This window comes from Mesorhizobium sp. WSM4887 (genome assembly GCF_029625865.1).
Classification (GTDB): domain Bacteria; phylum Pseudomonadota; class Alphaproteobacteria; order Rhizobiales; family Rhizobiaceae; genus Mesorhizobium.
The window spans coordinates 535,992-592,550 of sequence record NZ_JARTVP010000003.1; the positions used below are offsets into that span (position 1 = coordinate 535,992).

General features: G+C 63.8%; 55 protein-coding genes (2 of these 55 running past the window's edge). 17 read left to right on the forward strand and 38 right to left on the reverse strand.

Annotated elements, in window-relative coordinates; translation table 11 throughout:
* The 3 genes from rpoN to ptsN form a co-directional block, all read left to right on the forward strand.
* Positions 1-1,482 carry the 3' portion of an RNA polymerase factor sigma-54 gene (gene rpoN / locus P9230_RS16205; RefSeq protein WP_095823503.1) on the forward strand. Its footprint begins 48 nt before the window's first position, so only the last 1,482 of its 1,530 coding nucleotides appear in the window; its start codon lies beyond the left edge, outside the window; its stop codon occupies positions 1,480-1,482.
* A gap of 313 nt (positions 1,483-1,795) precedes the next feature.
* Positions 1,796-2,380, forward strand: coding sequence for a ribosome-associated translation inhibitor RaiA (raiA, locus tag P9230_RS16210; RefSeq protein ID WP_067004045.1), 585 nt, complete (start codon positions 1,796-1,798; stop codon positions 2,378-2,380).
* A 60-nt stretch (positions 2,381-2,440) separates the two neighbouring features.
* Positions 2,441-2,905: a PTS IIA-like nitrogen regulatory protein PtsN gene (ptsN, locus tag P9230_RS16215; protein WP_067004043.1), complete on the forward strand. Its 465-nt coding sequence runs from the start codon at positions 2,441-2,443 to the stop codon at positions 2,903-2,905.
* A gap of 118 nt (positions 2,906-3,023) precedes the next feature.
* Here ptsN and P9230_RS16220 read toward each other — a convergent pair whose 3' ends face one another.
* Positions 3,024-3,281 (reverse strand): DUF1150 family protein, encoded by a 258-nt coding sequence (locus tag P9230_RS16220; protein ID WP_067318876.1) that lies wholly within the window; start codon positions 3,279-3,281, stop codon positions 3,024-3,026.
* Positions 3,282-3,345: 64 nt separating this feature from the next.
* Complete coding sequence (locus P9230_RS16225; RefSeq protein WP_067004038.1) at positions 3,346-3,771, reverse strand: Hsp20 family protein; 426 nt, start codon at positions 3,769-3,771, stop codon at positions 3,346-3,348.
* A gap of 140 nt (positions 3,772-3,911) precedes the next feature.
* Here P9230_RS16225 and P9230_RS16230 point away from each other — a divergent pair, with 140 nt between their 5' ends.
* Positions 3,912-4,856 (forward strand): nucleoside hydrolase, encoded by a 945-nt coding sequence (locus P9230_RS16230; protein WP_127239699.1) that lies wholly within the window; start codon positions 3,912-3,914, stop codon positions 4,854-4,856.
* Between the two features lie 483 nt (positions 4,857-5,339).
* Here P9230_RS16230 and P9230_RS16235 read toward each other — a convergent pair whose 3' ends face one another.
* From P9230_RS16235 to P9230_RS16265, 7 genes are all read right to left on the reverse strand, one after another.
* Complete coding sequence (locus tag P9230_RS16235; RefSeq protein ID WP_067318869.1) at positions 5,340-5,954, reverse strand: LysE family translocator; 615 nt, start codon at positions 5,952-5,954, stop codon at positions 5,340-5,342.
* A 91-nt stretch (positions 5,955-6,045) separates the two neighbouring features.
* Positions 6,046-7,497, reverse strand: coding sequence for an amidase (locus P9230_RS16240; RefSeq protein ID WP_278119909.1), 1,452 nt, complete (start codon positions 7,495-7,497; stop codon positions 6,046-6,048).
* Positions 7,498-7,502: 5 nt separating this feature from the next.
* Positions 7,503-8,405 (reverse strand): ribokinase, encoded by a 903-nt coding sequence (locus P9230_RS16245; RefSeq protein WP_278119911.1) that lies wholly within the window; start codon positions 8,403-8,405, stop codon positions 7,503-7,505.
* Between the two features lie 149 nt (positions 8,406-8,554).
* Complete coding sequence (locus P9230_RS16250; protein WP_278087057.1) at positions 8,555-9,040, reverse strand: hypothetical protein; 486 nt, start codon at positions 9,038-9,040, stop codon at positions 8,555-8,557.
* Positions 9,015-9,440 (reverse strand): hypothetical protein, encoded by a 426-nt coding sequence (locus tag P9230_RS16255; RefSeq protein ID WP_278087058.1) that lies wholly within the window; start codon positions 9,438-9,440, stop codon positions 9,015-9,017. Before P9230_RS16255 ends, P9230_RS16250 begins: the two co-directional genes overlap by 26 nt.
* Positions 9,441-9,704: 264 nt before the next feature.
* Positions 9,705-10,610, reverse strand: coding sequence for a methylated-DNA--[protein]-cysteine S-methyltransferase (locus tag P9230_RS16260; protein WP_164746661.1), 906 nt, complete (start codon positions 10,608-10,610; stop codon positions 9,705-9,707).
* A 212-nt stretch (positions 10,611-10,822) separates the two neighbouring features.
* Entirely contained in the window at positions 10,823-11,317 is a 495-nt protein-coding gene (locus P9230_RS16265) for a DUF2244 domain-containing protein (RefSeq protein WP_095800560.1), read from the reverse strand.
* A gap of 22 nt (positions 11,318-11,339) precedes the next feature.
* On the opposite strand from P9230_RS16265, the gene nth reads away from it, so the two are divergent.
* Complete coding sequence (gene nth, locus P9230_RS16270) at positions 11,340-12,155, forward strand: endonuclease III (RefSeq protein ID WP_127239703.1); 816 nt, start codon at positions 11,340-11,342, stop codon at positions 12,153-12,155.
* A gap of 52 nt (positions 12,156-12,207) precedes the next feature.
* On the opposite strand, the gene P9230_RS16275 is transcribed toward nth, so the two are convergent.
* The 4 genes from P9230_RS16275 to P9230_RS16290 all read right to left on the reverse strand — a co-directional run bounded on the left by P9230_RS16275 (position 12,208) and on the right by P9230_RS16290 (position 15,977).
* Positions 12,208-13,716: a tripartite tricarboxylate transporter permease gene (locus tag P9230_RS16275; protein WP_278087059.1), complete on the reverse strand. Its 1,509-nt coding sequence runs from the start codon at positions 13,714-13,716 to the stop codon at positions 12,208-12,210.
* Between the two features lie 10 nt (positions 13,717-13,726).
* On the reverse strand, positions 13,727-14,188 hold the full coding sequence (locus P9230_RS16280; RefSeq protein WP_278119914.1) for a tripartite tricarboxylate transporter TctB family protein: 462 nt from the start codon (positions 14,186-14,188) through the stop codon (positions 13,727-13,729).
* 95 nt (positions 14,189-14,283) lie between these two features.
* A complete protein-coding gene (locus P9230_RS16285) occupies positions 14,284-15,261 on the reverse strand; it encodes a tripartite tricarboxylate transporter substrate-binding protein (RefSeq protein ID WP_127324544.1) in 978 nt (325 codons plus the stop codon).
* Positions 15,262-15,521: 260 nt separating this feature from the next.
* The gene (locus P9230_RS16290) at positions 15,522-15,977 is read right to left on the reverse strand and encodes a DUF2214 family protein (protein ID WP_067318854.1); all 456 of its coding nucleotides are present in this window, start codon (positions 15,975-15,977) and stop codon (positions 15,522-15,524) included.
* A 214-nt stretch (positions 15,978-16,191) separates the two neighbouring features.
* Between P9230_RS16290 and P9230_RS16295 the strand changes: the two genes are divergently transcribed.
* On the forward strand, positions 16,192-16,746 hold the full coding sequence (locus tag P9230_RS16295) for a GNAT family N-acetyltransferase (protein ID WP_278087061.1): 555 nt from the start codon (positions 16,192-16,194) through the stop codon (positions 16,744-16,746).
* Between the two features lie 48 nt (positions 16,747-16,794).
* Here P9230_RS16295 and P9230_RS16300 read toward each other — a convergent pair whose 3' ends face one another.
* The 7 genes from P9230_RS16300 to P9230_RS16330 form a co-directional block, all read right to left on the reverse strand.
* Entirely contained in the window at positions 16,795-17,193 is a 399-nt protein-coding gene (locus P9230_RS16300) for a DUF1801 domain-containing protein (protein ID WP_127214050.1), read from the reverse strand.
* A 78-nt stretch (positions 17,194-17,271) separates the two neighbouring features.
* On the reverse strand, positions 17,272-17,721 hold the full coding sequence (locus tag P9230_RS16305; protein WP_127247037.1) for a DUF1801 domain-containing protein: 450 nt from the start codon (positions 17,719-17,721) through the stop codon (positions 17,272-17,274).
* On the reverse strand, positions 17,721-17,954 hold the full coding sequence (locus tag P9230_RS16310) for a hypothetical protein (RefSeq protein WP_127214046.1): 234 nt from the start codon (positions 17,952-17,954) through the stop codon (positions 17,721-17,723). The genes P9230_RS16305 and P9230_RS16310 overlap by 1 nt, the downstream gene beginning before the upstream one ends.
* 83 nt (positions 17,955-18,037) lie before the next feature.
* Complete coding sequence (locus P9230_RS16315) at positions 18,038-18,448, reverse strand: SRPBCC domain-containing protein (protein WP_127247036.1); 411 nt, start codon at positions 18,446-18,448, stop codon at positions 18,038-18,040.
* Positions 18,445-18,768 carry a metalloregulator ArsR/SmtB family transcription factor gene (locus P9230_RS16320; protein WP_067003998.1) on the reverse strand — a complete coding sequence of 108 codons (324 nt, stop codon included), beginning with the start codon at positions 18,766-18,768 and terminating at the stop codon, positions 18,445-18,447. Before P9230_RS16320 ends, P9230_RS16315 begins: the two co-directional genes overlap by 4 nt.
* A gap of 141 nt (positions 18,769-18,909) precedes the next feature.
* The gene (locus P9230_RS16325; RefSeq protein ID WP_067318844.1) at positions 18,910-19,380 is read right to left on the reverse strand and encodes a nucleoside deaminase; all 471 of its coding nucleotides are present in this window, start codon (positions 19,378-19,380) and stop codon (positions 18,910-18,912) included.
* A gap of 82 nt (positions 19,381-19,462) precedes the next feature.
* Complete coding sequence (locus tag P9230_RS16330; RefSeq protein WP_278120039.1) at positions 19,463-20,314, reverse strand: IclR family transcriptional regulator; 852 nt, start codon at positions 20,312-20,314, stop codon at positions 19,463-19,465.
* Between the two features lie 202 nt (positions 20,315-20,516).
* Here P9230_RS16330 and P9230_RS16335 point away from each other — a divergent pair, with 202 nt between their 5' ends.
* The 5 genes from P9230_RS16335 (at position 20,517) to P9230_RS16355 (ending at position 25,704) form a co-directional block, all read left to right on the forward strand.
* A complete protein-coding gene (locus tag P9230_RS16335) occupies positions 20,517-21,482 on the forward strand; it encodes a tripartite tricarboxylate transporter substrate-binding protein (protein ID WP_127324492.1) in 966 nt (321 codons plus the stop codon).
* Between the two features lie 120 nt (positions 21,483-21,602).
* On the forward strand, positions 21,603-22,139 hold the full coding sequence (locus P9230_RS16340; RefSeq protein WP_067318841.1) for a tripartite tricarboxylate transporter TctB family protein: 537 nt from the start codon (positions 21,603-21,605) through the stop codon (positions 22,137-22,139).
* 5 nt (positions 22,140-22,144) lie between these two features.
* Positions 22,145-23,668, forward strand: a complete 1,524-nt coding sequence (locus P9230_RS16345; protein WP_127324493.1) for a tripartite tricarboxylate transporter permease — start codon at positions 22,145-22,147, stop codon at positions 23,666-23,668.
* A 15-nt stretch (positions 23,669-23,683) separates the two neighbouring features.
* Positions 23,684-24,868 (forward strand): CoA transferase, encoded by a 1,185-nt coding sequence (locus P9230_RS16350; protein ID WP_127324494.1) that lies wholly within the window; start codon positions 23,684-23,686, stop codon positions 24,866-24,868.
* Positions 24,865-25,704, forward strand: coding sequence for a citryl-CoA lyase (locus P9230_RS16355; protein WP_095800552.1), 840 nt, complete (start codon positions 24,865-24,867; stop codon positions 25,702-25,704). The genes P9230_RS16350 and P9230_RS16355 overlap by 4 nt, the downstream gene beginning before the upstream one ends.
* A 111-nt stretch (positions 25,705-25,815) precedes the next feature.
* On the opposite strand, the gene P9230_RS16360 is transcribed toward P9230_RS16355, so the two are convergent.
* The 13 genes from P9230_RS16360 to P9230_RS16420 all read right to left on the reverse strand — a co-directional run bounded on the left by P9230_RS16360 (position 25,816) and on the right by P9230_RS16420 (position 39,636).
* The gene (locus P9230_RS16360) at positions 25,816-26,283 is read right to left on the reverse strand and encodes an NUDIX hydrolase (RefSeq protein WP_095800551.1); all 468 of its coding nucleotides are present in this window, start codon (positions 26,281-26,283) and stop codon (positions 25,816-25,818) included.
* A 145-nt stretch (positions 26,284-26,428) separates the two neighbouring features.
* Positions 26,429-26,734, reverse strand: coding sequence for a hypothetical protein (locus P9230_RS16365; protein WP_067003984.1), 306 nt, complete (start codon positions 26,732-26,734; stop codon positions 26,429-26,431).
* A 125-nt stretch (positions 26,735-26,859) separates the two neighbouring features.
* Positions 26,860-27,552, reverse strand: a complete 693-nt coding sequence (locus P9230_RS16370; protein ID WP_278119922.1) for a response regulator transcription factor — start codon at positions 27,550-27,552, stop codon at positions 26,860-26,862.
* Positions 27,549-30,272: a sensor histidine kinase KdpD gene (locus tag P9230_RS16375; protein WP_127324495.1), complete on the reverse strand. Its 2,724-nt coding sequence runs from the start codon at positions 30,270-30,272 to the stop codon at positions 27,549-27,551. The genes P9230_RS16370 and P9230_RS16375 overlap by 4 nt, the downstream gene beginning before the upstream one ends.
* Positions 30,273-30,328: 56 nt before the next feature.
* Positions 30,329-30,892 carry a potassium-transporting ATPase subunit KdpC gene (gene kdpC, locus P9230_RS16380; RefSeq protein ID WP_127324496.1) on the reverse strand — a complete coding sequence of 188 codons (564 nt, stop codon included), beginning with the start codon at positions 30,890-30,892 and terminating at the stop codon, positions 30,329-30,331.
* A gap of 12 nt (positions 30,893-30,904) precedes the next feature.
* Positions 30,905-33,001 (reverse strand): potassium-transporting ATPase subunit KdpB, encoded by a 2,097-nt coding sequence (kdpB, locus tag P9230_RS16385; RefSeq protein ID WP_278119925.1) that lies wholly within the window; start codon positions 32,999-33,001, stop codon positions 30,905-30,907.
* Complete coding sequence (locus tag P9230_RS16390) at positions 32,998-33,228, reverse strand: hypothetical protein (protein WP_067319613.1); 231 nt, start codon at positions 33,226-33,228, stop codon at positions 32,998-33,000. The genes kdpB and P9230_RS16390 overlap by 4 nt, the downstream gene beginning before the upstream one ends.
* A 7-nt stretch (positions 33,229-33,235) precedes the next feature.
* On the reverse strand, positions 33,236-34,939 hold the full coding sequence (gene kdpA, locus P9230_RS16395) for a potassium-transporting ATPase subunit KdpA (protein ID WP_278119928.1): 1,704 nt from the start codon (positions 34,937-34,939) through the stop codon (positions 33,236-33,238).
* A 22-nt stretch (positions 34,940-34,961) separates the two neighbouring features.
* Positions 34,962-35,051: a K(+)-transporting ATPase subunit F gene (locus tag P9230_RS16400; RefSeq protein WP_067003971.1), complete on the reverse strand. Its 90-nt coding sequence runs from the start codon at positions 35,049-35,051 to the stop codon at positions 34,962-34,964.
* Between the two features lie 497 nt (positions 35,052-35,548).
* Positions 35,549-36,640, reverse strand: coding sequence for a Gfo/Idh/MocA family oxidoreductase (locus P9230_RS16405; protein WP_067003969.1), 1,092 nt, complete (start codon positions 36,638-36,640; stop codon positions 35,549-35,551).
* A 74-nt stretch (positions 36,641-36,714) separates the two neighbouring features.
* Entirely contained in the window at positions 36,715-37,884 is a 1,170-nt protein-coding gene (locus P9230_RS16410) for an ABC transporter substrate-binding protein (protein WP_278119930.1), read from the reverse strand.
* Positions 37,885-37,957: 73 nt separating this feature from the next.
* On the reverse strand, positions 37,958-38,806 hold the full coding sequence (locus tag P9230_RS16415) for an ABC transporter permease (RefSeq protein ID WP_067318822.1): 849 nt from the start codon (positions 38,804-38,806) through the stop codon (positions 37,958-37,960).
* Positions 38,803-39,636 carry an ABC transporter ATP-binding protein gene (locus P9230_RS16420; protein WP_067318820.1) on the reverse strand — a complete coding sequence of 278 codons (834 nt, stop codon included), beginning with the start codon at positions 39,634-39,636 and terminating at the stop codon, positions 38,803-38,805. Before P9230_RS16420 ends, P9230_RS16415 begins: the two co-directional genes overlap by 4 nt.
* A gap of 271 nt (positions 39,637-39,907) precedes the next feature.
* On the opposite strand from P9230_RS16420, the gene P9230_RS16425 reads away from it, so the two are divergent.
* On the forward strand, positions 39,908-40,855 hold the full coding sequence (locus P9230_RS16425; protein ID WP_278119932.1) for a MurR/RpiR family transcriptional regulator: 948 nt from the start codon (positions 39,908-39,910) through the stop codon (positions 40,853-40,855).
* A gap of 50 nt (positions 40,856-40,905) precedes the next feature.
* Complete coding sequence (locus P9230_RS16430) at positions 40,906-42,696, forward strand: NAD(P)/FAD-dependent oxidoreductase (protein ID WP_127214024.1); 1,791 nt, start codon at positions 40,906-40,908, stop codon at positions 42,694-42,696.
* Positions 42,697-42,701: 5 nt separating this feature from the next.
* Here P9230_RS16430 and P9230_RS16435 read toward each other — a convergent pair whose 3' ends face one another.
* Both P9230_RS16435 and P9230_RS16440 read right to left on the reverse strand, forming a co-directional pair.
* A complete protein-coding gene (locus tag P9230_RS16435) occupies positions 42,702-43,925 on the reverse strand; it encodes an amidohydrolase/deacetylase family metallohydrolase (protein WP_278119934.1) in 1,224 nt (407 codons plus the stop codon).
* 29 nt (positions 43,926-43,954) lie between these two features.
* Positions 43,955-44,320, reverse strand: a complete 366-nt coding sequence (locus P9230_RS16440) for a RidA family protein (RefSeq protein ID WP_067318812.1) — start codon at positions 44,318-44,320, stop codon at positions 43,955-43,957.
* Between the two features lie 199 nt (positions 44,321-44,519).
* Here P9230_RS16440 and P9230_RS16445 point away from each other — a divergent pair, with 199 nt between their 5' ends.
* Positions 44,520-45,005: a hypothetical protein gene (locus P9230_RS16445; protein WP_095823478.1), complete on the forward strand. Its 486-nt coding sequence runs from the start codon at positions 44,520-44,522 to the stop codon at positions 45,003-45,005.
* A gap of 96 nt (positions 45,006-45,101) precedes the next feature.
* Here the strand turns inward: P9230_RS16445 and P9230_RS16450 are convergent, their stop codons facing one another.
* Positions 45,102-45,356: a hypothetical protein gene (locus P9230_RS16450; protein ID WP_278053118.1), complete on the reverse strand. Its 255-nt coding sequence runs from the start codon at positions 45,354-45,356 to the stop codon at positions 45,102-45,104.
* Between the two features lie 208 nt (positions 45,357-45,564).
* Here P9230_RS16450 and P9230_RS16455 point away from each other — a divergent pair, with 208 nt between their 5' ends.
* The 3 genes from P9230_RS16455 to P9230_RS16465 all read left to right on the forward strand — a co-directional run bounded on the left by P9230_RS16455 (position 45,565) and on the right by P9230_RS16465 (position 55,003).
* Complete coding sequence (locus tag P9230_RS16455; protein ID WP_278087067.1) at positions 45,565-47,064, forward strand: ATP-binding protein; 1,500 nt, start codon at positions 45,565-45,567, stop codon at positions 47,062-47,064.
* Between the two features lie 86 nt (positions 47,065-47,150).
* A complete protein-coding gene (locus P9230_RS16460) occupies positions 47,151-52,910 on the forward strand; it encodes a HAMP domain-containing protein (RefSeq protein ID WP_278119937.1) in 5,760 nt (1,919 codons plus the stop codon).
* Between the two features lie 23 nt (positions 52,911-52,933).
* Positions 52,934-55,003 carry a response regulator gene (locus P9230_RS16465; RefSeq protein ID WP_278119940.1) on the forward strand — a complete coding sequence of 690 codons (2,070 nt, stop codon included), beginning with the start codon at positions 52,934-52,936 and terminating at the stop codon, positions 55,001-55,003.
* 9 nt (positions 55,004-55,012) lie between these two features.
* Here P9230_RS16465 and P9230_RS16470 read toward each other — a convergent pair whose 3' ends face one another.
* Together P9230_RS16470 and P9230_RS16475 are read right to left on the reverse strand one after the other, a co-directional pair.
* On the reverse strand, positions 55,013-55,999 hold the full coding sequence (locus tag P9230_RS16470; RefSeq protein WP_067003946.1) for an ABC transporter permease: 987 nt from the start codon (positions 55,997-55,999) through the stop codon (positions 55,013-55,015).
* Positions 55,996-56,559, reverse strand: partial view of an ABC transporter permease gene (locus tag P9230_RS16475; RefSeq protein ID WP_067003944.1) — the 3' portion only. It continues 423 nt past the right edge of the window; only the last 564 of its 987 coding nucleotides appear in the window; its start codon lies off the right edge, out of view; the stop codon is at positions 55,996-55,998. Before P9230_RS16475 ends, P9230_RS16470 begins: the two co-directional genes overlap by 4 nt.

Below are 56,559 nucleotides of genomic sequence, written 5' to 3' on the forward strand. Positions count from 1 at the left end.
ATGACGCCCCAGCTGATGCAGTCGATCCGGCTGCTGCAGCTCACCCATGTCGAGCTCGACCGCTTCATCGACGAGGAAATCGAGCGCAATCCGCTCTTGGAGCGAGCCGAGCCGCAGGACGATGCGGGCGGCGACCAGCCGCAGAAGAGCGAGACCGCTCCAGAATCCGCCGCCGGGGACGACTGGTTCGAAAGCGAGACGGAATGGAGCGCCGAGGCGATCTCGGAAAAGCTCGACTCTTCGCTGGAGAACCTGTTTCCCGACGACCCCGGCACCAGCGAAAAGCTCGGACCGGATCTCACCGCGCAGTGGAAGTCGGCATCCGCGGGCAGCGCCGGCAGCGCTTCGTCGGAAGGCTTCGACGTCGGCGAGATGGCCGCGACCATCGTGACGCTGCGCGAGCATGTCGGCGAACAGATCGCGCTTGCCTTCTCCAAACCCGCCGAGCGCCTGATTGCCGGCGAGCTTGCCGACAGCCTCGACGAAGCGGGCTATCTGCGCGCCGATCTGGAAGAGATTGCCGCGCGGCTGGGGGCGGACATGGGAGCGGTCGCGCGAGCCCTCGCGGTCTGCCAGACCTTCGAGCCGGCCGGCCTGTTTGCCCGCGACCTCGCCGAATGCCTGTCGCTGCAGCTTGCCGCACGCGACCGGCTCGATCCGGCGATGAAGGCCCTGGTGGCTAATCTCGAACTCCTGGCGCGGCGGGATTTCCAGACGCTGAAACGCATCTGCGGCGTCGACGAGGAAGACCTTCTCGACATGCTGGCCGAGATCCGGGCGCTCGATCCGCGTCCCGGCACCGCGTTTTCGGGCGGCGCGAGCGACGCCATCGTTGCCGACGTCGAGGTGCGGGCCGCTGCCGACGGCAGCTGGGCGGTGGAGCTCAACGCCGACACGCTGCCGCGAGTTTTGGTCGATCATGTCTATTTCGCCCGGGTTTCCGGCCATGCCAAGGACCAGGCGGAAAAGGAGTTTCTGGCCGAATGCCTGCAGAACGCCAACTGGCTGACGCGCAGCCTCGACCAGCGGGCGAAGACGATCCTGAAAGTGGCTTCGGAAATCGTGCGCCAGCAGGACGCGTTCCTCGTCCATGGCGTGCGGCATCTCAAGCCGCTCAACCTGCGCACGGTGGCCGACGCGATCGGCATGCATGAATCGACGGTGAGCCGCGTCACTGCCAACAAATACATGCTGACGCCTCGCGGCGTGTTCGAGCTGCGCTATTTCTTCACCGCTTCGATCGCCTCGGCGGAAGGCGGCGAAGCGCATTCGTCGGAAGCCGTGCGTGACCGCATCAAGCAGCTGATCGACGAGGAAAAGCCCGCCGATGTGCTTTCCGACGACGCTATCGTCGACATGCTGCGGGAAAGCGGCGTCGACATCGCCCGCCGCACGGTCGCCAAATACCGGGAAGGCATGAACATTCCTTCATCGGTGCAGCGGCGCCGGGAGAAGCGGGCGCTGGCCAACGCCGGGCGATAGGGCAGTTGATATTCATCGGGCCTGACCTAGTTTGGTCCGAGCTGAGGAATGGCGATTTTTCACAGTTTTCGTGTTTCATTGACAAGCTGCAATGAAGTGTCTAGAAGCCCGCCCGCATGAGCCGGGCCGTGATGCCCGCCTCGCGAATGGCTCCGTCAAAGCGAAGGCCTCGGACGGCCAGAAGGCGACTTGTGATCAACCGGAAAGTTCGGGTCTAAAATCGGCGCGCGTGCCGCCGCAAAGCTTGTGCGCGCGCACCACGGGTATAAACTTGGAACAGTTTGAAGCCTGAGCAGGGAAGGTCAGTTTTCAGATGAATCTGCGCATTTCGGGAAAACACATGGACATCGGCGATGCGTTCCGTACGCGCATCAACGATCGTGTCAACGAAGCGATTGAAAAATATTTCGATCGGGGTTTTTCAGGACATGTAACGGTCATCAAAGCGGGATCGCGCTTCTCGGCCGATTGCATGATCCGCCTCGATTCCGGCGCCTCGCTGCAGGCGACCGGGGACGCCCAGGATCCCACGCTTGCCTTCGAGGCGGCCGCCGATCGCCTCGAAACGCGGCTCAGGCGCTACAAGCGCCGGCTGAAGTCGCACAATTCCAGCAACGGCAACGGCGAATCCACCGACATCGCCTACGCCGTGATGGAGCCGCTCGCCGACGACGAAGAGGAAATCCCGGAGAACTTCGCTCCGGCCATCGTCGCCGAATCGACCGTGACGCTTCGCACCATGTCGGTGGCGTCTGCCGTCATCGAACTCGATACCAAGGACAGCCCGGTTTTCGTCTTCCGCAACGCCGGAAACGACCACGTGAATATTGTCTACCGCCGGCCGGATGGAAACATCGGCTGGATCGATCCGTCGACCACCAAAGTCGCGCAGGGATAAGAAAGCCGGCCGCGCGAGGGGGACGACCGGCGCGGTAGGCGAGCAAGGGATTTTTCAGGCATGGATCTCAGCGATCTCATCAGCGTCCCGGCTATCATGCCGGCGTTGAAGGCGAATTCCAAAAAACAGCTTCTGCAATTGCTGTCGGAGAGGGCGGCGGCGATTTCAGGCATTCCGGAGCGGGAAGTGTTCGACACCATCCTGCAGCGTGAGCGGCTGGGCTCCACCGGCGTCGGCAACGGCATCGCCATTCCGCATGGCAAGCTCGCAGGGGTCAAGCGGATCGCAGGCGTGTTTGCCCGGCTGGAGGCGCCGGTCGATTTCGAGGCGCTCGACGACCAGCCGGTCGACCTGGTGTTTCTGCTGCTTGCGCCCGAAGGCGCCGGCGCCGACCATCTTAAGGCGCTGTCGCGTATCGCGCGCGTGCTGCGCGATGGCGATACGGTGGCCAAGATCAGGGGGACGCGCGACGCAGTGGCGATCCACGCGCTGCTGTCGGACACTCAAGCCTCGCACGCGGCCTGAAGTTTGGGTGAAGCTGGTCTTTGGATAAACCCGGTTTTTGGGATAAAACCTTGAGGGGCCGCCGGGAGCGGCCCTTTCCAATTCAGGCAACGACCCCAAATTCAAATAGTGATTGGGGTCAATGGATGGCGACCGTGGTCAGGTCGTTCTCCAGCGCACCCGCCAGGGCCCGGTCACGGGCATCGGAAAGCAGGATCGGCTGACCGTTGGCGGCAAACAGCGCCCACAGTTCCAGCCCGGGCGCGATTTCGCCGAGGCCGGGGAAGCGGCCGCGCAAATCGTCGCTCGATATTTTCCTCAGATATGCGACCGAACCTTCGCCGAGATGGGCGAATTCGCCGCTGGTCATGGTCAGGGTTTCGTCAATTCTGGTCATTACAAGCCTCCTTGGCGCAAGGACGCCACTTCCGGCCGTCCCGCATTAGAGCCATCGGCAAAGATCAGTCTTTCACCGATATGTTTATTTTCCGTACCAGCCGCTCGGCCTCCGGACGGTCGAGATCGATCGACAAAAGGCCGTTCTTCAATTCCGCGCCGACCACCCGCATGCCGTCGGCCAGCACGAAGCAGCGCTGGAACTGGCGTGCGGCGATGCCGCGGTGGAGGAACTCGCGCTCGGTGTCGTCGGTCTGACGGCCGCGCACGATCAGCTGGTTTTCCTCGGTGGTGACATCGAGGTCGTTCTCTGCGAAACCCGCCACGGCAAGCGTGATGCGCAGCCTTTCCGCCTTGCCGTCCGAGGCGCCCAGACGCTCGATGTTATACGGAGGGTAGCTGTCGCCCGACTTCGCCAGACGTTCGAGCGTCTTTTCCATGGCGTCGAAGCCCAGAAGAAGCGGGCTGGAGAAGGGCGTCATTCGACTCATTGTTACACTGTCCTCTTAAGAGCGACACAAACCGGAAAAACCCGGATGGCATTTTTCCCGATGGTCTTGATATGGTCCGCCGCGCGATCAAGTTCAAGCCGTCAAAACCCCGCCCAAAAAGACTCCCCAAAGGAATTGAAATGCCCCAGTCACGAAAGATCATTATCGACACGGATCCCGGCCAGGACGATGCCGTCGCCATATTGCTGGCGCTCGGCAGCGCCGAGCTGGAGGTCGTCGGCATTACCGCCGTTGCCGGCAACGTGCCGCTGAAGCTCACGGAGAAGAATGCGCGCAAGATCTGCGAGCTCGGCGGCCGGCCCGACGTCAAGGTCTATGCCGGCGCCATCCGCCCGCTGGCGCGCGAGCTGGTCACCGCCGAGGACGTGCATGGCAAGACCGGCCTCAATGGACCCCAGCTGTCCGAGCCGACCATGCCGTTGCAGGAGCAATACGCGGTCGATTTCATTGTCGAGACGCTGATGCGCGAGGAAGCGGGCACGATCACGTTGTGCCCACTCGGGCCGCTCACCAACATCGCGCTGGCGCTGATCCGCGAGCCGCGGATCGCGCCGCGTCTCAAGGAGATCGTGCTGATGGGCGGCGGCTTTTTCGAGGGCGGCAACGTCACGCCTGCCGCCGAATTCAACATCTACGTCGACCCGCAGGCGGCGGATTTGGTGTTCAAGTCGGGCGTTCCGATCGTGATGATGCCGCTCGACGTCACCCACAAGGCACTGACCTCGGCCAAGCGCATCCAGGCCTTCCGCCAGCTCGGCACCAAGGTCGGCACCGCAACCGCCGAGATGCTGGAGTTCTTCGAGCGCTTCGATGAGGAGAAATACGGCACCGACGGCGGGCCGCTGCACGATCCGTGCGTGATCGCCTATCTCATCAAGCCGGAGCTGTTCAAGGGTCGCCGCTGCAATGTCAGCGTGGAGACCAGCTCCGAGCTGACCATGGGCATGACGGTGATCGACTGGTGGGGCGTCACCAAGCGCGAGAAGAACGCCATGGTCATGCGCGATATCGACCACGATGCGTTCTTCGCGCTGCTGGTGGAGCGGCTGGGGCGGCTCACCTGACTGTCAAAGCGGCCAAGCGAGCACACGTCGTCACCCGTTGAGCAACCGATAGGTGTCGACACCGTGCTTGTGGTGCTGTCGCTCGATGGGAAGGACGGAGCCGACAAGATGGGGGTCGCCTCACATCGTCGTCGACAGATATCCGTGTGTTGTCGTCATCAAGGCGCAGATCGTAGGTGTAGTATAGATTGTGGCCGATCGTGCCGTACGGATTGATGGGCTTCACCCTGACGTATTCGACCACGCCCATCACGCGTTGAGTGGCGATGACCGGATTGGCCTGAAGCTCAACGATGGCGATGGATTCGTAGCCGCAAATGCGCAGAAGAAAGCGACGCCGATCACGGCGTCGCTGTACTCGTATTGCCAAATAAGCAAGCGATTCCGGAAGGAAACGTTTGACTTGTTCATCCTGAAGAAGTGTGCTGCCAAGCACAACTATTCAATAGGCGTCAAAAATAACTGCGACCAGAGTATTCGCTCTCATTTCGCCTTGGAGAACGCCAGCCAGAGCCCGCCGCCGACCAGGAAGCTGCCGCTGATCCGCGACATCAGCTTAACGCGGCTGGCCGAGAGCATGCGCCCGGCGCGGCCGGCGGCAAGCGCGTAGGTCGAATCCGACATGGCGGCGAAGACCATCGCGGTCAGGCCCGTGACCACGATCTGCAGCGTGTAATTGCCCTGTGGCGCGATGAACTGCGGGAAGAAGGCGCCGAAGAAGACAAGCGTCTTCGGATTGGAAATCGCCACCAGGAAACCCTGCAGGAAGAAGCCGCCGCGCGGTTTCTTGGCAGATCCATCGGGGTTCAGGGCTCCCTTGGCGCGGAGCATCTGCACACCCATCCAGATGAGGTAAGCCGCACCGATCAGCCGCACCCATTCGAACCAGTGACCCATGCCGGCGATCAGCGTGTTGAGGCCGATGCCGACGATGGCGATCATGATGGCGAGCCCCGCCTGGGTGCCGGCGACATTGGCAAGCCCGGCGCGCGAGCCATGGCGGATGCTGTTGGCGATGATCAGCGTGACCGTCGGCCCGGGTACCAGGACGATGACGATGCAGGCGACGACATAGGCGGCGTAGAGTTCCAGCGACATGTTTTCCCTCGAACAGGATCGCGCCGACAGGCGCGGAGCGCGATCAATGCACGGAGTTGACGCGGGCGCAAGCGCCAGCCGGTTGAGCCCGTCAGGCAGCCCCCGCCGGCCAGGGCAGCGTCGCCTCATAGGCGGCGCCGGCCTGGAGGACCGCCAGGTCGCCGCGCGGCTGGCCGATCAACTGCATTCCCATCGGCCGGCCCTTGCCGTCGAAGCCGACCGGCACGTTGAGCGCCGGACAACCGCCGAGCGTGGCAAAGGCGGAGACCTGCATCCAGCGGTGATAGCTGTCCATCGGCCGCCCGGCGATCTCGCGCGGCCAATGCGTCGAGACCTCGAAGGGGAAGACCTGGGCGGTCGGCAGCACGATAAGGTCGAAGCGCTCGAACAGCGACAGCAGCGTGCGGTGCCATGAGGTGCGCCGGACCGAGGCGGCATGGATCTGGGGCGCGGTAAGGCGCATCGCCTGCTCAACTTCCCAAACGGCCTCCGGCTTCAGCAGCCTGCGCTTTTCCGGATCGTCACAATGCGCCTTCAGTCCGCAGCCGCTGCTCGCCTGGCGCAACGTCACAAAGGCCTGCCAGAGCGCTTCGAAGTCGGCATCCGGCACCAGCGTTTCGCTGTGGAACGCGGCGTCCGCGAAGCGGGCGAGGGCAGTCTCGCACAGGTCGAGAATGCCTGGCTCCATCGGCAGATGGCCGCCGAAATCGCCGAGCCAGGCGATGCGGCCGCCGGTGGCTTTCTCCCGCAGGCCTTCGAGAAACGAGCCCTGCTTGTCATGCGACAATGGCGCCCGCGGATGATAGCCGGCCTGCTCATCGAGCAGCAGCGCGATGTCGCGCACATTCCGGCCCATCGGCCCTTCGACGCCCATCTGGGCGTGGAAGACATCGATGTCGGGGCCGGCCGGCACCAGCCCTTGCGAGGGGCGGAAGCCATAGACGTTGTTGTAGGCCGCCGGATTGCGCAGCGAGCCGCCGAAATCGCTGCCGTCGGCGACCGGCACCATGTCGAGCGCCAGCGCCACCGCCGCGCCGCCGCTCGAGCCGCCGGCGGTGAGCGTCGGATCGAAGGCATTGAGCGTCGGACCGAAGACCGGATTGTAGGTGTTGGAGCCCAGCCCGAATTCCGGAACATTGGTCTTGCCGATGATGATGGCGCCGGCCTTGCGCAGGCGCTCAACGAAGAAATCGTCCTCTTGCGGGACGAAATCGGCGAAGATCGGCGAGCCGAAGGTTGTTCTTAAGCCCTTGGTCAGGGCGAGGTCCTTGATGGCGATCGGCAGGCCGAACAGCGATCCGGCCGCGCCGCCCCGTGCCAAATGGGCGTCGGCCCTGTCGGCTTCCGCCAGGATATCGGCGCGCTCGCGCAGCGACACGATGGCGTTGACCAGCGGGTTCACAGCATCGATGCGGTCGAGAAAGGCGCTGACGACCTCGCGCGCCGACAGACGGCGCTGCCTGATCGCGTCGGTAAGCTCTACGGCGGACAAGCGACAGATGTCGCTGGCCGGCGGCACGGCGTGGTTGGTCGACGGGCGCATCGCCGTCACCGAGCGGCCAAGGCCGCGTCGACATCCTTCGCCAGCGGAATCGCCGGCTGCGCACCCGGCTTCAAGCAAGCGAGCGAGCCTGCCGCCGCGGCGCGCGTGAGCGCCTGTTCGAGCGGGAGGGCGGACGACAGGCCGGCGCCGAAATAGCCGCAAAAGGTGTCGCCGGCGCCGACCGTGTCGACCGGAGTTATCTTCAGTGCCGGGACGGTGAGGAAATGGTCGGGAGTGGCGGCCAGCACGCCGTCGCCGCCGAGCGTCACGACGATGGCGCGGCCTGTCTTTTGAGCATAGTCGCGCATCCGCGCCTCCCGGTCGTGGCCGGTGAGCGCCAGCGCCTCGCCATAGAGGTCGAACTCGGTCTCGTTGGCGACGGCGTAGTCGGCCTTGCCGAGAAAGCCCGCCGCCTCGGGGCGGAAAGGCGCGGTGTTGAGCACGCTGACGGCACCCGCCGCGCGGGTTGCATCGAGCGCCGCTTCGACCGTGGGCAGCGGGATCTCGTGCTGCAAAAGCACGACATCGCCCTTCTTCAGATACGCCTTCGCGATGTCGCCGGGCAGTACAGAATCGTTAGCGCCCGGCACGACGGCGATCACATTCTCGCCGTCGGCGCCGACCAGGATGAGCGCTGTGCCGGTGGAGGCGAAGCTCTCGCCGACGCCGGAAAGATCGACACCGCCGGCCTTCAGCAGCGCCAGCGCTTCGGCGGCAAAGCTGTCCTTGCCGACGGCGCCGACCATGCGCACCTCAGCGCCTGCGCGGGCCGCGGCCAGCGCCTGGTTGGCGCCTTTGCCGCCGGGAGCGGTGGCAAAGCCGGAGCCGCGGACCGTCTCGCCGGGTCCAGGCAAACGGTCGACATTGGCGATCAGGTCGAGGTTGATCGAGCCGACGATGATGATCAAGAAAGGCCTCCTGCACGAGCGGGCGAGCCTTCGATCGAAGGCCGATGCCGCAAGTCCTTGCATTTACGCAGTTGCTTGCGCGGGAGGCTAGCCGCAAAGACCGTCTATTGCCAGATCAAGCCGGTTGTGCGCCGCACCGGCCCACAGCATCATTCGCAGCGCACCGTCACCGTGCCCTGGTAGTTGCCGGCCGGGAAGATGCCCGGCGATTTCGTGGCCGTGAGATCGACCTGCATGGTGTGAGTGCCGTTGGTCACCCGCTGCGGCGAACTGCCCGGGATGTCCGCGCCTGAGCCATCGAGGCGGAAGACGGTGGCGAAGGTGACGTCGGTGTCGCCGCCGCTCGGCGCGGACGTGAAGACAATCGGCGCCGGTGCCGAGACGGAATAGCAGTCGAGCAGGTTGAGGATCGTGCATAGCGTCGCATTCGCGGTGATGGTGGCGCCGGCGCTCGACCCGCCCGCCTGCCTGGAGCCGAAGATATTGATGGCGGGGTTCGATTTCATCGTTCCCGAGGCGCTGATCATGATGGTGCAAGTGCCGATGATCGCCGCCGAAGCCGGGAGCGAGTAGCTTGCAAGCGCAGCCACCGCGGCGATCAGCGCGCGGCTATTTCTTTTTCTTTTTCTTGTCATTGCCGGTTGTGCCTCTGATGCTCCAGCCCTCGTTAGCCCATCCAGTCGATGCGGCAGCGGAGGCGGTCGCGGGATTGGGAGCAGCCACGCTTCCCGTCTGGCCGTCGGCGCCGAGACCCATCTTGAGCAGCTTCAATTCGAGCTGCAGGCGCTCGACCTCGAGTTCGTAGAGGCGGCTGCAATCCACGCGCTTCGGCGTCCGCCCGATCGGGACCACCACGCGGCCGTAAGTGGCGAGGTCGCTGTTCGACTGGCTGTTGCTGTTGCCGCGGATGACGCCGACGTCCAGATAGGCGCCGCTGCCGGAAACGGCCGAGCGGCAGGTCGTGCCGTCGGAAGCATGAACCTCGTCCTGGCCCTGGGGCAGGGTGACGCCGGGCAAGGTGAAGCCCGTCTGCAAGCGTCAGAACCTGCGATGCCCGAAGAACTTTCCGCATATCTGTGCCCTTAGCAAATGCGGCTCAATACAGAGGTATCATCCGTTTATCGTGGTTAATTTAGCGTTAAACAAGATAACGACTGCAAACAATTCAAAAATACAACCGGCGAAACCTGAGGTTGCCTCCGGTTGCATTTCCCGATATTTCGGATGTATTGTTTCGATTATACTTACCTATATTCAGATCCACGGTTTTTCGCAATGGCGCGCGGAAAAAACGAGGTTTCAGGACGCCATTTGTCCCGCCTCCCAGCCGAGGATGGCGCGCTTGCGTGTCAGGCCCCAGTGATAGCCGGTGAGCGCGCCGGACTTGCCCAGCGCGCGATGGCAGGGCACCACGAAGGACATGGGGTTGGCGCCCACCGCGGCACCCACGGCCCGGCTGGCGCTCGGCGCGCCGATGCTTGCCGCGATCGAGGAATAGGTGCAGGCCCTGCCCATCGGAATGCGCAGCAGCGCCTCCCAGACGCGCAGCTGGAAGTCGGTACCGATCATCACCACGCGCAGAGGCTGGTCCGCACGCCATTTGGTCGGATCGAAGACGCGCGCGGCATAGGGCTGGGTGGCCGACATGTCCTCGACGTAAGCTGCGTTCGGCCAGCGGCCGGACATATCGGCGAAGGCAGCCCGCTCGCCGCCGGCGTCGCAGAAGGCCAGGCCGGCCAGCCCGCGATCGGTGACCATGATCAACGCAATGCCGAAGGGCGAGATATGATAGCCGTAGCGGATGGTCAGGCCGGCGCCACGGGTCTTGTAGTCGCCGGGTGACATCGCTTCGTGCGTGACGAAGAGATCGTGCAGCCGGCCGGGGCCCGACATGCCGAGCTCGAACGAGGTTTCGAGCAGCGGCATGCCGGAATCAAGCAGCCTGCGCGCATGGTCGAGCGTCACCGCCTGCAGAAAGGCCTTGGGCGACAGGCCGGCCCAGCGCGTGAACAGTTTCTGCAGGCCCGTCGGCGTCTCGCCGACCGCCTCGGCCAGAACCTCCAGCGAGGGCTGGTCGCGATAGTCGAGGCTGATCTTCTCGATGGCGCGGCGCACGATTTCGTAGTCGCTGCCCACGGGCGTGATGTCGTTCTGCAGGATCGCTGACGGTTCCATCCGGGTATTCATGGTCATCTGGGCGTTCATGGCAATATCTCCCATGGCTATCTGCTCGGCCGCGAATATCGGTCTTCCCGCGCATTGCCACCACCCGAAACTTGCCTTCCTCCGGCCCCTACCCAGATCGAGCAGGCTTCGAGCCGAAGGGCGATGACGGCCGGCGAAAAGATAGTTTGACCGGGGTAAGGCAGACCTTGCTGATGACGCTCTACGGCGAGGCGCCGGAGCGCCGTGCCAGTTCAACGCGCCCTGGCGGTCGCCAGTGCGCGCGAAAAGGCAGCAGCAAAGCTTTCGCGGGAACCGGGATCCAGGAAAGACCCGATCGAAACGCTTTCGCCTTGCGCCTCGACGGCCATGTTGGTGATGCCGATCTCGGCATGGCGGGCGATCGAAAAGCGGGCCCAGAACGGGTTGAAGCGATGATCCTCGAAGCGGCCCGACGGCGCCGTTTTGCGGATGTCAAGCCTGGTGCGCGAGACCGATATTTCCTCACGGGCGCGGGCCGCCCGGTAATTGACGCGAAAGGCGATGTAGACGGCGACCACGTCCAGCCCCAAGAAGCCGAAGACCGGCCATGCGCCATGTGCCAGGAAGATCGCGCCGGTGATCGCCCAGCCGAACATCAGCGCGCCCATCAATATCAGAAAGCCGGTCCGACCGAGGGAGCGATGCGGCGTCAGCAGGGCCTGGAAGAATGGCTTGTCGGCTTCGAACGAGGCGTTTGTGTCGCTCATAGGGAAATATTATAGGAAGGGAATGGCGCCGCCCAAGTCCAAAAAATCCTTCCCCGTCAAAAAGCCGTCGGCCTCCGCCTCAGGCGGCAGTGCAAAAGCAAAGACGCCCTCCCGGAAGGGCGGGCTGCGCTCGCTTTACACGCCCGCCGAGGTGCATGAGATCTTCCGGCGTTTTTCCGTGCAGCGGCCCGAGCCGAAGGGCGAGCTCGACTATGTCAATCCCTTCACGCTGCTGATCGCGGTGGTGCTGTCGGCGCAGGCGACCGATGCCGGCGTCAACAAGGCAACGAAGCCGCTGTTTTCGGTCGCCGATACACCGCAGAAGATGCTGGCGCTCGGTGAGGCCAAGGTCGGCGACTACATCCGCACCATAGGCCTGTGGCGCAACAAGGCAAAGAACGTGGTCGCGCTCTCGAAGGCACTGATCGACGACTATGCCGGCAACGTGCCCGAAGATCGGGACGAGCTGGTCAAGCTGCCGGGCGTGGGACGCAAGACCGCCAATGTCGTGCTCAACGTCGCCTTCGGCCAGCACACGATGGCGGTGGACACGCATATCTTTCGCATCGGCAATCGTATTGGATTGGCGCCCGGCAAAACGCCCGAACAGGTTGAGCAGGGGCTCTTAAAAGTCATCCCCGCCGAATACATGCGGCACGCCCATCACTGGCTGATCCTGCATGGCCGCTATGTCTGCAAGGCGCGCAAGCCCGACTGCCCGGTCTGTGTCATCGCCGATATCTGCAAGTCAAAGGAAAAGACCACCGACCTGCCGGCGCCGCTGATCGAGCTCGCGCCGCTCGACGAAACTGAGGACCGAGCTATTGGTGTCAGCTAGGCAGAGTGTAGCGGATAGCGCCAGCCGACGGCGCCTCGGCCCAAACGCCGAATTAGTTCTCCTCCACAAACACCTCTTCACGCTTCTTCTTGACCGCGGGCAGGAAGACGATGACGAGCACGGCGAGCGCGATGAAGAGCAGGCTGGCGCTGATCGGTCTCGTCACGAAGGTGCTCGGGTCGCCGCGCGACAGAATCATGGCGCGACGCAAGTTTTCCTCAAGCAACGGGCCGAGCACGAAGCCGAGCAGCAGTGGCGCGGGTTCGCAGCGCAGCTTGGTCAGGAGGTAGCCGAGCAATCCAAAGAAGGCGACGGCGTAGAGGTCGTAAACATTGGTGTTGACGCTGTAGACGCCGATCGAGCAGAACGCCATGATGATCGGAAACAGCACGTAATAGGGGATCGTAAGGAGCTTCACCCAAAGCCCTATCAGCGGCAGGTTGAGGATGATCAGCATCAGGTTGCCGATCCACATTGAGGCGATGATGCCCCAAAACAGCTCCGGCTGTTCGGTCGCGACATTGGGGCCGGGCACGATGCCCTGGATGATCATCGCGCCGATCATCAGCGCCATTACCGGATTGGCCGGAATGCCAAGCGTCAGCATGGGAATGAAGGAGGTCTGCGCGCCGGCATTGTTGGCCGATTCCGGCCCGGCGACCCCTTCGATGGCGCCCTTGCCGAACTCCCCCGGGTTTTTCGATACGCGCTTTTCGACCGTGTAGGAGGCAAAGGCTGCAAGGATCGCGCCGCCTCCCGGCAGGATGCCGAGCGCCGAACCAATGATCGTTCCGCGCATGATAGGCGCGGCCATGCGCCGAAAATCCTCGCCGGTGGGCATGAGGCCGGAGACTCTTCGGATCAGCACGGAGCGCTCATGCTCGTTCTCGAGGTTGCGCAGGATCTCGGCGACGCCGAAGACGCCGACCGCTACCGCGACGAAATTCAGCCCGTCGGCATATTGCGTGATGCCGAGCGTGAAGCGCGGCGTGCCGGTATAGATGTCGGTTCCGACAATGCCGAGCAGCAGGCCGAGCACAACCATGGCTAGCGCCTTGACTATCGAGCCGTGGGCGAGCGCGACGGACGAGACGAGGCCGACGACCATCAGCGAAAAATACTCGGCCGCGCCGAATTCCAGCGCCATCGCCGTCAGCGGCGGAGCAAAGATGGCGACCAGGAAGGTCGACACCGTGCCGGCAAAGAACGAGCCTATCGCAGCAATCGCGAGTGCCGCCCCGGCGCGGCCGTTCTTTGCCATCTGGTAGCCGTCGATTGCGGTGACGGCTGACGAGGATTCGCCGGGCATATTGATGAGAATGGCGGTGGTGGAGCCGCCATATTGCGCGCCGTAATAGATGCCGGCGAGCATGATGAGAGAGGAAACCGGGTCGCCTATCTGGAACGTAATCGGCAAGAGCATGGCGATGGTTGCGGTGGCGCCGATGCCGGGCAGGACGCCGATCAGCGTGCCGAGAAGGACGCCGATCAGACAGAAACCGAGATTGGCCAGCGATGTCGCCGTCGAAAAGCCGAGCACCAAGTTGGCGAGGAGTTCCATGGTCGTCTCCTCACAATGGCAGCCACGGGCCAAAGCGTCGGAACGGCAGGCCGAGTGCGTAGCTGAAGACGAGTGATGCAAACAGCGTCAGGCCGGCCGACAACACGAGCGCGGTCAGCGGTTTCATGCGGGCGCTGGCAAAGGATGCGATCAGCGCCGTCAGGAAGATCGACGGGATGAAGCCGAGACCGCGCACCGTCAGGCCGAAGAAGATCGGAGCGGGGAGGATGAGCAGCATGCCGCGCCACGCAATGTGGCCGATCGCCTCGCTCTCGAAGCGCACTGCCTCGACGAGGATGATAACGCCAAGCAGGAGCAGCACGATCGCCAGGACCAGCGGGAAATAGCCCGGTCCCATGCGGAAGGCGGTGCCGATTTCGAGGCCGAGCGACTGCAGCGCGAAAAATGCGCCGAAGGCGATGAACAGCGCGGCGCATATGCCGTTGGTCGTGTCGATTGCGAAGGGCTTCATCACGTTCCTCTCAGGTGCGCACCCCGGGCGCGCCGTTGCAACGCAAAACGGGGCCGAAGCAAAAACGGGGCGCCGATCGCGCCCCGTCCAAAACCTCAGTCGGCGTACTGGCCGGCGGCTTCGATGATCGGCTTCCAGCGCCCGATCTCGCTTTCAAGCTTGGCCTTCAGCGCCGCCGGTGTCGCGTCGGCTTCGGGCGACGGCTTGGTGCCGAGTTCGGCGAAGCGGGCGGCGACGTTCTGATCCTTCAGCGCGACCTGCAGCGATTTCGACAGGCGTCCGGTGATCTCGGCCGGCGTACCCTTTGGTGCGTAGAGGCCGTGCCAGATGCTGACCTGCACCTCGGGAAGGCCGCCTTCCGTCGTCGTCGGGACGTCCGGCAGCACATCGAGGCGTTCCGGCGAGGTGACGGCATAGGCCTTGATCGTGCCGCCCTGGATCTGCTTGGTGGTGTTGGTCGTCTGGTCGCACATCATGTCGACCTGGCCGCCAAGAAGATCGGTCATGGCCGGGCCGGTGCCCTTGTAGGGCACGGTGACCAGCGGCGTACCGATGGCGCTCATGAACAGCATGCCGCACAAATGCGAGGCCGCACCGATCCCGGCATTGGCGACGGTGACAGTGTCCTTGTTGGTCTTGGCGTACTCGACCAGTCCCTTCAGATCGGTCGGCTCAAGGTCCTTGCGGCCGACGACGGTCATTGGCACCTCGGTGACGAGGCCGACATATTCGAAGGCGTTGAGCGTGTCGTATGCGAGCTTTCTGTACAGCGTCGCGCTGGTCGCCATGCCGATGTGGTGGAGGAGCAGCGTATAACCGTCCGGGTCAGCCTTCGCGACGCGGCCCGCGCCCAGCGTGCCGCCGGCACCGCCGACATTCTCGACGATGACCTGCTGGCCGAGATCCTTCGACATGGCTTCGGCGATGAGGCGTGTGACCGTGTCGGTCGGGCCGCCGGCCGCAAACGGCACCACCACGGTGATGGTGCGTTCCGGATAGGTCTGCGCGCCCGCGGCGAACGGATAAAGCGTGATGGCCGCTGCGGCAGCCAGAGCGGCAACAAATTTTCTCATTGTGACTTCCTCCCAGAGTATGAATCTCCAGCCACCGCGCGAAATTCCTCTCGGCGACGGCTGTGGATGCAATAGCAACTAGTGCAGGCTAGCAGATTGCAATCGGACTCAAACGGCAAACCGCAATTATCTACAAATCACCCGCAAGATGGATGGAAAAGATCTGGGTCGGATGATGGATCGCGGGATGTCGACATCTGACGACGGTACGTTGGCGGATGCCGGTTGCTGCCCGATCCCTGCTCTTCCTCGGTTCTATTCTAATAACCGTAGCCGCGCGCCATCGCCGCCGCAAAGACCGGGATGAGCAGGAAGATGAAGCCCTCGGCGCGGACATAGTTCTTCACCGAGGCGAGCTCCGCCGCCGGAACCGAGAAGGATGGATTGCCGCTCGCCTGCCTGCTCCAGGAGATGAAGCGCACGGTCGGGATGATCGACAGCAGGCCGACGATGATGAAGGCCATCATCTTTGCCCAGAACACCCAGTTGAAGACGTAGAACTCCCAGCCTTTCAGGCCGAAGAACACCCGGCAGATGCCGATGATGACGATCAGCGCGGCGATGATGCCGTAGTGGCGGTCGATGCCGACAACGCGCTTGAGCGTCGTCGCCCCCAACTCGCCGCGCACCAGCACGAACTCGGCGCCAATGATGCCGGCCAGCGAGAACACCAGAAGATGATGGGCGATCGCCAGCAGAAGGTCGGTGGTGTCCATTATCTTTCCTCGTTTTCAGACGGCGCCGCGATATCGCTGAATCAGCTTCGTCCCAAGACTAGCATCGCCTGTCGAGAATCCCACACGCCGAAATGTCAGCCGGTCAATGACCGCGCTCATCTACTTGCGTCGCTGGAGGATGCCCCGGGCGATCCTGGCCCTTGTTCGAACGTGCAGGTTTGCTAAGCGCTGCCGCTCAAAGGAGAGGACTGCGATGAGCGTTGCAAGGGAAGCCGGGGTGCCGATCCTCGAGACGGCGCGGACCGTCCTGCGGCCGCACCGGCTCGACGATTTCGAGACCTATGTCGCGATGTGGGCGGACCCGGGGGTCACCCGCTTCATCGGCGGCAAGCCGCGCACCCGCGAGGAAAGCTGGATGCGTTTCCTGCGCCATGCCGGGCTGTGGTCGCTGCTTGGCTATGGGTTCTGGGCGATCGAGGACAAGGCGACTGGCCGCTTCCTCGGCGAGGCCGGCTTCCATGATCTGAAGCGCGAGATCGAGCCCTCGATCGAAGGCGTGCCGGAAGCCGGCTGGGCTTTAGCTTCGGGTGCGCATGGCCAGGGGCTTGCAAGCGAAGTCGTCGGGCGCATCGTCGCCTGGGGTGACGAGGCGTTCGGGCGAGCCAGGACCGTCTGCATCATCGATCCCGAAAATGGCGCCTCGCTCAAGGTCGCAGATAAGAACGGCTATCGCGAAATCCTGCGGACCACCTATCACGACAAGCCGACGATCCTGCTGGAGCGGTGGGCCGGAGGGGCAACAGCCTAGAGGGCAATGCCGGGTTCGTCCGCCTCCGGTGCTGACGCGCTTCTGGGATCAGCGTTTGGCCTTGGACCTGTTCAGGGCCACCGCTGCTCGCACGAGAGCCTTGAACGCTTCCTGGTCGATCTCCTCGCCTTCGCGAAAATCGATGGCGCGCCTTGTGTTGCCTTCGAGGCTGGAGTTGAAGAGACGTGAGGGATCCGGCAGCGCCGCGCCCTTGGCGAAGGTCAGCTTGACGACGGCCTTGTAGGTCTCGCCGGTGCAGATCATTCCGGCGTCCTCCCAGACCGGCACGCCGCGCCACTTCCATTCCTCGGTGACGTCCGGATCGGCATCCCTAATCAGGGCGCGCAGCCGGCCGAGCATCTCGCCCCGCCAATCGCCCAATTCCGCGATACGGCCATCGATCAGCTCGGAAGGAGACTTGCTTTCCTGCACGCCGATTTTCTCCATATGTGTCCTCCTTCAACACCCGCTAGACGGATCGCCATGATGCCTCGTCGGGCGGACCGTGAGTGACCGATAATGCGCTTACATTCGTTCGCCAGGCAATTGACTTGCCTGTTTCACCCAGGAGACGAATTGCGCTTCGTCGAGCTGGTCGTCCTCATGGATGTGAAAATAGCGCGTGTCCTTGCTCTTGGATTCGCCGGGCGGCACCGGCTTCAGCGACATGCCGCGAAAGAAGGCCACTTTGACGTATCTGGTGAAACAGTGAATGCCGAGAAACCAGCCTTCGCCGTCCATGCCGTAAAACGGCGAGTTCCATTTGACGGCCTTCTGCACGTCGGGGACGGCCTGCATGATAAGTTGGTCGAGCCGGCGGCCTACCTCGCTCTTCCAGCCCGGCATCGCCGCGATATAGGCCTGCACGGGAGCGTCACCATACCCCTTGGCGATCTGCGGGTTGCCGCCCGAAAGCAGGACGGGTTTTTCCCCCGACGGCCTGGCTGCAACCTTTGCCGATTTCGCTTTTGCCATCAGGCCGGTCCGGCGCGCTCGCGCGCCGGCCCACCGCGCCACCTTGCGGCATAGGGCAGCACGAACATGTAGAGGCCGCTGAACAACAGCAGGAAAAGCGGCAGGAGCGGCGAATAGACCACCCAGGCCGGCGGCTCGCCCAATGCCATGGCGACGAAGTTGGCGATGACGGTCACGGTAAAGATGATCGACAGCCAGCGATGCAACTGCCTGATCCACTTGCTCCAGTCCAATGCTTCCTCCTCTGAAAGAACCAATGAACGCTGGGCCTACCAGCGTGCCAGCTGCGTCATCTGGATGAGGTTGCCGCAGGTCCTCACTCGATCCGCGAAAGCACCTGCTCCAAGGCCGCAAAGAACCTCGGCCAGCCAACGGTGGCGCCCCGGAAATACGGCTCCTGGTCAGTTCGGAAGCCCGTCTGCTCCATGCGCAGGCGAGTGCCGGCGCCGGTCCGGGTCAGCGTCCATGTGACGACGCTCTCTAGATCCTTGGTGTCCCATGTGTAGCAAAGCGTCTTGTTTGGCTCGACTGTCTGGACCTGGCACTCGACACCGCCCCAGTCCGCGCTCAGTTCGAAACGGTGGTCTACGACCGGCTTGAAGTTGTTCTTCATCAGCCACTCCTCGATGAGATGCGGCTGGGTCAGTGCCCGCCAGATCTTTTCCGGCGGATAGGGAATCTCGCGCTCGACGACAACGGAGCGCGTTCCGGCCGGCATATCGTTCATTGATCCATCCTCTGCAGCAGATCCTCGAGATCGTCGAACCGGCTCTCCCAGAACCCGGCCATATCGCGAGTCCAATCCATTAGCGGCGCCAGCGCGCCAAGCTGTGCGCTGTAATGGGTCTGGCGACCCTCGTGGCGGTCGCGCACCAGTCCGGCTTGCTTGAGCAGGCCGAGATGTTTCGACACCGCCGGCTGCGAGACACCGGCCTCAGCCGTCAGCGCGCCGACCGTCTGCTCGCCTTGCCGGCACAGACGCTCGAAGATGGCGCGCCTTGTCGGATCGGCAAGCGTCCGGAACAGCATATCGTGTGCGTTCGTCATCTGGATCGATAACTCAATGGCTATTGATTGACGTATAACCAGTGAGATATGTGTGAGTCAAGCAGAGCCTAGAGGGCGGAAGCTTAGGGCGGACTGGGTCACCCTATCCTTGCGGACCCGTCCCCAACATCCGCTTCCGCGTCAGCGCTTCCAGAACTCGCGGTGTGGTGCGAGCAGCTCGTCCGCGACTTCGGGGAAGGGGCCAAACACCTCGATCTTTTTCTGCCCGGAGTCGAGCACGGCGCGCGAAGAAAGGCTCATCGTCGGATTCTCCGCGTGATCGCCGGTGAGCGCCAGAAGCTGGGTCTCCTCGAAGCCGTAAACCAGCCGGCCGATATTGGCCCAGTAGAGCGTTCCGGTGCACATCGCGCAGGGCTCGCCGGTTGAGACGAGCGTGCAGGTCCAGAGAAACTCCGGCGAATAGGCAGTCGCCGCGCGTCGCGCAAGTTCGGTTTCGGCGTGATGGACGGTGTCGATATTGCCTTGGCGCATGAGGATGGCGTCGTCGGGGCCGACCAGCACCGCACCGAATGGATGATGACCGTGCGCCGCCGCCTCGCGCGCCGCGGCGTCGGCGGATCGGAGATGGGCGAGCATCTGATCGCGGGTCATGGCAAAACCTATCGCGCAGCCATCCACCCGATGAGCGGCCCTTCGAGCCGAGATTGGTGCCAAGGGACGCGATTGGCAAGAGCTAACCGTCGCTTGAGCGTCCACCTGCCCGAAGCTCGGCGACATTGGCCTGCTGCGTGCCGGAAACTCGAATTTGATGCTCGCCAAAACCCGGATCCGTTGTGGGCTCCGGCGGCGTGTCGAGGCTTGCCGCATCCAGCATGGATGCATCTTCGCCAAAAGCGCGGGTGGCGCGGGCGGCAGCTTCGAGCAGCGGCCGCTTCATGCGGGTGAGGAAGGCCGCGTCGACCCGCGTGTTCGGACCGGCGAGCGTGAGCACGCCGAGCAGTGTCCGTCCCGGCCCGAAGACAGGGGCGGAGATGCCGGCAGTCTGCGGATCGCGGTCACCGATTGAAATGTAACTATAGGTTTTCCGGATCGTCTCGTAAGGCTCGCCCTGCTCTCCCGAGAACGCGGCCAGCACCCGGCCGCCGGAACCAACCAGCAAGGGCAGCACGTCACCTTCCCGTATCGTGTAACGGATCGGGTGCTTGGACTCGACCCGGTAGAGACAGGTGCGCACGTCGCCCGAGCGGACATAGAAGGCGACGCTTTCCCAACTCCGCTCGGAGAGATCGCGCATGATCGGCAACAGGATATCCATCGCCACGAGCGAGCGCTGGTAAAGCGCGCCAAGCCTGAAGGTCGCCGGTCCGATGCGATAGCGTCCGTCCTCCAGGCGCTCCAGCAATTGCCCGCGCATCAGCGAGGTGGCCAATCTGAGGATCGTGCTCTTGTAGAGACCGGTTCGGGCCGCGATTTCGGCGAGGCCGAGCGACCGGTCGGCAATGGTGAACGCGTCGAGGATGGCGATTGCCCGGTCGAGCGCGGCAACGCCGTCGGCCGGAGCCTGGCTTGGAGGGAGGTCTGTCATTGCGGTGACGATTTCATCGTGGTCGCCCATCCGGGAATGACCCTGGACATGCGGATTTAGTCCGATCCGATGCGTTCTGTCCAGCAGAATGGCATTCCCGTTGACAGAACGCGGTAACAAATGCTTGAACTCGAATGCGGGTCTTAATTCAGGCCACGTCTTGGCAGGCACCGGAGGAGGTGTCGTGATTTGGAGGAATCCCATGCTGAACAGACGCAGATTCTTGTCGACCACCGCCGCCGGCTTCGCGGCTTTGCATTTCGGAGCCGCCTTTGCGCAGGACGCCCCGCAAATCCAAATCTTCGTGCCGGCGGCCCCCGGCGGCGGCTGGGACCAGACCGCGCGCACGATCGATCAGGTGCTGCGCTCCGAAAAGCTGATCTCCGGCTCGCAGATCACCAATGTCGGTGGCGCCGGCGGCACGGTCGGCCTGCCGCAATTCGTCAACCAGTGGAAGGGCAAGGGCAACGCGCTGATGGTTGCCGGCATGGTCATGGTTGGCGCCATCATCGCCAACAAGGCCGCCAACAATCTCACCGAAGTGACGCCGATCGCGCGCCTCACCGGCGAGTTCGAGGCGCTGGTGGTGCCGGCAGCCTCGCCGTTCAAGACGGCCAATGATTTCGTCGCGGCGCTGAAGGCGGATCCGACGAAGGTTCCGGTGGCCGGCGGTTCGGCCGGCGGTTCCGACCACATCCTTTTCGGCCTGATCGCCAAGACGGCCGGCGTGCCTGCCGCCAACCTGTCCTATGTGCCGTTCGCCGGCGGCGGCGAGGCGCTGTCGGCGCTGCTCGGCAACCAGGTCGCGGCCGGCATTTCCGGCTATGGCGAATTCTCCGAGCAGGTCAAGGCGGGCGCGCTCCGGCTGCTGGCGATCTCGTCGGACAAGCGTCAGGAAGGCATCGACGCGCCGACATTGAAAGAAGCCGGCATCGACGTCGAATTGTTCAACTGGCGCGGCGTCTTTGCACCCCCCGGCGTTTCCGACGAAGACAAGGCGGCGATGATCAAGATGGTCGAGACCATGGCGAAGAGCGAGGCCTGGGCGACCGAGTGCAAGAACCGCAACTGGACGCCGATTCTGCTGACCGGCGACGATTATGCCAAGTTCGTCGCCGAGGACACGACACGCATCGGCGCGATCCTCAAGGATCTCGGCCTCGCCTGATCGCCTCCTGCCTGACCTCGAAGGAGGCTGCATCGCCTTCTTCGAGACAGCGGACATGCGACGGTTCAATGAAACTGCGGCGAAGCCGGCAGTGGAAGGCCGGCTTCCGGGGAGGAGATCATGAGCACCAGCGACCAGCAGGCGTCACCGCCGCGCCTTGCCATACCCGAATTGCTGATCGGCGTCGGGCTTCTTGCCTGCGCCGGGGCCGTTGCCTGGCAGACCCTGGCGATCCCGGTTTCGCCGCTCTATTCCAAGGTCGGCCCGAAGGTCTTCCCCTACATGACCATGGCCGGCATGGTGATCCTGTCGCTGCTGCTCATCGTCGCCGCCCTGCGTGGCGGCTGGCAGCCGGACGAGGAAAAGGAGACGCCGACCGACTGGAAGGCGATGGGTTTCGTAGTCGCGGGGCTCGTTGCCAATCTCGTGCTGATCCAGCCGCTCGGCTTCACAGCCGCCTCGGTGATCATGTTCGTGCTGGTCTGCTTCGGCTTCGGCAGCCGGCATCCGCTGCGCGATGCGCTGCTTGGCCTGATCTTGGCGCTGGCTGCCTATTTCGGATTCGCCAGAGCGCTCGGCGTCAATATAGGGGCCGGCCTGATCGAGAACCAGCTCAACGCGTTGATCAGCGCCCTCGTCGGCATGGGAAGGGGCTGAGGACGATGGACACGCTCGGTTATCTCGCGCACGGATTTGCGGTCGCCTTCACGCCGACCAATCTCTTGTGGTGCCTGCTCGGCACGACGCTCGGAACCGCGATCGGCGTGCTGCCTGGCCTCGGGCCGGCGCTGACCATCGCGCTGCTTTTGCCGATCACCTACCAGGTGGCGCCGGAAGCTTCCTTCATCCTGTTTGCCGGCATCTATTACGGGGCCATGTATGGCGGCTCGACGACATCGATCCTGCTCAATACACCGGGCGAAAGCGCCACCATCGTCACCGCGCTCGAGGGCAACCGGATGGCGCGTTCGGGCCGCGGCGGCGCGGCGCTCGCGACTTCCGCGATCGGCTCGTTCGTCGCCGGGACCCTCGGCACGCTGGGCGTCGCCTTCCTGGCGCCGATCGTGGTCAAGCTGGCGCTGGCTTTCGGGCCGGCGGAATATTTCTCGCTGATGGTGCTCGCCTTCATCACCGTTTCGGCGGTGCTCGGCTCGTCCTCTGTGCGTGGGCTTACCAGCCTGTTCGTCGGCTTCGTCATCGGCATGATCGGCGTCGACCTGCAGACCGGGCAGCCGCGCTTCACCTTCGGCATGGGCGAGTTGCTCGACGGCGTCGACGTCATCGTCGTAGCGGTCGGCCTCTTTGCGGTCGGCGAGACCCTCTACGTGGCCTCGCGCCGCTATGCCGGGAAGGACGAGATCGTGCCACTGAGGGGCTCGCTCTACATGACTGCTTCCGAATGGGCGCGCTCGTGGAAGCCGTGGCTCAGGGGCGCGGCAATCGGCTTCCCGATCGGCGCCCTGCCCGCCGGCGGGGCCGAGATCCCGACCTTCCTCTCCTATGCCATCGAAAAGAAGCTTTCCAAGCACAAGGAGGAGTTCGGCACGGTCGGCGCCATCGAAGGCGTCGCCGGGCCGGAGGCTGCCAACAACGCGTCGGCTGCCGGCGTGCTGGTGCCGATGCTGACGCTTGGCCTGCCGACCTCGGCAACGGCGGCGATCATGCTGTCGGCCTTCCAGAGCTACGGCATCAATCCCGGACCGCTGCTGTTGACGACGCAGGCCAATCTCGTCTGGGGCCTCATCGCCAGCCTGTTCATCGCCAACGTCATCCTCGTAATCCTCAACCTGCCGTTGATCGGCCTTTGGGTACGATTGCTCAAGATCCCGGCGCCGCAGCTCTATGCCGGCATTCTGGTGTTCGCCACCGTCGGCACCTACGGCATCTCGCAGTCGCCGATCGATCTCATCATCCTCTATCTGCTGGGCGCGGCGGGTTTCCTTATGCGCCGCTTCGATTTTCCGACGGCGCCGGTCATCATCGGCATGATCCTCGGGCCGCTCGCCGAGACGCAGTTCCGCCGGGCGATGACGATCGCCAATGGCGACTGGACGGTGTTCTACCGGCACCCGCTCTCGCTGACGCTATTAACGCTCGCCTTCATCGGTCTGGTCGGCCCGCATATCTGGGCCTGGATCGAACGCCGGCGCACGCGCGGACCAGAGCATGTGCCGGGCGATGCCTGACCGATCTGGAGCATCATGACAGACCTGCTTTCCGGCATACGCGTCCTCGACCTCACCAATGTGCTGGCAGGTCCTTACTGCGCCTACCAGCTGGCGCTGCTCGGCGCCGACGTCATCAAGGTCGAGGCGCCGCCGGGCGGCGATCTCGCGCGCCAGCTTGGCGCCTCGCCGGAGCTCAACAAAGCCGGCATGGGTGCATCCTTCCTGGCGCAGAACGCTGGCAAACGATCGGTGGTGCTCGACCTGAAGCAGGAGGCCGACCGCGAGCGGTTCCTCAACCTGGTCGCCACGGCGGACGCACTGGTCGAGAATTTCCGGCCGGGCGTGATGGATCGGCTCGGCCTCGGCCACGAGAAGCTGAAGGAGGTTAGGCCAAGCCTCGTCTATTGCGCGATATCGGGTTTCGGCCAGACCGGCCCGATGCGCGGCAACCCGGCCTATGATCAGATCATCCAGGGGCTGTCCGGGATCATGAGCATCACCGGCACGCCGGAAACGGCGCCGCTGCGCGTCGGCTATCCGGTCGCCGACACGCTGGGCGGGCTGGTGGGGGCCTTCGCTATCGCTGCGGCGCTGGTGCGGCAGAAGACCAGCGGCGAAGGCGCCTTCCTCGACGTGTCGATGCTCGAATGCACGCTATCGGCCTTGGGATGGCCGGTGTCGAACTATCTGACGGCGGGCGTTGAGCCTCAAGCCATGGGCAACGAGAACATGACGGCCGCGCCCTCCGGCGCGTTCCGCACCGGCGAGGGCCTGCTCAACATCGCCGCCAACAAGCAGGAGCAGTTCGTGACCCTTTGCGGCTTGATCGGCCGCCCAGAGTTGGCTTCGGATCCGCGCTTTGCAGAACGCGAGACGCGCAAAGAGAACCGGGCAGCGCTGAAGCCGCTTATCGAAGACGCGCTTGCCGGCGCTCCTGCGGCGGTCTGGGAAGAAAAGCTCAACCGCGCCGGCGTGCCGGCCGGGCGGGTGCTGACGATCCCGCAAGTGCTGCAGGAACGCCAGGTCACCGAGCGCCGCATGACGACGCGCTTCCAGGAGATACCCGGAATGGAGAAGCCGCTCACGGTGGTGCGCGGCGGCTTTATGGTCGACGGTGCGGCTCCCGTGCCAGCCGGCCCTCCGCCACGTCTTGGCGCGCATATGGACGACGTGTTCGCCAGCTTGCCGGCGCGCGGCAAGGGGAGGGCGCGGGCATGAGCGCGGACAAAAAGACCGGCCGCGACCGCGGCGAGGAGTGGTGGCGGACCGGCATCATCGAGATGCAGCCCGGCGTGATCCGGCTGCGCGGCTACCAGATCCAGGATCTGATCGGCCGGGTCAGCTTTCCGGCGATGATCTGGCTTATGCTGCGCGGCGAATTGCCGGGCGACGATCAGGCGGCGCTGCTCGGCATCGCGCTCGGGGCCGCCGTCGACCACGGCCCGCAGGCGCCGTCGATCGCGATCGCGCGCATGGCGGCGACCTGCGGCGTCGGCATCAACAACGCCATGGCCTCCGCCATCAATGTGCTGGGGGACGTGCATGGCGGGGCCGGCGAGCAGGCGCTTTCCTTCTATGGCAACATCGCCGCCGCAATCGATGGTGGCGCGAGCCTCGCCGAAGCGGTGAGTGCGCGGCTCGACCGGTTCTTCGCCGAGGAAAAGGGCTACGTGCCCGGCCTCGGGCATCGCTTCCACCCGATCGATCCGCGGGCGCCACGCCTCATCGAACTGACGCGCGACTTCGCCGGTCGCGGCGTCGTCAGCGGGCGCTTTGCCGACATTGCCGAGGCGATCGAGGCGGAGGTGGCGACACGCAAGGGCAAGACGATCCCGCTCAACATCGATGGCGCCACGGCCGTCATCTATGGCGAGCTTGGCTTCCCGCCGCCACTGACGCGCGGCCTCTTCGTGCTGTCGCGCTCGGTAGGCATACTGGCGCATGCCTGGGAGCAATCACAGGAGAGCGACCGCAACAAGGGACCTCTGCCCAAAGAATGGCTGTGGGCTTATAGCGGCACCCCGGCACGGCCGTTTCCTGGCGACTCCGATTAGAGCGTTTCACCGTTCCACGGAAAACGGCGAACCATTCCATCCATTTTGTTGTGACGGAATTCCTGACGGATGCCGTGTCACACTTTCGTGGAATTGCGCCAGGCCATCGTCTTACGCCGGATCGGTCACCAAGGCCGTCAAATCCCTCAGCAGCGTGGAAAGCTCGGGCTCGTCGATCAGCAGGGCCGCATCGGCCGCCGGCAGCCAAGCCCGCTGACGGTTCACGGCCTCCCGCCAGTCGGCCATCTCCTCGCTGACCTCGAGCAGGTAGACGACCACGTCGACACGGACGAAACGGCTGGCCATGCGCTTCCAATAGGAGTAGCCGCCGGCAGGCTGCTTCAGCGCCTTGCCCAGCACGCCCGCCTCTTCCTGGGCCTCGATCGCGGCCGCCTTGCGCCCGCTCTTGCCTTTCATGGGCCAGCCCTTGGGCACAATGAAACGTTTGGTCGTGCGCGAGGTGACCAGCAAGACTTCAAGCTGGCCGTCGCCGCGTAGGCGAAAGGGGATGGCCGCCACCTGGCGGATCCGCTCTCCCTTCTTTGCCCTGCGTACTGCTTTCTTCTTGGCTGCTGCCATCCCCAAATCCGATCAAAGCGGCATTCCTGCCGTACGCTATCCGCACGGCAAAAATCTCGCTCCTGCAAATCCCAAAACCGCCGCCCATGCAAGGCGGCTCGCTGCCGACAGTAAGTCGGCTAAGTAAACCCAAAAAAGAAAAATGTCAGCGGCAGACGCGCGAAATCGTGGTGCCGATCACCTGAGACTGGCAATTCTGCTTGACGATCGGCACTTCAGGGCGAGCCTTCGGAACGATCTGCCGGTCCTGCTCGCGGTAAAGCTGCTGCTGTTGCTGGAACTGTCGTCGCTGCAGCTGGTTCCGGAGCGCCTGCAGCTCGTTATGTTGGATCAGGGCGTTGCGGTCTGTGGGGATGACGACCTGCGCGGAGGCATATGAAGCCGCGCCCAAAAGGGCGGCAGTCGACAAAGCCGCGGCAATCAAAGCCGCCGATAGCCGAGGATGCGACATCGCTTCCTTCCCGCACGAAAAACAGAAACCTTGCCGTAATATAGGATGTTTGTGCGGATCTACCATGGTTCAAGCGACCGATCTCGGCACAGCCTCGATCGGTTTGATGATGCCCGCCGGTTCCTTCAATCGACCTCGCGCAAACGGTAGCCGACGCCGGTCTCGGTGATGATGTAGCGCGGCTGGTCCGGTGTCTTCTCGATCTTCTGCCTCAATTGGCGGACATAGACCCTGAGATATTGCACGTCCGTCGACTCGTTCCAGATCTGCTTCAGCAGGAACTGATGGGTCAGAACCTTGCCGGCATACTGCACGAGCATGCGCAGGATATCGTATTCCTTCGGCGACAGTTTTACTTCCTTACCCTCTACCTTGACGATGCGCTTCACCAGGTCGACCGAAAGGTCTCCGGCCTGGAACACCGGCTTCTCGCCCTGCTGCTGGAACTTGTGGCGCAGCGCCACGCGGATGCGGGCGACGAGCTCGTTCATGCCGAAGGGTTTCGTCACATAGTCGTCGGCGCCCATCTCGAGCGCCTGGACGATGCCGGCCTCGTCGGTGCGGCTCGATAGGATGACGACCGGAATGTCGAGGCCGTCGTCACGCCATTTGCCGAGCAGTTCGAGGCCCGTCATCCCCGGGAGGCCGAGATCGAGCAGGATCAGGTCGGGCCGCTGCGCCTGCATGAGCTCGATCGCTGCCTTGGCGTTCGGTGCCTCCGATACGGCATAGCCCTGGCTGCCGAGGCCGACCCGAAGCAGCCTGCGGATCGCCGGTTCGTCGTCGACGACCAGGATGCTGACGTTCTGACCGGTCATGCGGCGTCATCCGTTTTGGCCACGGCAAGGTCCGGAATTTCCTGCGGCACCGGCATGCGGATGGTGAAGATCGCGCCGGGCCGGTCGGTACGGTTCGTCGCCGAGATCCTGCCGCCCATGGCCTCGACGAAACCGCGACTGATCGACAGGCCGAGACCCGTGCCGGCGCGGACCTGGTCGCGCTTGCGCACCCGATAGAAGGTGTCGAAGATCCGTTCGAGGTCGTTGGGCGGGATGCCTGGTCCCTCGTCCATGGCCTGCAGGATGACGGAGCCGTTGTCGACCCAGCCTTGCAGGCGGATGGTCGAGCCGGGCGCGGAATACTTGGCGGCATTGTCGAGGAGGTTGAACAGCGCCTGCTCGAACAGCACCGGGTCGAGGCGCAGCATCGGCAGGTCCGGCGGAATGTCGGTGTTAATGCGGTGCTCGCCGGTGATCTTGCGAGCGCGATCGAGCGCCGAGCCGACGATATCGCCGACATAATGGAGGGCGTAGTTCGGCTCCATGGCGCCGGACTCGATCTTGGTCATGTCGAGCAGATTGGCGATGAAGCGGTTGAGCCGCTCCGATTCGTCGACCACCGTCGACAGGAGTTCCGCGCGGTCCTCTTCGGGAAGGGCGGCCGCGTATTCCCGCAGCGTGCCGGCGGCACCCATGATGGCGGCCAGCGGCGTCTTCAGGTCATGCGAGATCGAGGTAAGCAGCGCCGTGCGCAGCCGGTCCGCTTCCGCCGCCAGCCTGGCGCGGTCGACATCGGCGACAAGCTGGATGCGTTCGATGGCGACCGCCGCCTGATCGGCAAGCGCGTCGAGAAGGCGCTGCTGCTCGGGGGTCAGCAAAGGGCCCTGTTTGTCGTTGTCGAGGCCGACGACGCCGACCGCTGTCCGGCCTGTTCGCAAGGGCAGATAGAGGCGCTTGGCGCCGGGCAGCGTATCGGCGCCGCGGCCGGCGGGGCGATCATGTTCCCAGGCCCAGCGGGCCGCCGCGATGTCAGCCTCGGCGAGCGTATCGTCCGGCGGATAGCCGGCCTTGACGGTGATCGTTCCATTCTCGGGCAGAAGCAGCACCACGCGCACTTTCAGCATCGAGGCGATCTGGAAGGCGGTGGCCCACAGCACGTCGTCAAGCGTGCCGGCGCCGGCGAGCTTCTTCGAGAACGAGTAGATGTCCTGCGTGGCTCGCGCGCGTGAGCGGGCGGCGACCGCCTGGCGCTGGACGCGCGCCGTCAGATTGCTGGCGATGACTGCGACAACGAGAAAGACCGCGAAGGCAACGATGCTCTCCGGATCCCTGATCGTGAACGTATAGCGCGGCTCGAGAAAGAAATAGTTAAAGGCAAGCGCGCTCAGGAAACAAGCGTAGAGCGCCGGCCAGAGTCCGAACGTCACCGCAGAAGTCAGCACCGCCAGCAGCAGGACGCTGGCCAGATTGCGGACATCGAGGAACTGATCGAGAATCGAGCTGACGGCCACCGCGCCGGCGACATAGGCCGTCGAGAACAGATAGGGCCAGATCTGGAAGGGCTTCTGCTCGGGCGCGGCCTTCACCCGGGCCGACGGCATGTCGGCATCGCGCTCCTTGCCCGAAATGACATGGACGCTGATGTCGCCGGCATTGCGGATCAGGTCATAGGTGAGCGAGCCCTCGATCAGTTCCCGCCAGCGCGAGCGGGTCGGCCTGCCGATGACGATATGGGTGAAGTTGTTCGCCGTCGCATGGCGCACGATGTCCTGGGCGACGTTCTGGCCCGGGATGGTCGCCACCTCGGCGCCGAGCTGTTCGGCAAGGCGCAGGTTTGTCGCCAGCCGGTCCTTGTCCTCTTCGGACATGCCGGCCAGGCGAGGCGTGTCGACATGCAGCGCCGTCCATGGCGCCCGCAGGCGATCGGCGAGCCGGCGCGCGTAGCGGATACGAGCGCTCCCGTCCGGACGCGAGTCGACGCAGACAAGGACCCGCTCGCCGGCCGCCCACGGTCCCGGAATGGCGTGGGACTGCATATGGCTGAGGAGCTGTTCATCGACGCGCTGCGCGGTGCGTCGCAGCGCCAACTCGCGAAGCGCCGTCAGATTGCCAGGCGAAAAATAGTTCTCGATCGCGCGCTGAGCGGTTTGCGGGAAATAGACCTTGCCTTCATGCAGCCGCTTGATCAGGTCGTCCGGGGTGAGGTCGATGACCTCGATGTCGTCGGCCTCGTCGATGATGGAATCCGGAACGGTTTCGCGCACCCTGACGCGGGTGATCTGCGCCACGACGTCATTCAGACTTTCGACATGCTGGATGTTGAGCGTGGTGTAGACGTCGATGCCCTGCGACAGGATTTCCTGAACATCGAGATAGCGCTTGGGATGACGGCTGCCGGGCCCGTTGGTGTGCGCGAGCTCGTCGATCAGAACCAGCTCCGGCCGCCGTTTCAGGATGGCGTCGATGTCCATCTCGTCGAGGACGCGGCCCCTGTATTCGACCTCGCGTCGCGGGATCACCTCATAGCCTTCGACCAGCGCCTGGGTTTCCTTGCGGCCATGCGTTTCAACGACGCCGATCGCGACGTCGATGCCGTCGGCGCGCCGGGCGCGGCCTGCCAACAGCATCTCGTAGGTCTTGCCGACGCCGGGCGCCGCGCCAAGGAAGATGCGCAGACGGCCGCGGCCCTCCCGCTCCGCGTGCTCGAGCAGCGCGTCGGGAGAAGGTCTGTTCTCGAAGTTGGTCCTGTCGTCCGGCATCAAGTCCAATCATGGATTGCACCGGGGATCGTGTCGATCCCCGCTGCGAGTGCTGATTATTTGAGATCGTCGAGCCCCATGTTGAGGGCCAGCACATTGACCACCGGCTCACCCATGAAGCCCAGCTCGCGATCCTCGACATGGCCGTCGACAAGCGATTTCACCTTGGCTTCATCGATGCCCCTGGCCTTGGCAATCCGCGGCACCTGGAAATAGGCCCCCTCCGGGCTGATGTCGGGATCGAGGCCGCTGCCAGACGTGGTGACGAGATCCATCGGAACCGGTGCGTTCGGGTTCTCGGCCTTCAGCCTGTCGGCGTCGGCCTTGATGCGCTCGATCAGCTTCGCATTGGTCGGCCCGAGATTCGAGCCGCCGGAGGAGGCGGCGTTGTAGCCGTCGCCGGCGGCCGACGGCCGCCCGCGGAAATAGCGGTCGCTGGCGAAGGCCTGGCCGATCAGTTCGGAGCCGATAACCTTGCCATCCCTTTCGATCAGGCTGCCATTGGCCTGCCTGGGAAACAGCGCCTTCGCGATGCCGATCATGCCGATCGGATAGATGAGGCCGGTCAGCACCGTGAAGAAAACGATCATGACGATAGCGGGTCTGAGTTGCTTGAACATCGGAATGGGTCCCTATGCCAGGCCAAGAGCCGTGACGATCAGGTCGATCGCCTTGATGCCGGCGAACGGCACGATGATGCCGCCAAGGCCGTAGACGAGAAGATTGCGGGTGAGCAGCGCGCCGGCGCCGATGGCGCGGTATTTCACCCCCTTCAGCGACAGCGGGATCAGCGCGACGATGATCAGCGCGTTGAAGATGATCGCCGACAGAATGGCGCTCTGCGGCGTCGCCAGATGCATAATGTTGAGCGCCTGCAGCGGGCCTACCGACTGGCCGGGCGCGACGTAGAACACGGCGAACATGGCCGGGATGATGGCGAAATACTTGGCGACGTCGTTGGCGATCGAGAAGGTGGTCAGCGAACCGCGCGTCATCAGCAGCGCCTTGCCGATCTCGACGATCTCGATCAGCTTGGTCGGATCGCTGTCGAGGTCGACCATGTTGCCGGCCTCGCGCGCCGCGACCGTGCCGGTGTTCATGGCGACGCCGACATCGGCCTGGGCGAGCGCCGGCGCATCGTTGGTGCCGTCGCCGCACATCGCGACAAGCTTGCCCTTGGCCTGTTCCTCGCGGATCAGCGACAGCTTGTTTTCAGGCGTCGCCTGGGCGAGGAAGTCGTCGACGCCGGCTTCGGCCGCGATGGCCGCTGCGGTCAGCGGATTGTCGCCGGTGATCATCACCGTGCGGATGCCCATCTTGCGAAGCTCGGCGAAACGCTCGCGAATGCCGCCCTTGACGATGTCCTTGAGGTGGACGACGCCGAGCAGGCGCCCGTCGCGCTCGACCGCCAGCGGCGTGCCGCCGGCCTTGGCGATCTCGTCGGCCCTGGCCTGCAGGTCGCGCATGGTGTCGCTTGTCGGACGCGTGCCATGGCTTGCCACCGTTGCTTGATTGACATGGGCTAGCACGGCATCGACCGCGCCTTTGCGCACCGACGAGCCGTCGATGTCGACGCCGCTCATCCGGGTCTGCGCGGTGAAGGGCACGAAAGTGGCATGCAAGGTCGCCATATCGCGGGCGCGGATGCCGTATTTTTCCTTCGCCAGCACCACGATCGAGCGGCCTTCCGGCGTCTCGTCAGCCAGCGAGGCCAATTGAGCAGCATCGGCCAGCTCCTGTTCGGTCACCCCCTTCACCGGATGGAACTCGGTCGCCTGGCGATTGCCGAGCGTAATGGTGCCGGTCTTGTCGAGGAGCAAGGTGTCCACGTCGCCGGCAGCCTCGACGGCGCGGCCGGACATGGCAAGCACGTTAAAACGCACCAGGCGATCCATGCCGGCAATGCCGATGGCCGAAAGCAGCGCGCCGATCGTGGTCGGGATCAGTGTCACGAACAAAGCGACGAGGATCGTCACCGGGATATAGCCGCCGGAATAAGAGGCGAAGCTCGGGATGGTCGCGGTGGCCAGGACGAAGATCAGCGTCATGCCTACAAGCAAGATGTTAAGCGCGATCTCGTTCGGGGTCTTCTGGCGCTCCGCACCTTCGACCAGCGAGATCATGCGGTCGAGGAAGGTCTGGCCGGAGGCGGCGGAAATGCGCACGCGGATCCAATCGGACAGCACCTGCGTGCCGCCGGTGACGGCCGAGCGGTCGCCGCCGGATTCGCGGATCACAGGCGCGGATTCGCCGGTGATTGCCGCCTCGTTGACGGAAGCCACGCCTTCGATCACCTCGCCGTCGGAAGGGATGATGTCGCCGGCTTCGACCAGCACGATGTCGCCGACCTTCAGGCTGGTGCCAGGCACCAACTTGAACTTGCCGCGATCCTCGGCGTTGACGAGCAGCTTGGCCTGGGTCTCGGTGCGCGCCTTGCGCAGCGAGTCCGCCTGCGCCTTGCCGCGCCCCTCGGCCACGGCCTCGGCAAAGTTGGCGAACAGCACGGTGAACCACAGCCAGATGATGATCTGCAAGGTGAAGCCGAGATCGCCGCCGCCGGTGATGACATCCTTGACGAACAGCACGGTGGTGAGTGCTGAGACCATGGCAACGACGAACATCACCGGGTTCTTGATCAGCGTGCGCGGATCGAGCTTGCGGAAAGCGCCGCCAATGGCGGGCATCAGGATGCTGGCATCCAGAATGCTCGCGGATTTGGACTGGCTCATTTTAAGGCTCCAGTATCGGTGATGTTGGATGGCGCCGGGTGTTCGGTCTTCGGCAACAGATGCGGAAGGCCCGAGGCCAGCAGCCACAGCACGAACAGCACGGCCGCCATGCCGAGGAAGGTGGAGAGCGTCGGGAAAGGACGAGGTTTCTCGTCCCCTCCGTCATCGGGCGTTCCGTCACCGGATTGGTGACGATCGTGCCGAGGTATGTTGTTGAACCAAGGCATGGTCATCTCAGAAAGTCTGTCCGCGGATCATCGCCAGATGCTCGACGATCGGACCGACGGCGAGCGACGGGAAGAAGGTGAGGCCGCCGACGATGACGATCACGCCGACCAGGAGGCCGACGAACAGCATGCCGTCGGTCGGGAAGGTGCCGGCGGAAGCAGGCACGGTCTTCTTTGCGGCCAGCGAGCCGGCGATGGCCAAAGCCGGGATGATGACCAGGAAGCGGCCCATCAGCATGCCGATCGCGATGGTGATGTTGTACCAGGGCGTGTTGCCGGTCAGTCCGCCAAAGGCCGAGCCGTTGTTCGCGGCCGCCGACGTATAGGCATAGAGCACCTCGGTGAAGCCGTGCGGGCCGCCATTGGCCATCGAGGCCACCGCGCTCGGCAGGACCACGGCGATAGCCGTGAAGATCAGCATCGCCAGCGGCAGGCAGAGGATGGCAAGCATCGCCATCTTGACCTCCTTGGCTTCGATCTTCTTGCCGAGATATTCCGGTGTGCGGCCGACCATCAGGCCGGCAACGAAGACGGCAAGGACGACGAACATCAGGATGCCGTAGAAGCCGGCGCCGACGCCGCCGACGATGACCTCGCCAAGCTGCATGTTGATCAGCGGGATCATGCCGCCAAGCGCGGTGAACGAATCGTGCATGGCATTCACGGCGCCGCACGAGGCGGCCGTGGTGATGACCGCGAACAGCGCCGACAACGCAATTCCGAAGCGCGTCTCCTTGCCTTCCATGTTGCCGCCGTCGATGCCGAGCGCATGCACCAGCGGACTGCCGGCGGCCTCGGCCCAGTAGCAGACGATGACGCCGACGAGAAACAGCACGCCCATCGAGGCAAGGATGGCCCAACCCTGGCGCTCACTGCCGACCATCCGCCCGAAGACGTTGGTGAGACCGGCGCCGAGCGCGAAGATCGACAGCATCTGGATCAGGTTCGAGATGGCGTCCGGATTCTCAAAAGGATGCGCGGCATTGGCGTTGAAGAAGCCGCCGCCATTGGTGCCAAGCATCTTGATGGCGACCTGAGAGGCGACTGGGCCGAGCGCGATCGTCTGCTTGGCGCCTTCCAGCGTGGTGGCGTCGACATAGGGTCCAAGCGTCTGCGGGATGCCGAGCCACACATAGACGAGCGTCAGCACGATGCAGGCCGGCAGGAGCACGTAAAGCGTGCAGCGGGTCAGGTCGACCCAGAAACTGCCGATCGACTTGCCCGAGGCGCGGGCAAAGCCGCGGATCAGCGCGATCGCAATGGCAATGCCGGTGGCGGCCGAAACAAAGTTCTGGACGGTGAGGCCGGCCATCTGCACGAGGTAGGACATCGTGCTTTCGCCGCCGTAGTTCTGCCAGTTGGTATTGGTGACGAAGCTCGCCGCGGTGTTGAAGGCGAGCTCCGGTTCGACCGCAGCCATCCCGGCGGGATTGTAGGGCAGCGCGCCCTGCAGCCGCTGCAAGGCATAAAGCACGAGGAAACCGGCGAGGTTGAAAAGCAGCATGCCGGTGGCGTAGGCGGCCCAGTGCTGTTCTTCCTTCTCGCTTGTCCCGGCGAGGCGATAGAGGCCGCGCTCGATCGGGACAAGCACGGGCGACAGCAACGTACGATCGCCTTTGAAGACGCGGTGCATGTAGCCGCCGAGCGGCTTCACGAGCAAAAGCAGGATCCCGCAATAGACGAGGATCTGTATCCAGCCGTTGAGTGTCATGAACTGACTTTCCGTATGCCGATCAGAAGCGCTCTGGGCGGATGAGGGCGTAGGTGAGGTAGGCAAGCAAGAACAAGGTCACCGCGCCGCCGAGGACGTAGTCGAAAAGCATTGTAAGACCCTTCGATCAGATTCTGTCGCAGGCTTTGACGTAAGCTAAGGACAGGACGAAGAACAAAATCCCCATCCCGAGAACAACGAGGTCCATTGCAGGCATTCCTTGTTTCGGCTTGTTTTTGCACCCCGACACGGTCGAGTTCAAAATTGCACAGGACCGCCCGTCACCTTGGCGGCGATGGCGATGAAAGTGTTTTTCGAGGGGAATATGGACCCGACCGCCATAAAGGTTCGAGACGAGGCGGGGAGCAAAGAAATAGGAATCTTATAGGAAATTGACGCCACGGGATGAAGGCGGCGGCAACGTGCTGTTCCAAAGATCCGGAAGCTGGTTGGCCGGCCGCCGGTCCCTGCACGGCATCTCCTCTTCCAACTGCGTGGAGAGCGCTACATAGCGGCCGACTGGCTGCATGCCGATCGGCACGCCGCCGGCGGACTGCCCAGCCGCGAAGCGGCTAGATGTGAGGTTGCGCGGCAGGCTGACCGGAAGCTTCAGGTCAGCTCGACGGTCCGCTTCTCCGCGATGCTCTGCTCGGCGGCTAAAACGATGCGCAGGCTGTTGACGGCGGCATCCATTTGCTCGGTCAGATCGAGGTCCTCACGGATGGCGCGCAGGAAGAAGGCCTGCTCGCGGTCGCAAAGCTCCTGATGGCCGGGCTCGTCCTCCATGCTGACGATCTCGTCGGGCTTCGAGAAGTTCTTGTCGCCATCGACCTGCGCGTAGTGGATCTTCAGCGCGTCGGTCTTGGTGTGGCGGTCGATGTCGGCGGAATCCGATACCTCCTCGGCTTCCTTGGCGCTGCTTGCGGACTGGCCGGCGACGATCGAAACGGCGCCTTTCGGGCCGACCACATCCTTCACGAAATAGGCGGTCTCGCTCATCATCGGGCCCCAGCCGGCTTCATACCAGCCGACCGAGCCATCATCGAAAGTGACGTGCAGATGGCCATAGTTCTGCTTGTCGGCCTCGGCCCAGAGTTTGGCGCCGATGCCGTGCACGCGCACCGGCTTGGCGCCGGTCAGCTGGCACATGACGTCGACATAGTGCACGCCACAGTCGACGATCGGGATCAGCGAGTCGATCAGGTTCTTGTGCCAGTGCCAGGCGCTGCCGCTGCTCTGCTGGTTGAGGTTGAGGCGCATCACCAGGGGCTTGCCGAGCGTCTTGCCGACCTCGATGAATTTGATCCAGGACGGGTGGACGCGCAGGATGTAGCCCAGAACCAGCTTCCGGTTCTTGGCCCGCGCGGCGGCCACCACCTTCTCGGCGTCGGCGATGTTGGTGGCGAGGGGCTTTTCCATGAACACATGGCAGTTGGCGGCGATCGCCTTCAGCGCGTATTCGGCATGCGTGTTCGGCCAACTGTTGATCGAGACCGCGTCCGGCTTGGTCTCCTTCAGAGCCAAGTCGAAATCCTCATAGAGCGGATAGCCGGCGAGCTCCTTCGGGATCTTCTTGTTGCTCTTGATGGTGCGGCTCATGATGCCGACGATCTCGAAGCCGTCGGAGCGGTGATAGGCGCTCGCATGCGAAGCGCCCATATTGCCCAGACCAACCACCAGGATTTTTACTTTGTCGGCCATGTCAGCCTCCCCAATGCTCTTTGAACAGTAGCTCGGGCGGCATCAGGCGCCGCCCGATGGTCAATGCGCCCGCCTTACTTGACGGCGGAATCGAACAGGTGCGCCTTGATCTTCTCGACGTCGAGCGCGGCAAAGCCTTCCGACAGTTTCACGCCGTCGGCATCGGCCTTGACCTTCGCCTTGTCGAAGTCGTTGGCGGTCGGAATCAGGTCGTTGGTGCAGACGTCTTCGGCCTTCACCGGCGCGGTGATCTGGCCGATCTTCAGGATCTCGTCGAAAAAGCCCTGCCAGCTCGCCATGTCGTGCGAGCCCCAGCCACTGCGCTTGTCCATGTCACCGCGGAAGACGTTGATCTGCTGCAGGATCGAGGTGGTGCCGAGCTCAGGGCCAAGGTTCTTGGCCAAGGTCGGGAATTGCTCGAACACGGCTTCGACGGCCGCGCGCGGGTTCTGGTAGCCGAATTCGAGGCCCATCGCCCAGCCGCGCAGATATTTTTCGAGGAAGGCCTTCTTGTCGGGATCCTCGAGATCGGCGGCGCGCACGACGAAGGTGTTGGCCGGAAGCTTGGAATTCTGGACGCCGAGCCAATATTCGAAGTCGAGGTCCTTGGCGATCCATTCGGCGCGCAGACCTTCCCAGGAGAGTGCGGCATCGCCTTGGCCGCCGGCGAGCGCGGTGCCCCAGGTCGGCCACCCGGCCTCGACATATTTCACCTTCTTGATGTCGACACCCTGCGCGGCAAGCAGCGGATCGACGATCGCCTGCCAAGCGGCGGAGCCGAGAAGGATCGTCTTGCCTTCGAGGTCCTTCAGGTTCTTGGTGCCCTGGCCCTTGCGGAAAGCGATGCTGAAGGTGTCGCGCGCGCCCATGTGGAACACCGACTTCAGCTTCATGCCGTTCTGGATGGCAAAGGAGAAGACACCTGGCGAGGGGAAGCCCATGTCGGCCTGGCCGACATCGACGAACTTGACCGTCGCGGTGCCGTCCGACGGACCCGGCTGCATGTCGGTGGCGAGGTCGCCGAAATAGCCGGCCTTCTTGGCCGACCAGTAGGGATAGTCGTCCAGCACTTCGAGCGTGCCGCGCGGCGAGATCCAGGTGAATTTTTCATAAGCCGCCGCCCTGGCTTTCAGACCCGATGCGCCGAGCGCGGTGGCGGTCACCACGCCGGCGGCCGTCACTTGCAGGAAGTAGCGGCGGCTGATGCTCGCTCTTGTCGTTGTGAATAAGCTTTCGTTGGTCATGGCATTCCCCTTTTGTTGATTGCCCTTGTCGATCGCTTGCCCTTGCCTTCGCCCGTCCCCCGGGCGTCCGCGCTCATGCCTCCCAGCTCGCCCATTTCTTGCCGATCAGGAAGAAGAGCACGTAGATCAGGATGCCGAGCGTCGACAGGATCAGCACCACCGCGAAAAATTGCGGCATCTGGATCATCGACGAATACGAGGTAAGCCGGTTGCCGAGGCCGAAGCCGCCGCCGACCATCTCGGCACCTACCGCAGTGAGGAGCCCGAAGATCGCGCCGATCATCAGCCCGACCAGGATCATCGGCAGCGCCATCGGCGCGCGGATCTTCCAAAAGATCTGCAAGGTGCTCGCGCCATAGGAGCGAGCGAGCGCGATCTTGGCGCTGTCCACGCGCCGGAACCCGGTCGCGGCATTGATCATCACCATCGGTCCGGCGGCTAAAGCTACCGCGATAATGCGCGGCGTGTAGCCGAAGCCGAAGCGCAGGATGAGAAGCGGCACCAGCGCCAGCATCGGCGTGGTGACGAGGATCAAGATGTAAGGCGCGACGATCTTCTCGGCGAAGGGAAACTGCGTGATCACCGCCGCCATCACCAGCCCGACGACGGCGCCGATGGCAAAGCCGGAGAAGAGCTCGACCAGCGTGTAGCCGAGATGCGGCGCGATCAGCGGGAACTCGTCGAATAAAGCGTAAACGATCGCACTCGGCGGCGGCATGATGTATTGCGGCACGTGGAAGATGCGCAGCGCCAGCTCGATGCCGCCGATGATCACCACCGCGACGACGAGAATCGCGGCCACCTCGGCGCCGGACTTGATGCCTGGGCCGCCGGCGAAGGCGGAGAGGTTGGTGAGGCTGACATCCTGGCCGTCACCGGACTTGGCTTTGGAGAATTCCGGAATGGCGTCGCCCCCGCTCACGGTCTGATCCTCACGATTTCAGCGCTCTTGTGTTGCAGCTGCTCCTGCGCCTTCGGCCGGCGCTCGCCGACGATGTCCATCTTGATGCGGTTGGTGAGGTCGAAGACCTCCTTGGTGGCCATGATCTCCAGCGAGCGCGGGCGCGGGAACGGCACGTCGTAGACCTTGGCGACGCGTCCCGGCCGCGCGGTCAGCACCACGACCCGGTCGGAGAGGAAGATCGCTTCCTCGATGCTGTGGGTGATGAAAACGATGGTCGTCTTGGTATCGAGCCAGATCTCCTCGACGAGGCGGTTCATCTCCTCGCGGGTGAAGCTGTCCAACGCACCGAAGGGCTCATCCATCAAGAGCACGGAAGGCTTCAGCGCCAGCGCGCGGACGATCGCCGCGCGCTGCTGCATGCCGCCGGAAAGCTCGCGCGGGAACTTGCCGCCGAAGCCGTCGAGCCCGACGCGATGAAGCAGATGCGCGATCCAGGCGCGATCGGGCTTCTCGCCTTTGATCTCGAACGGGAAGTTTATGTTGGCGTCGAGATTGCGCCAGGGCAGAAGGTTCGCTTCCTGGAAGACGATACCGATCTCGGGACGCGGGCCGGTGACCTCCTTGCCGTCAAGCAGTATCGCGCCGCTGGTCAGACGATGCAGACCCGACATCGACCACAACAGCGTGGTCTTGCCGCAGCCGGAGGGGCCGACGATGGAGACGATCTCGTTGGCGTGCACGTCGAGGCTGCAGCGGTCCAGGGCGAGAAGATCGCCGGAGGCCGTGGTATAAACCTTGCTCGCTGCCTGCACGCCGAGCTTCGGCGTTCTTGCGCTGCCGGTATTCATGCTCCCCTCGGAGACTGCGTGATTGGGTTGCCGGAGCCCCCTCTGTCCGCGAAATCAGTCTGTAACTATCCTACTTTACTGTCAAGCGGTGGCAAAGATCTGGCGCCATCAGATTCAACTAAAGCTTATCTAAGCGTCTGATTTCGCCTGTGTTTAGACGCGCTTGCAGTGTGTGTTACTTTCCTACATACTCACTTCGGCTGATTGCCCATGGCCAGCCGGCGGATAATCGCAAATATGGTGGTCCAGAAACGGCAGAGAAGGACGGCCAATGACCGAAGCTGACAGCCAGGCGCTGCGGATTTCCGACGGGGATGACGGCCGGCATGATCATGTCAGGCGCTTCCCCGACATCATTTCGCAGGTGAAGGACAGCTACACGGACTTGCGGCCGGCGGAGCGCCGCGTCGCCGACGTCGTGCTCGACGACGTCAAATATGCCGTCGATGCATCGAATGCCGCGCTGGCGCAGCGCGCCCAGGTCAGCGAGCCGACGGTCACCCGTTTCTGCCGCGCCATCGGATGCGACGGCGTGCGCGACTTCAAGCTGAAGCTGGCGCAGAGCCTCGTCGTCGGCGCGCTCTATCTTAGCACCAAGCCGCAACCCACGAACGGCGACAGCGGCATGCCGTTCTGGCACGCCGTCTTCGGCGAAGCGCGCCGCGCGCTGCAGGAGGCCGAACGGCAGATCGATCCAGGGCAGTTGCAGAAAGCGGCGGAGCTGATCGCCAAGGCCAGGCAAGTGACGGTATTCGGACTTGGCGGCAGCTCATCGGCGCTGGCGCAAGAGACGCAGTATCGCCTGTTTCGCTATGGCATCACCATCAGCGCGCAATGCGATCCGTATCTGATGCGCATGACGGCTTCGACGCTGAAGCCGGGCGATGTGGTGATCGCGATATCGGCGACCGGCCGTACCCGAGAGGTGATCGAGGCGGTGGAGCTTGCCAAGCACTATCGCGCCGACGCGATCTGCGTGACCGCGCCGGACACGGAGCTGACACGCGTCTGCGATGTCCAGCTGACGATGGCGGTTCCCGAATATCCCGACACGCTGAAGCCGACAGCTTCGCGCTACGCCTTCCTTGCGGCCATCGACCTGCTCGCGGTCGCGTCCGCCTACAAGCTCGACGGCCCGGCGCGCGAGACGGTGCGCCGCATCAAATATAACGCCCAGATCCATCGGACGGGGAAGGAGATGGAGCCGCTCGGCGACTGAGAACAGTCGCAACGCGGCTATGATCTGCGTATTCAGGGGAACGAACATCAATGCTCGACATCGCACCATCGCAACAGGCGGCAACCTGGCTCGGCACATTCGGCCGCGCGCTCGAGGCGGGTGACATCGAGGCGGCGACGCACCTTTTCGTGGACGATTGCTACTGGCGCGATCTGCTGACCTTCACATGGAACATCAAGACCGTGGACGGCCAACCGGCGGTCCGCGAGATGCTCAAGGCGACGCTTTCCTCGACGCAACCATCGCACTGGCGCCTGTCCGGGGAGTCAAGCGTCGCCGACGGCGTCATCGAGGCCTGGTTCAGCTTCGAGACGGCCGTGGCGCGAGGCGAGGGCATCCTGCGGCTCAAGGATGGCCGCTGCCGGACGCTGTTCACGGCGATGAGCGAGCTCAAGGGTTTCGAGGAGCAGAAGGGGCCTGCCCGGCCGCTCGGCATCCGCCACAAGGCCGATCCCGAACGCGAGACCTGGGCGGAAGCAAGAGCGCGCGAGGCGCGTGAGCTCGGCGTGCACGAGCAGCCCTATTGCCTGGTGATCGGCGGCGGCCAGGGCGGCATCATGCTCGGCGCCCGTCTGCGGCAGCTCGGTGTTCCCACCCTCATCGTCGAGAAGAACGCGCGCGCCGGCGATTCCTGGCGCAACCGCTACCGCTCGCTCGTGCTGCACGACCCGGTCTGGTACGACCATCTGCCCTACATTCCGTTCCCGGAAAACTGGCCGGTGTTCACGCCCAAGGACAAGATGGGCGATTGGCTCGAAATGTATGCCCGCGTCATGGAGCTGAACTACTGGGTCGCCACCAAATGCATCAGTGCGGCCTATGACGAGCCCGAAAAGCTCTGGACGGTGGTGGTCGATCGCGCCGGCGAGCGCATCACGCTGAAGCCGAAGCACATCGTGTTCGCCACCGGCGCCTACGGGCCGCCGCGGCAGATCGATCTGCCTGGCGCGGACAGCTTCAAAGGCGAGCTTTTGCATTCCAGCCAGTACTCGACCGGCGAGAAATTCCGCGGCAAGCACGTCGCGGTGATCGGCGCGGCGAGCTCCGGCCACGATGTCAGCGTCGACCTCTGGGAAGCCGGCGCCAAGGTCACCATGGTGCAGCGCTCGCCGACGACGGTGGTGAAGTCGGACACGCTGATGGAGGTCGGCTTCGAGATCTTTTCGGAAAAGGCGCTGGCGCGGGGCATCACCACCGACAAGGCCGACATGATCGTGGCTTCGACACCCTTCGCGCTGGTCCCAAAAGGCCAGCGGGCGCTCTATGACGTCATCCGCGAGCGCGACGCGGATTTCTACAAGCGCCTCAGCGACAGCGGCTTTGCCATCGACTTCGGCGAGGACGAGACCGGACTGCTTATGAAAGCCTATCGCACCGGCTCCGGCTACTACATCGATGTCGGCGCCTGCGAGCTGATCCTGAACGGCGAGATCGCGGTGAAGAGCGGCGTCGGCATCAAATCGCTGACGCCGACCGGCATCCTGTTTGAGGACGGCAGCGAGCTGGCGGTCGACGCGATCGTCTCCTGCACCGGCTACCAGTCGATGAACGAGACCGTGGCAGGGATCGTTTCCCGGGAGGTCGCCGACAAGGTCGGGCCGTGCTGGGGCCTCGGCTCCGGCGTCAAGGGCGATCCCGGCCCGTGGCAGGGCGAGTTGCGCAACATGTGGAAGCCGACCGCCCAGGAGGCGCTATGGTTCCACGGCGGCAATCTCGCGCTGTCGCGCTTCTATTCGAAGTTCGTGGCGCTGCAGCTCAAGGCGCGGATGGAGGGGATTGCGACGCCGGTCTATGGCGAGCCGAGCAATTCGCGACGGTGAGCCAATCAGCGCCCGAAGTGCCTGGCCGCAACCTCGACATGCCTGTGGTGCGCATGGGCCTCGAAGCGCTCGGTCTCATTGTGGTCGGGCGTCTCGTTCCGCCACCATTTGCCGCCAATGACGATGCCATTCGAGACCAGCCGCTGGTCCGCAATAAGTGACGCACCGACCGCGTCGACAAAGGTGAAGCGGCCGGGCTGCAGCCTCAGCACCGCGACATCGCCGATGCCGCCGACTTTAAGCGCCCCGAGCTCGGGCCTGGCGATCGCTTCGGCCGGGCGCTGCGTTGCCGCGCGCACGACCTCGACCAGCGGCATGCCGAGCGCCATGAGCTTCGACATGCAGACGAGAATATCGAAGGCAGGGCCGTCGACGCAGTAGAGATGCACATCGCTCGAGATGACGTCCGGCGCCAGCCCTTCCGCCAGCATCGCCTTCGCCACCTCGAAGTCGAAGGAGCCCATGCCGTGGCCGATGTCGAAGATGACGCCGCGCTCGCGCGCCTGCCGCATATCCGGCCGCACCGCGCCCGAAGCGAAGACCGGCGCGTTGGGGAACGGCCGGAAGCAGTGAGTGAGGATGTCGCCGCGGCGGAGCCTGGGCAGCACTTCCCAGCGGCCGGGCGGCGGCTCGTCGATGTGCGCCATCAGCGGCAGGCCGGCTCGGTCTGCGGCTTCGAGCGCGAGGTCGACCGGCGCGATGCCGCTGGTGCCGCCGGCATGCTTCCCGGAACGGACTTTTACGCCGACGACGACGGCGGCGTGCTCGCGCACCGCGGCCACCGTCTCGCGCGGCTCGCAGAGCCTGAGATCGCTGCATTCGCCGACGGATACCGTCTCGGCGAAGCCGAATATGCCGGCAAACGAGATGTTGACGTAGGCAAGGATGCGGACCTTCGAACGCTCGATGACATGGCGGCGAAACCCCAGGAAATTGCCGGCGCCGGCGCTGCCGGCATCGATGAAGGTGGTGGTGCCGCTCTTGGCGGCGAGACGGTCAGCGTCAACGCCGAGCGAGGTGCCGCCCCAGTAGACGTGGCTGTGCAGATCGACGAGGCCCGGAGTGACGATGCAGCCGCTGGCGTCGACGACATCACCGGCGGTCTCGCTATCGATGGCCGCTTCGATCGCGGCGATTCGACCATCGGCGACGGCGATGTCGCGCGGCGCATCCAACCCGGAAGCCGGGTCGATCACACGGCCGCCCTTGATCAACAGATCGAACTGCATTCCGCGCCTCCGTTGTTGTCTGGCCCCGATCAGACCGGCCGGTAGGCGACGGCCTCGATCTCGATCTTGATGTCGATCATCAGGCGCGACTCGACGGTGGTACGCGCCGGCGGGTCGTTCGGGAAGTGCCTGGCATAGACCGTATTGAAGGCGCCGAAATCGCGGGCGTCCTCGAGCCAGACGGTGGTCTTCACCACGTCGTCCATGGTGCATCCGGCCAGCGCCAGCGCAGCCTTGACGTTTTGCAGCACCTGCTCGGCTTGGTCAGTTATGCCGCCCTTGACTACCAGGCCGTCGCTGCCCACCGGCACCTGGCCGGAGACATAGACGAAATCGCCGGCGCGGACGGCAGGCGAGAGCGGGACATGCGACTTTCCGAAGCACTGCTTGGGCAAATGAATCTCCTGTTGTCGAGCGTAAGGACCGTTCTTGCAGCCGTCTACGCTTGTAGAGGTGATCCTCCAAGAGGCAATGTCGGAAAGCAACATTTTTTCGGAAATTCATGTTGCTTTATTACAAATCGTGAGCATCCTGCACCCCGAACCGGCGATGCGACCGGTGGGTTGCTGATCGAACGCAAGGGGAAGAACCAACATGACCTTTGACAAGAATCCGTTTCCGGAAGGCGATGCCGATCGCCATGCGCTGTGGGAAATGCTGGTGCGGCGCGACATCGACGCCTTCCTCGGCCAGGATTGGTCGTTGGTCGAGGACGACTTCATCGCCGAGAGCTTCTTCGGCATGCATGCGCATTTCCTGCCCAATGCCGACGCCTGGCGGCTGCAGTTTCCCAAGCTGGAAATCTATCGCGACGAATGGCTGCGCCAGGCCAAGGAAACAGCCGCGACGGAATTCGCCGAGCCGCTACGCGAGGCGATTTTCCGCGTCACCAATCTGCGCGACATCGACGTCGACGGCGATCGTGCTGTGCTGCACAAGAAGTTCGACGGCTCGATCGCCAAGGCTGACGGCAGCGTCGACCGCCTGAAATGGCAGACGCTCTACTTCTGCCGCAAGGTCGGCGGGCGCTGGAAGATCACCGGCTTCGTCGGTTATATGCCGCATCCGCTGGGAAGCTAATGCATGTCGCCCGGACGTGCGCGCGTTCTGGGACACCGACATGCCCCAAACAAGGATTTACAGCGCCTCGCCTAATCCTTTTCAGCGCAACGAGGTTTAGGACAGGCGCGGCAACCGCTCGTCGGGCGAGCGGTGATCGAAGACGACGCCCATGGTCTTACCAACAGCGGCCATGACGATCAGTTCGACCAGATGGTCGTCGCTGTCTTCGCAGGCGGGGTCCGATTGGCGGATGGCATCGAGCATTGCCCGGGTCGAAACAGTGTCGCCGGCGCGAAATTTCGAAAGAGCAGAAGAAACAATGTCTTGCACTGTCAGGTCTATGACGGGCACTTCCGCAGCGACGTTCATAAGCCTCCTCCTGCCATGAACCCCTCCCTCAAGGGATGATACGCCGATCAGGGGATTGCGCCAGCGAAATGGTGGTCGGACCAGTTCAGCTGGCGATGGCCTGCCGTTAAGTGTGGAACATCGCGCCGAGCCCTTGGCCCCATGCTCGACGCACCGCGCGCCGGTTGCTAAGTCCCTCCCGCGCAGGGAGACTATCCGAGTCGATAATATGACGGTTGCGATCGAGATGGGGCAGACGTCGGCAGGCGCGCCGGCGGCCCTCGACCTTGAGGAGCTGCTGGCGACCCGCCTGCTGGTGCAGGGCAATTCGGGCTCGGGCAAGTCGCATCTGCTGCGCCGGCTGCTGGAGCAGAGCGCGCCCTGGGTGCAGCAGACCATCATCGATCCCGAAGGCGACTTCGTCTCGCTGGGTGAGCGCTACGGCCATCTGGTGATCGACGCCGAGGATCATACCGAGCGCGGCCTGCAGGCGGCCGGCGAGCGAGCGCGCATCCACCGCGTCTCGACGGTGCTAAACCTCGAAGGGCTCGATGCCGAGAACCAGATGCGGCGCGCCGCAGCCTTCCTTGGCGGGCTGTTCGAGGTCGCGCGCGACCATTGGTATCCGATGCTGGTGGTGGTGGACGAGGCGCAGCTCTTCGCGCCGGCTGCTGCAGGCGAGGTCTCGGATGAGGCGCGCAAGCTTTCGCTCGGCGCCATGACCAATCTGATGTGCCGCGGCCGCAAGCGCGGGCTCGCCGGCATCATCGCCACGCAGCGGCTGGCGAAGCTCGCCAAGAACGTCGCGGCGGAGGCCTCCAACTTCCTGATGGGCCGCACCTTTCTGGACATCGACATGGCGCGCGCCGCCGACCTGCTCGGCATGGAGCGGCGGCAGGCGGAAGCCTTCCGCGACCTCGAGCGCGGGCATTTCATGGCGCTCGGTCCGGCGCTGTCGCGCCGCCCGCTCAGCGTGCGGATCGGATCGACCGAGACGAGCCCGCGCAACGGCACGCCGCGGCTGATGCCGCTGCCCGAAGCGACGCTCGAAGATGCGCGCGCCATCATCCTCGCGGCACCGCCGCCGGAGGCGATCCGGCCGCAGCGCCGGCCGTCGCCCGACCTGCTCGATCAGTTGATGGCGGCCAAGGCCGCGCCGCTCGACATCCGCCCCGAGCCGGCCGAGACGCAGCCGAGCGCCGAGGACCTCGCCGAGCGGCGCGGACGGATGGACCGTATCCTGCGCGCCATCCTGGCTGAGCCCGATGCCGGATTCCGCGTCATCGGCGTGCTCTATCAGGAGTTCGTGGTCCGCTGCCGGATCGAAGGACTCGCTTCGGTGGTGCCCGACCTTTCGGAATTCCGACGCATGCTGACGCGCGCCCGCGCCGGCGTCGGCTCGGACATCGCCGAGGACGACGCGTGGCGCGACATCTCCGTGCGCGCATCGCTTCTGCCGGAGGACATGCAGGGCGTGTTCATGATGATCGCGAGGGCGGCGAAGGAAGGCTGGCCCTGCCCGAGCGACGCGGCGATCGCCCGCGCGTATGGCTCGCATTCGCTGCGTCGCGCCCGGCGGCTGCTCGATTACATCGAGGAGCAGGGGCTGATCGTGTGCCAGATCGACGGTGTTGGCCGCCGCACGGTGACGCTGGTCGAGCTCGCCTGGGCAACGGCCCCGGGCGATCCGAATGCCGGAGAAGAAGAGCCGGGCAGTTCGGCTGCATAAGAATCCGGCCTGAGTGTCTCTACGGCAAGCTTCGCCACATCTGATTAACCACCTGTTCAAACAGGCACGGAACCAAACAGGCCGCGATGCGTTCTGCTGTCGGGGCAGGCGCGGAGGGGAGTGTGGGCGTTTCTCGTTCGTCAAAGGAACAATTCGATTCCCGTCAGATTCTCAACGCCCTCAAAGCCTTTCGAAACGGTGACTTCTCCGTCCGCATCGAGAATTCTTATGAAGGGTTGAACGGCGAGATCGCCGACACATTCAATCAGATCGTCGAGTTGAACGACCAGATGGCGCGAGAATTTGCGCGGCTGAGCAGGGTCGTCGGCAAGGACGGCCGCATCGGGGAACGCGGCCATGTGAGGAACGCCAAAGGCAGCTGGGAATCGAGCGTCCGTTCGGTCAACGACCTGATCGAGGACATGGTGCAGCCCACCGCGGAAGTTGCCCGCGTCATCGGCGCGGTCGCCAAGGGCGATCTGTCCCAATCCATGATGGTGGAAATTGACGGCAGGCCGCTTCGTGGCGAATTCCTGCGCATCGGTAAAATCGTCAACACCATGGTTGAGCAGCTCGCCTCCTTCACGTCGGAGGTGACGCGTGTGGCGCGCGAGGTCGGCACCGAAGGCAAGCTGGGCGGTCAGGCACGCGTCAGGGGGGCGGCCGGCACTTGGAAGGACCTGACCGACAATGTCAACGCGATGGCGACCAACCTGACCAGCCAGGTGCGCAACATTGCGGAGGTGACTACGGCTGTCGCGTCTGGCGACTTGTCGAAGAAGATCACCGTCGACGTGAAGGGCGAGATCCTCGAACTGAAGAACACCATCAACACGATGGTGGACCAGCTCAACTCCTTCGCCTCGGAGGTGACCCGCGTCGCGCGTGAGGTCGGCACCGAGGGCAAACTCGGAGGCCAGGCCCGTGTCGAGGGCGTTGGCGGTACTTGGAAGGACCTCACCGACAGCGTCAACCTGATGGCCGCCAACCTGACCGGCCAGGTCCGCAACATCGCCGATGTGACGACGGCGGTGGCTTTGGGCGACCTCTCCAAGAAGATTACCGTCGACGTGAAAGGCGAAATCCTGGAACTGAAATCGACCATCAACACCATGGTCGATCAGCTCAACTCATTTGCCGGCGAGGTGACGCGCGTGGCGCGCGAGGTCGGCACGGAAGGCAAGCTCGGCGGCCAAGCACAGGTGCGCGGTGTCGCCGGCACCTGGAAGGACCTGACCGACAACGTCAATTCCATGGCGGCGAATCTTACCGGTCAGGTGCGCAACATCGCCGAAGTGACTACCGCGGTGGCACTGGGTGACCTCTCGAAGAAGATCACCGTCGATGTGAAGGGCGAGATCCTGGAGCTGAAGAACACCATCAACACGATGGTGGACCAGCTGAACTCCTTCGCCTCGGAAGTCACCCGCGTGGCACGCGAGGTCGGCACCGAGGGAAAGCTGGGCGGCCAAGCTGAAGTCCGCGGAGTCGGCGGCACGTGGAAGGACCTGACGGACAACGTCAACCTGATGGCCGCCAATTTGACCGGGCAGGTGCGCAATATCGCCGATGTGACCACGGCCGTTGCCAGGGGCGACCTTTCGAAAAAGATCACCGTCGATGTGAAGGGCGAAATCCTCGAACTGAAGAACACCGTCAACACCATGGTGGACCAGCTCAATTCCTTCGCCTCGGAGGTCACGCGCGTGGCGCGCGAAGTGGGCTCGGAAGGCAAACTGGGAGGTCAGGCGCATGTCGAGGGCGTCGGCGGCACCTGGAAGGATCTGACCGACAATGTCAACGCGATGGCCGGCAATTTGACCGTGCAGTTGCGCGACGTCTCCAAGGTCGCGACCGCAATCGCCACCGGCGACCTGACCCAGAAGATCACCGTCGACGCCTTGGGCGAAATCCTGCAGATCAAGGACGTCATCAATACGATGGTGGATCAGTTGAACTCCTTCGCCTCGGAGGTGACGCGCGTCGCCCGCGAAGTGGGTTCCGACGGCAAGCTCGGCGGACAGGCGCAGGTGCGCGGTGTTGCCGGCACCTGGAAGGACCTCACCGACAACGTCAACGCCATGGCCGCCAATCTCACGGGCCAAGTGCGCAACATTGCGGAGGTGACGACCGCCGTCGCACTCGGCGATCTGTCGAAAAAGATCACGGTCGATGTGCGCGGTGAAATCCTGGAGCTCAAGGACACCATCAACACGATGGTGGACCAATTGAACTCCTTTGCCTCGGAAGTGACGCGCGTGGCGCGCGAGGTCGGCACCGAAGGCAAGCTCGGCGGTCAGGCACAGGTGCGCGGCGTTGCCGGCACCTGGAAGGACCTGACCGACAATGTCAACTCGATGGCCGAGAACCTCACCGGTCAGGTTCGCAACATCGCCGAAGTTACCACAGCGGTGGCGCGAGGCGACCTGTCCAAGAAGATCACCGTCGATGTCAAGGGCGAGATCCTGGAGCTGAAGTCGACCATCAACACCATGGTCGACCAGCTCAACTCGTTCGCCGGCGAGGTGACGCGCGTGGCGCGCGAGGTCGGCACCGAAGGCAAGCTCGGCGGTCAGGCTCGGGTGGAGGGTGTGGCGGGCACCTGGAAGGACTTGACCGACAACGTCAATCTGATGGCGACCAATCTAACCAACCAGGTGCGCGGCATTGCGGACGTCGTGACCGCCGTTGCCCAGGGCAACCTGAAGCGCAAGCTTGCGGTCGATGCCAAGGGTGAGATCGCTTCGCTGGCGGACACGATCAACGGCATGATCGAGACGCTGGCGACTTTCGCGGATCAGGTGACCAACGTGGCTCGCGAGGTCGGCATCGAGGGCAAGCTCGGCGGTCAGGCCAGGGTGCCGGGCGCCGCCGGCCTATGGCGCGACCTGACCGACAACGTCAATCAGCTGGCGGCGAACCTGACGACCCAGGTCCGGGCCATCGCCGAAGTGTCGACCGCGGTGACCAAGGGCGACCTCACCCGCTCGATCAGCGTGCAGGCCTCCGGCGAGGTCGCGGCGCTGAAGGACAACATCAACGAGATGATCCGCAACCTCAAGGACCAGACCTTGAAGAATGCCGAGCAGGATTGGCTGAAGACCAATCTCGCCCGTTTCTCGCGCATGCTGCAGGGCGAGCGGGACCTTGCCACGGTTTCGCGGATGATCATTTCCGAGCTCGCGCCGCTGGTGAACGCGCAATATGGCCTGTTCTACGTCACCAATCGCGACGAGGAAGAATCCTATCTGGAACTGGCCGCGTCCTACGCCGCCGAAGGCAAGGCCACCGTCCGCCAACGGGTCGACTTCCGCGAAGGCCTGATCGGGCAGTGCGCCGCCGACAAACGGGCAATCATGCTCGATGACGTCCCATCGAGCTTCCTGCGCATCACCTCCGGCCTGGGCGAGGCCCCGCCGGCGAGCGCCATCGTCCTGCCGGCATTGTTCGAGGACGAGGTCAAGGCGGTCATCGAACTCGCTTCGTTCAGCCGGTTCAGCGATACGCACCGCCTTTTCCTGGAGCAGCTCATGGAATCGGTCGGTATCGTGCTCAACACGATCGCCGCGACCATGCGCACGGAAGGGCTTCTCAAGCAATCGCAGCTTTTGACGTCCGAACTGCAGTCGCGTCAGACCGAGCTCACCAAGAAGCAGGAAGAGCTTCACGCCACTAATGAGGAGCTGCAGGAAAAGGCGCAACTGCTCGAGAATGAGAAGAAGCAGGTGGAAAACAAGAATCTCGAGATCGAGATGGCCAGGCGGGCTCTGGAGGAGAAGGCCGAGCAGCTGGCGCTGACCTCCAAATACAAATCCGAATTCCTGGCGAACATGAGTCACGAGCTGAGGACGCCGCTAAATTCGCTTTTGATCCTGTCCAATCTGCTTGCGACAAACCAGCAGGGGAATCTGAACGACAAGCAGATCGATTTCGCGCGTACGATCAACTCGGCAGGTACCGACCTGCTCAGCCTCATCAACGACATACTGGATCTTTCCAAGATCGAGTCCGGCACGGTGTCGATCGAAATCAACGACATGCCGCTCGCACACCTGCGCCAGCATATGGAGCGGACTTTCAGACAGCTTGCGGCTGACAAGGGGCTCGGCTTCACCATCAAGATCGAGCAAGCCCTGCCTGAGACGATCCGCACGGACGAAAAGCGGCTGCAGCAGATCGTGCTCAATCTGCTGTCAAATGCCTTCAAATTCACTTCCAATGGCGAGGTGATCCTGAACATCCATGCCGAGAGAACCGGCCGCAAAAACGATGCGGCGCCGCCCCGGGCGCTGGCGATCGCCGTTACCGATACCGGGATCGGCATTCCGGAAGACAAGCAAAAGCTCATCTTCGAGGCGTTTCAGCAGGCCGACGGCACGACCAGCCGCAAATATGGCGGCACTGGCCTCGGCCTTTCCATCAGCCGGGAAATCGCCCGGTTGCTCGGCGGTGAGCTGCGCGTCGAAAGCGAGCCAGGCAAGGGATCGACCTTCACCCTGGTCATCCCCTTCGATGGCCCGCGCAGCAGCAGCCTGGCGGCGCCGATCGAGCTTTCGCCTGCCGACGTCATCGCGGCGGGCGTCCAGCCAGCAGACACTTCGGGTACCCCAGAACTTGCGGACGATCGTGACACAATCAACCCCTCGGACAGGGTGGTGCTTATTGTCGAGGACGACCCGACTTTTGGAGGGCTGCTGCTCGGTCTTGCTCGATCCGCCGGACTGAAGGGGGTGCTTTCAACGGCCGGTTCCGGCACGCTGGCACTGACCCGCAAGCTGATGCCCGATGCGATCACGCTCGATCTCGGCCTTTCAGACATCGACGGCTGGGTGCTTTTCGACCTTCTGCGGCATGACCAGAAGACCAGGAACATTCCGATCCATGTCATCTCCGGCGCCGAGGATCTCGAAGTGCTGACGCGCAGGGGCGCTGCAAGCGTTTCGAGCAAGCCGGTTTCGGCTGGTGAACTCGCCCGCGTTTTCGAGGAAATCCATTCGCGAAACCTGAGGGTGCAGCGCAACGTGCTGATCGCCGATCCCGATCCCGAGCGCCGCCTGGCCCTGGTGGAAGCCATTCGAGATGGCATCACCTCGGTCACCGCGGTCGGTCGTGTCGCCGCCAACGCGGACGAGCCGGGCGCCGCCGCTTATGATGCGTTTGTTTTCGGGTTTGGGCGTTCGGCCAAGGACAACGCCCAGATGCTCGACGAAATCGTGTCTCAGTTCAGCGACGCTCTACCGCGCCTGCTGTTCTTCACGCCGCACCCGGACGCGTTTCTGCAGCAGGTCGCGCTGCATCCGGCACTCGGCGATGTCCCACGTGCCGACAACTTCGGCCAACTCGGGCTCCTGATCTCGGCGGCACTGCCAAGCGACACGCAGAGCGAACAGATCTTGGCCACCGAGCAGGTCGACAATGCCGATCTCGCCGGCGCCAAGGTTCTGATCGTCGACGACGACATTCGCAACATCTACTCGTTGACCAGCGTGCTGGAGACTTACGACATTGATGTGCAGCATGCCGAACGGGGCCGGGACGGCATCGCGTTGCTCGAAGAAACACCCGACGTCGATGTCGCCTTGATCGACATCATGATGCCGGAAATGGACGGCTACGAGACCATGCGTCGGATTCGGGCCATGCCGGCGATAGCCCACATCCCATTGATCGCGGTTACCGCCAAGGCGATGAAAGGCGACCGTCAGAAATGCCTGGACGCCGGCGCATCCGACTACATCGCCAAACCGGTCGACCTCGATCTGCTGCTTGCGTTGCTGCGGGTTTGGATCGGTCGCGCGCGAGCGCGGGCTGAGCCCTTCGCGCCGGCATTGATGACCGCCATCTGAAAGCGCTCCGGCAGGTAAAAGGAATGGCCGCGATCGAGGCAGAAAGAAGCGAACCGGTCGAAGGATTGCGGGCACGCGTTCTCGCGGTCGATGATGACGAACGCAATCTGCTTGCCATCGCGGAGGTGCTTGGCGAAGTCGGCGAGGTCGTCTGCGCCGAGTCGGGTGAGGAAGCGCTGCGCTTCCTGCTCAAGGAAGATTTCGCCGTCATCCTGCTCGACGTGCTCATGCCGAACCTCGACGGCTACGAGACGGCCACGCTGATCCGCCGGCGTGAACGATCGAAAAACACGCCGATCATCTTCCTTACTGCGATCAGCAAGGAAGAGGCGCATATGCTGCGCGGCTATGACGTCGGCGCTGTCGACTACCTGTTCAAGCCGTTCGACCCGGTGATGCTTCGCTCCAAGGTTATGGTCTTCGTCGATCTTCATGAGAAGACGCGCGAGATCGAGCGAAACGCGGCGCGGGAGCAGCGGCTGCTCGAACAGGCGCTGAAGGCCAAGTCGGACAAACTCGATGCCGAGCGGGCACTGCGCCATTCGGAAGCAAGGCAGGAGGCGATTCTTGCCTCGCTTCCGATCTGTTTTCATGCCCGCTCGGCTGAGGCGCCTTTCGCCGCAAGCTACGTCTCGAAAGGCGTCGAGCGGCTGACAGGGTTCCCGCCGAGCCGTTTCCTGTCGCATCCGGATTTCGGGCTCAGCCGGGTTCACCCCGACGATCGCGAGGAGGTAACCAGGTCGCTTTCGGCGGCATGCGAGACGGGGTCCTATGGCTGCGAATTTCGCTGGCGGTGCGCCAATGATGAATATCGCATCTTCTTCGATCGGGGCGTGGTTTCCAAAGATGACGCTGGGCTCGAGTTGCTTGGCACCATGCAAGACATAACAGAGCAACGCCGCCTGGAGAGCCAGCTGCTGCAGTCGCAGCGGCTCGATGCGATCGGCAAACTGACCGGCGGACTCGCCCATGACTTCAACAATCTCCTCGCGGCGATCCTTTCCGGCCTAAGCCTGCTCGAGCGACAGCTGACGCTGGACGGCAACGCTACCAAGATCCTCGACATGACACGCCGCTCCGCCGGGCAAGGCAGGGATCTCGTCCAGCGCATGCTCGCTTTTTCGCGACGCCAGGACCTGAAGCCCGTGGCAGTACCCTTGTCGAGCCTTGGGGATACGATGAACGGGTTGGTTGCCCCTGTCCTTGGAGGCCTCGTGCGCTTCAAGTGGCTGGTGAGTGACGACACATGGCCCGTGTATGTGGATGCGGCGCAGCTCGAGCTCGCCTTGATGAACCTCATCTTCAATGCGCGAGACGCAATGCCTTCGGGAGGCACGGTTCTCGTCCGGACGAGCAACCGCAGCGTCGGCCACGCGGGCGACGAACTGCCGGCCGGCGACTATGTGGTGGTCGCTGTCGAGGACACCGGGACCGGAATTGCCGGCGACATGATAAGCAAGGTGGTCGAGCCGTTTTTCACAACCAAGCCGATCGGGAAGGGCACGGGGCTGGGTCTCAGCACCGTCTATGGTTTCGCCAAGCAGTCGGGCGGCACGCTCAGGATAGAGAGCGAGGTGGACCGCGGCACCATCATAGAACTGTGGCTGCCCCGATCCAATCAGCCGCAGGATGTCACCGAGGCTATCGCTGTTGCCGGCGCAGAGGCTGTCGAGGCCGTCGACGCGGAGCGCGCCACGGCGGTTGGCGAACGATCACTGACCGTTCTGCTCATCGATGACAGCCACTCCTTGAGAGAAATGACGGCCATGTCGCTCAGGCAGTCCGGCTTCGAGGTCGTAGGGGCCTCCGGCGGAGCCGAAGCGCTTGCGGCCATTGAGAGAGAGCCGGATCGATTCGACGTGATCGTCACCGACTTTGCCATGCCCCTTATCTCGGGCATAGACGTGATCCGGTTTGCCCGCAATCTGCGTGCCGGCTGGCCCGCGGTTATGATCACCGGCTATGCGGATGCGGAGAAAATCGTGGAGCGCCCCCTCGATGTCGCGCTCGTCGGCAAGCCGTTCGACGAAAAAGACCTTGTTGTGGCCATACATGCCGCAGCGCGCGGCAAGCTAATCAACGCCTCGGCATAGCTTCCCCTGTTACCTGTCCTCGATGATCCTCAAATAGGCCGCGGTCACGAACAGCACGATGAAACCGAAGAGGATGCGGCGGCCGCCTTCGGGCATATGCAGGATGGTGAGCAGCGTCGTCAGCACGGTCAGGATCAGCGCGCCGACAATGGTTCCCATATAGCCGCCGCGGCCGCCGAAGATCGAGGTGCCGCCGATGACGGCGGCAGCCACCGAAGGTAGCACCAGCGGCTCGGCGAGCGACAGCGAGGGCGCCTTGATCAGGCCGATATAGAGCAGGCCGGTGATGCCGGCGAGCAGGCTGGAGATGACATAGAGCGCCGTGATCACCTGCCAGTAGCGGACGCCCGAAAGCCGTGCAGCGCGCTCATTGTCGCCGACGGCGTAGAGCAGGCGGCCGAAGCCTGTACGGTTCAAGGTGAAGACGATCAGCACCGCCACCGGCACGAACAGGAAGAGCGCGTTGGGGAAGCCGTAGGTGAGACCGGTGCCGAGCCAGTTGAGGAAATCCGGAATCTTGGCGCCGGAGGCGATCACGGTGCGCTGGTAGACCTGCAGGAAGCCGGTGCCGATCAGGCTGGTGCCGAGCGTCATGATCAGCGGATGGACGCGGAAGACGCCGACGCCGACGCCGTTGACGAGGCCGATTAGCACCGCCGGCAGCATGGCGAGGATGAAAGCCACCGTCGGATCCTGGTTGACGATTTGCGTCGCCATGATGAAGGCGCTCATCGTCGCCACCGTGCCGACCGAGAGGTCGATGCCGCCGGTGAGCATCGTCATGGTCTGACAACCGGCGAGGATTGCCAGCGGAATGGCGAACTTGGCGGTGTTGGCGATCCAGCGCTCGTTGACGATCCCGGGGCGAAGAACCTGCAGGATCAGCACCAGTATGACGAGCAGGATGATCAGCGGAATGAGCGGCCGGTCCGCCATGAAGCGCTTCAGGCGGCGGCCGAGCGAGACCGGCTGGGGCATGGTCGCGCTGTTCGTCATGGTGTTGCTCCTGCCGGGCGGCCCCGGATGGTGATGAAGGCGCCGAACATCACCACGGCGACCATGATCGCGCCCTCGATGATGGCCGTGACGTTGGGATCGATGGCCAGAAGCGTCAGGTCGGTGCGCACCAGCCTGAGCACGAAGACGGCGATGATCGGCCCGAGCAGCCCACCCTTGCCGCCACCGAGCGCGACGCCGCCCAGCACCACCGCCGCGACGCTGGCCAGCAGATAGGGACCGGGGATCGGCGCGCCGATGCCGGTGCTGATGGTGAGCGACAGCCCGCCAAGTGCTGCGAACAGGCCGGAGAGCGCGTAAGCGACGATCCTGGTGCGGGCCACCGGCACGCCGCTGCGGAAGGCGGCGAGCTCGTTGCTGCCGATGGCGTAGATGGAGAGGCCAAGCCGCGAGCGCCTGAGCGGGATCCAGATGACGAAGAGGCAGACAAGCAGCAGCACCAGCGCCTTCGGGACCCAGGCATCGGCCCAATCCGGCAGGCCGGGGATCGGCATGGTGCCGACGACGGTGGCCTTCAGCCACTCGGCGGCTGCGCCGCC

Coding starts and splice junctions, on each gene's coding strand:
- kdpB (WP_278119925.1), bottom strand. CDS start 33,001: ATGAGCCAGTCCAAATCCGCGAGCATTCTGGATGCCAGCATCCTGATG.
- P9230_RS16260 (WP_164746661.1), bottom strand. CDS start 10,610: ATGAACGCCCAGATGACCATGAATACCCGGATGGAACCGTCAGCGATC.
- P9230_RS16230 (WP_127239699.1), top strand. CDS start 3,912: ATGCCCCAGTCACGAAAGATCATTATCGACACGGATCCCGGCCAGGAC.
- P9230_RS16315 (WP_127247036.1), bottom strand. CDS start 18,448: ATGAACGATATGCCGGCCGGAACGCGCTCCGTTGTCGTCGAGCGCGAG.
- P9230_RS16350 (WP_127324494.1), top strand. CDS start 23,684: ATGACAGACCTGCTTTCCGGCATACGCGTCCTCGACCTCACCAATGTG.
- P9230_RS16280 (WP_278119914.1), bottom strand. CDS start 14,188: ATGAAGCCCTTCGCAATCGACACGACCAACGGCATATGCGCCGCGCTG.
- P9230_RS16250 (WP_278087057.1), bottom strand. CDS start 9,040: ATGACAAGAAAAAGAAAAAGAAATAGCCGCGCGCTGATCGCCGCGGTG.
- P9230_RS16275 (WP_278087059.1), bottom strand. CDS start 13,716: ATGGAACTCCTCGCCAACTTGGTGCTCGGCTTTTCGACGGCGACATCG.
- P9230_RS16430 (WP_127214024.1), top strand. CDS start 40,906: ATGCTCGACATCGCACCATCGCAACAGGCGGCAACCTGGCTCGGCACA.
- P9230_RS16370 (WP_278119922.1), bottom strand. CDS start 27,552: ATGACCGGTCAGAACGTCAGCATCCTGGTCGTCGACGACGAACCGGCG.
- P9230_RS16320 (WP_067003998.1), bottom strand. CDS start 18,768: ATGACGAACGCACACGATATGCTGTTCCGGACGCTTGCCGATCCGACA.
- P9230_RS16345 (WP_127324493.1), top strand. CDS start 22,145: ATGGACACGCTCGGTTATCTCGCGCACGGATTTGCGGTCGCCTTCACG.
- P9230_RS16330 (WP_278120039.1), bottom strand. CDS start 20,314: ATGACAGACCTCCCTCCAAGCCAGGCTCCGGCCGACGGCGTTGCCGCG.
- P9230_RS16335 (WP_127324492.1), top strand. CDS start 20,517: ATGCTGAACAGACGCAGATTCTTGTCGACCACCGCCGCCGGCTTCGCG.
- P9230_RS16240 (WP_278119909.1), bottom strand. CDS start 7,497: ATGCGCCCGTCGACCAACCACGCCGTGCCGCCGGCCAGCGACATCTGT.
- P9230_RS16285 (WP_127324544.1), bottom strand. CDS start 15,261: ATGAGAAAATTTGTTGCCGCTCTGGCTGCCGCAGCGGCCATCACGCTT.
- ptsN (WP_067004043.1), top strand. CDS start 2,441: ATGGATCTCAGCGATCTCATCAGCGTCCCGGCTATCATGCCGGCGTTG.
- P9230_RS16465 (WP_278119940.1), top strand. CDS start 52,934: ATGGCCGCGATCGAGGCAGAAAGAAGCGAACCGGTCGAAGGATTGCGG.
- P9230_RS16225 (WP_067004038.1), bottom strand. CDS start 3,771: ATGAGTCGAATGACGCCCTTCTCCAGCCCGCTTCTTCTGGGCTTCGAC.
- P9230_RS16445 (WP_095823478.1), top strand. CDS start 44,520: ATGACCTTTGACAAGAATCCGTTTCCGGAAGGCGATGCCGATCGCCAT.
- P9230_RS16295 (WP_278087061.1), top strand. CDS start 16,192: ATGAGCGTTGCAAGGGAAGCCGGGGTGCCGATCCTCGAGACGGCGCGG.
- P9230_RS16365 (WP_067003984.1), bottom strand. CDS start 26,734: ATGTCGCATCCTCGGCTATCGGCGGCTTTGATTGCCGCGGCTTTGTCG.
- P9230_RS16425 (WP_278119932.1), top strand. CDS start 39,908: ATGACCGAAGCTGACAGCCAGGCGCTGCGGATTTCCGACGGGGATGAC.
- P9230_RS16220 (WP_067318876.1), bottom strand. CDS start 3,281: ATGACCAGAATTGACGAAACCCTGACCATGACCAGCGGCGAATTCGCC.
- P9230_RS16355 (WP_095800552.1), top strand. CDS start 24,865: ATGAGCGCGGACAAAAAGACCGGCCGCGACCGCGGCGAGGAGTGGTGG.
- P9230_RS16460 (WP_278119937.1), top strand. CDS start 47,151: ATGCGTTCTGCTGTCGGGGCAGGCGCGGAGGGGAGTGTGGGCGTTTCT.
- P9230_RS16455 (WP_278087067.1), top strand. CDS start 45,565: ATGACGGTTGCGATCGAGATGGGGCAGACGTCGGCAGGCGCGCCGGCG.
- P9230_RS16290 (WP_067318854.1), bottom strand. CDS start 15,977: ATGGACACCACCGACCTTCTGCTGGCGATCGCCCATCATCTTCTGGTG.
- P9230_RS16300 (WP_127214050.1), bottom strand. CDS start 17,193: ATGGAGAAAATCGGCGTGCAGGAAAGCAAGTCTCCTTCCGAGCTGATC.
- P9230_RS16305 (WP_127247037.1), bottom strand. CDS start 17,721: ATGGCAAAAGCGAAATCGGCAAAGGTTGCAGCCAGGCCGTCGGGGGAA.
- P9230_RS16450 (WP_278053118.1), bottom strand. CDS start 45,356: ATGAACGTCGCTGCGGAAGTGCCCGTCATAGACCTGACAGTGCAAGAC.
- P9230_RS16340 (WP_067318841.1), top strand. CDS start 21,603: ATGAGCACCAGCGACCAGCAGGCGTCACCGCCGCGCCTTGCCATACCC.
- P9230_RS16470 (WP_067003946.1), bottom strand. CDS start 55,999: ATGACGAACAGCGCGACCATGCCCCAGCCGGTCTCGCTCGGCCGCCGC.
- P9230_RS16265 (WP_095800560.1), bottom strand. CDS start 11,317: ATGAGCGACACAAACGCCTCGTTCGAAGCCGACAAGCCATTCTTCCAG.
- P9230_RS16400 (WP_067003971.1), bottom strand. CDS start 35,051: ATGCTTTTCGACTACGTCCTCGGCGGCGCGGTGACCTTGTTCTTGCTT.
- P9230_RS16325 (WP_067318844.1), bottom strand. CDS start 19,380: ATGACCCGCGATCAGATGCTCGCCCATCTCCGATCCGCCGACGCCGCG.
- P9230_RS16360 (WP_095800551.1), bottom strand. CDS start 26,283: ATGGCAGCAGCCAAGAAGAAAGCAGTACGCAGGGCAAAGAAGGGAGAG.
- P9230_RS16390 (WP_067319613.1), bottom strand. CDS start 33,228: ATGCCTTGGTTCAACAACATACCTCGGCACGATCGTCACCAATCCGGT.
- P9230_RS16405 (WP_067003969.1), bottom strand. CDS start 36,640: ATGGCCGACAAAGTAAAAATCCTGGTGGTTGGTCTGGGCAATATGGGC.
- P9230_RS16435 (WP_278119934.1), bottom strand. CDS start 43,925: ATGCAGTTCGATCTGTTGATCAAGGGCGGCCGTGTGATCGACCCGGCT.
- nth (WP_127239703.1), top strand. CDS start 11,340: ATGGCGCCGCCCAAGTCCAAAAAATCCTTCCCCGTCAAAAAGCCGTCG.
- kdpA (WP_278119928.1), bottom strand. CDS start 34,939: ATGACACTCAACGGCTGGATACAGATCCTCGTCTATTGCGGGATCCTG.
- P9230_RS16375 (WP_127324495.1), bottom strand. CDS start 30,272: ATGCCGGACGACAGGACCAACTTCGAGAACAGACCTTCTCCCGACGCG.
- P9230_RS16235 (WP_067318869.1), bottom strand. CDS start 5,954: ATGTCGCTGGAACTCTACGCCGCCTATGTCGTCGCCTGCATCGTCATC.
- raiA (WP_067004045.1), top strand. CDS start 1,796: ATGAATCTGCGCATTTCGGGAAAACACATGGACATCGGCGATGCGTTC.
- kdpC (WP_127324496.1), bottom strand. CDS start 30,892: ATGTTCAAGCAACTCAGACCCGCTATCGTCATGATCGTTTTCTTCACG.
- P9230_RS16420 (WP_067318820.1), bottom strand. CDS start 39,636: ATGAATACCGGCAGCGCAAGAACGCCGAAGCTCGGCGTGCAGGCAGCG.
- P9230_RS16410 (WP_278119930.1), bottom strand. CDS start 37,884: ATGACCAACGAAAGCTTATTCACAACGACAAGAGCGAGCATCAGCCGC.